At 60.9% G+C, this 41,830-nt stretch carries 41 protein-coding genes; 29 read left to right on the plus strand and 12 right to left on the minus strand.

Annotated elements, in window-relative coordinates; genetic code table 11:
* Window positions 1-58: 58 nt before the first annotated feature.
* Window positions 59-1,435, minus strand: coding sequence for a glutamine synthetase family protein (locus HX812_RS18395; protein ID WP_003213894.1), 1,377 nt, complete (start codon window positions 1,433-1,435; stop codon window positions 59-61).
* Between the two features lie 278 nt (window positions 1,436-1,713).
* Here HX812_RS18395 and HX812_RS18400 point away from each other — a divergent pair, with 278 nt between their 5' ends.
* The 8 genes from HX812_RS18400 (at window position 1,714) to HX812_RS18435 (ending at window position 10,366) form a co-directional block, all read left to right on the plus strand.
* Window positions 1,714-1,953 carry a hypothetical protein gene (locus HX812_RS18400; protein ID WP_038850706.1) on the plus strand — a complete coding sequence of 80 codons (240 nt, stop codon included), beginning with the start codon at window positions 1,714-1,716 and terminating at the stop codon, window positions 1,951-1,953.
* A 79-nt stretch (window positions 1,954-2,032) separates the two neighbouring features.
* Window positions 2,033-3,391: a glutamine synthetase family protein gene (locus HX812_RS18405; protein ID WP_028618371.1), complete on the plus strand. Its 1,359-nt coding sequence runs from the start codon at window positions 2,033-2,035 to the stop codon at window positions 3,389-3,391.
* 58 nt (window positions 3,392-3,449) lie between these two features.
* Window positions 3,450-4,814: an aspartate aminotransferase family protein gene (locus HX812_RS18410; RefSeq protein ID WP_038850705.1), complete on the plus strand. Its 1,365-nt coding sequence runs from the start codon at window positions 3,450-3,452 to the stop codon at window positions 4,812-4,814.
* Window positions 4,815-5,011: 197 nt separating this feature from the next.
* Complete coding sequence (locus tag HX812_RS18415) at window positions 5,012-6,106, plus strand: polyamine ABC transporter substrate-binding protein (protein ID WP_038850721.1); 1,095 nt, start codon at window positions 5,012-5,014, stop codon at window positions 6,104-6,106.
* Window positions 6,107-6,259: 153 nt separating this feature from the next.
* Window positions 6,260-7,354 carry a polyamine ABC transporter substrate-binding protein gene (locus HX812_RS18420; protein WP_010207338.1) on the plus strand — a complete coding sequence of 365 codons (1,095 nt, stop codon included), beginning with the start codon at window positions 6,260-6,262 and terminating at the stop codon, window positions 7,352-7,354.
* Between the two features lie 71 nt (window positions 7,355-7,425).
* Complete coding sequence (locus HX812_RS18425) at window positions 7,426-8,568, plus strand: ABC transporter ATP-binding protein (RefSeq protein WP_033897564.1); 1,143 nt, start codon at window positions 7,426-7,428, stop codon at window positions 8,566-8,568.
* Complete coding sequence (locus HX812_RS18430; protein WP_016979002.1) at window positions 8,565-9,485, plus strand: ABC transporter permease subunit; 921 nt, start codon at window positions 8,565-8,567, stop codon at window positions 9,483-9,485. Before HX812_RS18425 ends, HX812_RS18430 begins: the two co-directional genes overlap by 4 nt.
* Window positions 9,482-10,366, plus strand: coding sequence for an ABC transporter permease subunit (locus tag HX812_RS18435; RefSeq protein ID WP_016979003.1), 885 nt, complete (start codon window positions 9,482-9,484; stop codon window positions 10,364-10,366). The genes HX812_RS18430 and HX812_RS18435 overlap by 4 nt, the downstream gene beginning before the upstream one ends.
* Before the next feature lie 184 nt (window positions 10,367-10,550).
* Here the strand turns inward: HX812_RS18435 and HX812_RS18440 are convergent, their stop codons facing one another.
* The gene (locus HX812_RS18440; protein WP_038850703.1) at window positions 10,551-11,192 is read right to left on the minus strand and encodes an HD domain-containing protein; all 642 of its coding nucleotides are present in this window, start codon (window positions 11,190-11,192) and stop codon (window positions 10,551-10,553) included.
* Window positions 11,193-11,477: 285 nt separating this feature from the next.
* Between HX812_RS18440 and HX812_RS18445 the strand changes: the two genes are divergently transcribed.
* Window positions 11,478-12,443 (plus strand): GlxA family transcriptional regulator, encoded by a 966-nt coding sequence (locus HX812_RS18445; protein WP_038850702.1) that lies wholly within the window; start codon window positions 11,478-11,480, stop codon window positions 12,441-12,443.
* On the opposite strand, the gene HX812_RS18450 is transcribed toward HX812_RS18445, so the two are convergent.
* Entirely contained in the window at window positions 12,421-12,774 is a 354-nt protein-coding gene (locus tag HX812_RS18450) for a carboxymuconolactone decarboxylase family protein (RefSeq protein ID WP_016973032.1), read from the minus strand. The genes HX812_RS18445 and HX812_RS18450 overlap by 23 nt on opposite strands.
* Window positions 12,775-12,877: 103 nt before the next feature.
* On the opposite strand from HX812_RS18450, the gene HX812_RS18455 reads away from it, so the two are divergent.
* Window positions 12,878-13,786 carry an AraC family transcriptional regulator gene (locus HX812_RS18455; protein ID WP_038850697.1) on the plus strand — a complete coding sequence of 303 codons (909 nt, stop codon included), beginning with the start codon at window positions 12,878-12,880 and terminating at the stop codon, window positions 13,784-13,786.
* Here the strand turns inward: HX812_RS18455 and HX812_RS18460 are convergent.
* Both HX812_RS18460 and HX812_RS18465 read right to left on the minus strand, forming a co-directional pair.
* Window positions 13,772-16,126, minus strand: coding sequence for a penicillin acylase family protein (locus tag HX812_RS18460; protein ID WP_038850695.1), 2,355 nt, complete (start codon window positions 16,124-16,126; stop codon window positions 13,772-13,774). The two genes, HX812_RS18455 and HX812_RS18460, sit on opposite strands and share 15 nt — an antisense overlap.
* Window positions 16,127-16,157: 31 nt before the next feature.
* A complete protein-coding gene (locus HX812_RS18465; protein WP_038850692.1) occupies window positions 16,158-16,733 on the minus strand; it encodes a DUF6436 domain-containing protein in 576 nt (191 codons plus the stop codon).
* Window positions 16,734-16,832: 99 nt separating this feature from the next.
* Between HX812_RS18465 and HX812_RS18470 the strand changes: the two genes are divergently transcribed.
* Window positions 16,833-17,753 (plus strand): alpha/beta hydrolase, encoded by a 921-nt coding sequence (locus tag HX812_RS18470; RefSeq protein ID WP_038850689.1) that lies wholly within the window; start codon window positions 16,833-16,835, stop codon window positions 17,751-17,753.
* A gap of 6 nt (window positions 17,754-17,759) precedes the next feature.
* Here the strand turns inward: HX812_RS18470 and HX812_RS18475 are convergent, their stop codons facing one another.
* Window positions 17,760-18,512: a DUF2059 domain-containing protein gene (locus HX812_RS18475; RefSeq protein ID WP_033897572.1), complete on the minus strand. Its 753-nt coding sequence runs from the start codon at window positions 18,510-18,512 to the stop codon at window positions 17,760-17,762.
* Window positions 18,513-18,643: 131 nt separating this feature from the next.
* Between HX812_RS18475 and HX812_RS18480 the strand changes: the two genes are divergently transcribed.
* Window positions 18,644-19,276: a 2OG-Fe(II) oxygenase gene (locus tag HX812_RS18480; RefSeq protein WP_025999959.1), complete on the plus strand. Its 633-nt coding sequence runs from the start codon at window positions 18,644-18,646 to the stop codon at window positions 19,274-19,276.
* Window positions 19,277-19,278: 2 nt separating this feature from the next.
* Complete coding sequence (locus tag HX812_RS18485; protein ID WP_038850688.1) at window positions 19,279-19,761, plus strand: DUF523 domain-containing protein; 483 nt, start codon at window positions 19,279-19,281, stop codon at window positions 19,759-19,761.
* Here HX812_RS18485 and HX812_RS18490 read toward each other — a convergent pair whose 3' ends face one another.
* Window positions 19,762-20,253 (minus strand): transporter substrate-binding domain-containing protein, encoded by a 492-nt coding sequence (locus HX812_RS18490; RefSeq protein WP_038850686.1) that lies wholly within the window; start codon window positions 20,251-20,253, stop codon window positions 19,762-19,764. It abuts the gene before it with no gap.
* A gap of 134 nt (window positions 20,254-20,387) precedes the next feature.
* Here HX812_RS18490 and HX812_RS18495 point away from each other — a divergent pair, with 134 nt between their 5' ends.
* Window positions 20,388-20,828 (plus strand): DUF4399 domain-containing protein, encoded by a 441-nt coding sequence (locus tag HX812_RS18495; protein WP_038850683.1) that lies wholly within the window; start codon window positions 20,388-20,390, stop codon window positions 20,826-20,828.
* Between the two features lie 62 nt (window positions 20,829-20,890).
* Here HX812_RS18495 and serA read toward each other — a convergent pair whose 3' ends face one another.
* Window positions 20,891-22,120, minus strand: coding sequence for a phosphoglycerate dehydrogenase (serA, locus tag HX812_RS18500; RefSeq protein ID WP_003195214.1), 1,230 nt, complete (start codon window positions 22,118-22,120; stop codon window positions 20,891-20,893).
* Between the two features lie 204 nt (window positions 22,121-22,324).
* On the opposite strand from serA, the gene HX812_RS18505 reads away from it, so the two are divergent.
* From HX812_RS18505 to HX812_RS18520, 4 genes are all read left to right on the plus strand, one after another.
* Entirely contained in the window at window positions 22,325-23,719 is a 1,395-nt protein-coding gene (locus tag HX812_RS18505) for an FAD-binding oxidoreductase (RefSeq protein WP_016979015.1), read from the plus strand.
* A gap of 21 nt (window positions 23,720-23,740) precedes the next feature.
* Window positions 23,741-24,406: a fumarylacetoacetate hydrolase family protein gene (locus HX812_RS18510; RefSeq protein WP_038850681.1), complete on the plus strand. Its 666-nt coding sequence runs from the start codon at window positions 23,741-23,743 to the stop codon at window positions 24,404-24,406.
* A gap of 240 nt (window positions 24,407-24,646) precedes the next feature.
* Complete coding sequence (locus HX812_RS18515; RefSeq protein WP_218174386.1) at window positions 24,647-25,579, plus strand: SdiA-regulated domain-containing protein; 933 nt, start codon at window positions 24,647-24,649, stop codon at window positions 25,577-25,579.
* 120 nt (window positions 25,580-25,699) lie between these two features.
* Window positions 25,700-26,608, plus strand: coding sequence for an SdiA-regulated domain-containing protein (locus HX812_RS18520; RefSeq protein WP_038850679.1), 909 nt, complete (start codon window positions 25,700-25,702; stop codon window positions 26,606-26,608).
* Here the strand turns inward: HX812_RS18520 and rpiA are convergent.
* Window positions 26,595-27,269, minus strand: coding sequence for a ribose-5-phosphate isomerase RpiA (gene rpiA / locus HX812_RS18525; RefSeq protein WP_038850678.1), 675 nt, complete (start codon window positions 27,267-27,269; stop codon window positions 26,595-26,597). The two genes, HX812_RS18520 and rpiA, sit on opposite strands and share 14 nt — an antisense overlap.
* Window positions 27,270-27,407: 138 nt before the next feature.
* Here rpiA and ilvA point away from each other — a divergent pair, with 138 nt between their 5' ends.
* From ilvA to HX812_RS18540, 3 genes are read left to right on the plus strand one after another with little or no spacing between them, the layout of a single operon-like run.
* Window positions 27,408-28,922 (plus strand): threonine ammonia-lyase, biosynthetic, encoded by a 1,515-nt coding sequence (gene ilvA / locus HX812_RS18530; protein WP_038850677.1) that lies wholly within the window; start codon window positions 27,408-27,410, stop codon window positions 28,920-28,922.
* 41 nt (window positions 28,923-28,963) lie between these two features.
* Window positions 28,964-29,377 carry a DUF2269 family protein gene (locus HX812_RS18535; protein ID WP_038850675.1) on the plus strand — a complete coding sequence of 138 codons (414 nt, stop codon included), beginning with the start codon at window positions 28,964-28,966 and terminating at the stop codon, window positions 29,375-29,377.
* Window positions 29,378-29,845, plus strand: coding sequence for a DUF2269 domain-containing protein (locus HX812_RS18540; protein ID WP_038850673.1), 468 nt, complete (start codon window positions 29,378-29,380; stop codon window positions 29,843-29,845).
* A gap of 20 nt (window positions 29,846-29,865) precedes the next feature.
* Here the strand turns inward: HX812_RS18540 and HX812_RS18545 are convergent, their stop codons facing one another.
* Window positions 29,866-30,522, minus strand: a complete 657-nt coding sequence (locus HX812_RS18545; RefSeq protein ID WP_038850671.1) for an HAD family phosphatase — start codon at window positions 30,520-30,522, stop codon at window positions 29,866-29,868.
* Window positions 30,523-30,665: 143 nt separating this feature from the next.
* Here HX812_RS18545 and HX812_RS18550 point away from each other — a divergent pair, with 143 nt between their 5' ends.
* Window positions 30,666-31,145, plus strand: a complete 480-nt coding sequence (locus HX812_RS18550; protein ID WP_003176750.1) for an RNA pyrophosphohydrolase — start codon at window positions 30,666-30,668, stop codon at window positions 31,143-31,145.
* Between the two features lie 22 nt (window positions 31,146-31,167).
* Entirely contained in the window at window positions 31,168-33,447 is a 2,280-nt protein-coding gene (gene ptsP / locus HX812_RS18555) for a phosphoenolpyruvate--protein phosphotransferase (RefSeq protein ID WP_038850670.1), read from the plus strand.
* 121 nt (window positions 33,448-33,568) lie between these two features.
* Here the strand turns inward: ptsP and HX812_RS18560 are convergent, their stop codons facing one another.
* Window positions 33,569-34,315, minus strand: coding sequence for an NRDE family protein (locus HX812_RS18560; RefSeq protein ID WP_038850669.1), 747 nt, complete (start codon window positions 34,313-34,315; stop codon window positions 33,569-33,571).
* 120 nt (window positions 34,316-34,435) lie between these two features.
* Here HX812_RS18560 and HX812_RS18565 point away from each other — a divergent pair, with 120 nt between their 5' ends.
* The 3 genes from HX812_RS18565 to HX812_RS18575 all read left to right on the plus strand — a co-directional run bounded on the left by HX812_RS18565 (window position 34,436) and on the right by HX812_RS18575 (window position 36,997).
* Window positions 34,436-35,218, plus strand: a complete 783-nt coding sequence (locus HX812_RS18565) for a sulfite exporter TauE/SafE family protein (protein WP_038850667.1) — start codon at window positions 34,436-34,438, stop codon at window positions 35,216-35,218.
* Window positions 35,219-35,296: 78 nt separating this feature from the next.
* Window positions 35,297-36,109 (plus strand): prolipoprotein diacylglyceryl transferase, encoded by an 813-nt coding sequence (gene lgt, locus HX812_RS18570; RefSeq protein WP_010207296.1) that lies wholly within the window; start codon window positions 35,297-35,299, stop codon window positions 36,107-36,109.
* 54 nt (window positions 36,110-36,163) lie between these two features.
* Window positions 36,164-36,997: a thymidylate synthase gene (locus HX812_RS18575; RefSeq protein WP_025999960.1), complete on the plus strand. Its 834-nt coding sequence runs from the start codon at window positions 36,164-36,166 to the stop codon at window positions 36,995-36,997.
* On the opposite strand, the gene cadR is transcribed toward HX812_RS18575, so the two are convergent.
* A complete protein-coding gene (cadR, locus tag HX812_RS18580; RefSeq protein WP_016979028.1) occupies window positions 36,998-37,438 on the minus strand; it encodes a Cd(II)/Pb(II)-responsive transcriptional regulator in 441 nt (146 codons plus the stop codon).
* Window positions 37,439-37,523: 85 nt separating this feature from the next.
* Here cadR and HX812_RS18585 point away from each other — a divergent pair, with 85 nt between their 5' ends.
* From HX812_RS18585 to HX812_RS18595, 3 genes are all read left to right on the plus strand, one after another.
* Window positions 37,524-39,782, plus strand: a complete 2,259-nt coding sequence (locus tag HX812_RS18585; RefSeq protein WP_038850666.1) for a heavy metal translocating P-type ATPase — start codon at window positions 37,524-37,526, stop codon at window positions 39,780-39,782.
* Between the two features lie 15 nt (window positions 39,783-39,797).
* Window positions 39,798-40,661 carry a LysR family transcriptional regulator gene (locus tag HX812_RS18590; RefSeq protein ID WP_016979030.1) on the plus strand — a complete coding sequence of 288 codons (864 nt, stop codon included), beginning with the start codon at window positions 39,798-39,800 and terminating at the stop codon, window positions 40,659-40,661.
* Window positions 40,662-40,806: 145 nt separating this feature from the next.
* Window positions 40,807-41,830: putative 2-aminoethylphosphonate ABC transporter ATP-binding protein (locus HX812_RS18595; protein WP_178949120.1), on the plus strand; the 1,024-nt coding region annotated here is incomplete at its 3' end.

Consider the following 41,830-nt stretch of genomic DNA (forward strand, 5'->3'; position numbering starts at 1 on the left):
GCGGGGCAAGCCCGCTCACCACAACAAGCCCGCTCACCACATTTAATGCAGCCGCCGTTTAGACGGTATGCAGGTACCAGTTGTACTCAAGGTCGGAGATGGAGTGTTCGAACTCCTCCAGCTCACTTTCCTTACAGGCGACGAAGATATCGATGTATTTAGGATCGATGTACTTGGCCATCACCTCGCTGTCATCCAACTCACGCAGGGCATCGCGCAGGTTGTTCGGCAGGCTCTGTTCGTTCTGCTCGTAGCTGTTGCCTTCCACGGGTGCGCCAGGCTCGATCTTGTTGGTCAGGCCGTGGTGCACGCCTGCCAGGACCGAAGCCATCAGCAGGTAAGGGTTGGCGTCGGCGCCGGCCACGCGGTGTTCGATACGTACGGCATCGGACGAGCCGGTCGGTACGCGGATCGCCACGGTGCGGTTATCCAGGCCCCAGCACGGCGAGTTCGGCACGTAGAACTGTGCGCCGAAACGACGGTAGGAGTTGACGTTGGGGCACAGGAACGCCATTTGGGCGGGCAGGGTCTCGAGCACACCGCCGATCGCGTGACGCAATGCGGCGTTCTGCTCGGGATCCTCGCTGGCAAAGATGTTCTTGCCGTCCTTGTCCAGAATGGAGATGTGTACGTGCAAACCGTTGCCTGCCTGGCCTGGGTAAGGCTTGGCCATGAAGGTGGTGTCCATCTCATGGTCGTAGGCGATGTTCTTGATCAGGCGCTTGAGCAGTACCGCGTAGTCGCAAGCCTTGATCGGGTCGGCGACGTGGTGCAGGTTCACTTCGAACTGCGCCGGGGCACTTTCCTTGACGATGGCGTCGGCCGGGATGCCTTGCTCCTTGGCACCTTCCAGGATGTCCTGGAGGCAGTCGACGTATTCGTCGAGGTCGTCGATCAGGTAGACCTGTGTCGAGTGCGGGCGTTTGCCGGAGATCGGCGAGCGGGGGGGTTGCGGGCGGCCGTTCACGTTCTCCTGGTCGATCAGGTAGAACTCAAGCTCGAAGGCGGCGCAGATGGTCAGACCGAGGTCGTCAAATTTGCTTACAACTTGGCGGAGCACTTCGCGCGGATCGGCGAAGAAAGGTTCACCTTCAAGTTCGTGCATGGTCATCAGCAGTTGCGCGGTAGGGCGCTTTTGCCACGGCTCATTGCACAGGGTGTCGGGGATCGGATAACAGATTCGGTCAGCATCACCGATGTCCAGGCCCAGGCCGGTGCTTTCCACCGTAGAGCCGTTGATATCCAGGGCAAATAAAGAGGCAGGCAGGTTAATGCCCTTCTCGTAAACCTTGTGGAGGCTGGTGCGTTCGATGCGCTTGCCGCGCACCACACCATTCATATCCGCAATTAGAAGGTCTACGTACAGAACCTCAGGATGATCCTTAAGGAACGCGTTCGCTTCGTTAAGCTGAACGGCACGCGGGGGTACCGACATGATGCAACACCTTTGTTGTTAAAAATATCAATCATTGATCTTTTCTGGTTTCAGTCAACCCGAACGGCATGCCGAAGTCAAGCGAGGCCTTTTTTGCCCTAAAAAAGCGCTGCGATGGCTTTTTTGGGGCTTTTTGGGGCGGTTTTTCGGGTTTGAGGGACTTGGGACTAGCAGGCTTGAGCGGCCCGTGTTGTATTTTTTACGGGGGTGTTGTGTAAAAAAATGAACAAGGCTAAGCTCGATTCAAACCCATAACAGCAATAATACCGGGGTGCTTCATGTTTCACCTGCCGCCCAACGGCGTCTTGGCCTGCTTCAGCCAGGCTGTGTCATCCGTCCATTCCTCCCGCGTGAATGCCTGCGCACCGGCCATTATTCTTGACGCCCGGGCCGACCTCTTTTTTGCCTCCTCATTTGCCACCGAACGGCCTGCGCCTCGCCTGCTGCTCAAGATTGCGCACAACTTTGGCGTGAGGAATGCAACGCTGCAGCAAATGGCAGGTAAGCTCCTACCCTGAATGAAAAAACGACGCGGATGCTGCGTCAACCAACGCCTGGCCTTTAATGGACGCCAGGAAACCCAGCCCAGAGGCATTTATGAGTAACAACCTCGACCAGCTCACCGATTGGTTGAAAGACCACAAGATCACAGAAGTCGAATGCATGATTGGCGACCTCACCGGCATCACCCGGGGCAAGATCTCGCCGACCAACAAGTTCATCGCCGAGAAAGGCATGCGCCTGCCCGAGAGCGTTCTGTTGCAGACCGTGACCGGCGACTATGTCGAAGACGACATCTACTACGAATTGCTCGACCCGGCCGACATCGACATGATCTGCCGCCCCGACCAGAACGCGGTGTACCTGGTGCCCTGGGCCATCGAGCCTACCGCCCAGGTGATCCACGACACCTACGACAAGCAAGGCAATCCGATCGAGTTGTCGCCGCGCAACGTGCTCAAGAAAGTCCTCAAGCTCTACGCCGACCGCGGCTGGCAGCCCATCGTGGCGCCGGAGATGGAGTTCTACCTGACCAAACGCTGCGAAGACCCGGACTTCCCGCTGCAACCGCCGATTGGCCGTTCCGGTCGCCCGGAGACTGGTCGCCAGTCCTTCTCTATAGAAGCCGCCAATGAATTCGACCCTTTGTTCGAAGACGTTTATGACTGGTGCGAACTGCAGGAGCTGGACCTCGACACCCTGATCCACGAAGACGGCACCGCGCAGATGGAAATCAACTTCCGTCACGGCGATGCGCTGTCCCTGGCCGACCAGATCCTGGTGTTCAAGCGCACCATGCGTGAAGCCGCGCTCAAGCACAACGTAGCCGCCACCTTCATGGCCAAGCCTATGACCGGCGAGCCCGGCAGCGCGATGCACCTGCACCAGAGCATCATCGACATCGCCACCGGCAAGAACGTCTTTTCCAATGAAGACGGGACCATGAGCCAGCTGTTCCTCAACCACATTGGTGGCCTGCAGAAATTCATCCCTGAATTGCTGCCGCTGTTTGCCCCCAACGTGAACTCGTTCCGCCGCTTCCTGCCCGACACCTCGGCGCCGGTCAACGTGGAATGGGGCGAAGAAAACCGCACCGTCGGGTTGCGTGTACCGGATGCCGGCCCGCAGAACCGTCGTGTGGAAAACCGCCTGCCGGGCGCCGACGCCAACCCATACCTGGCGATTGCCGCCAGCTTGTTGTGCGGCTACATCGGCATGGTCGAAGGCCATAACCCGAGCGCGCCAGTGGTGGGTCGTGGTTACGAGCGACGCAACCTGCGCCTGCCGTTGACCATCGAAGACGCCCTGGAACGCATGGAAAACAGCAAGACCATCGAGAAATACCTGGGTCAGAAATTCATCACAGGCTACGTCGCGGTCAAGCGGGCCGAGCATGAAAACTTCAAGCGCGTGATCAGTTCGTGGGAGCGGGAATTCCTGCTCTTCGCCGTCTGATGCGCCGGGCGCACGGGGCAACCCGCGCGCCCTTCACTGAAAAGTCTAGGAGATTGGTATGTCCAGCAACAACCCGCAAACCCGTGAATGGCAAGCCTTGAGCAGTGAGCACCACCTGGCGCCGTTCAGCGACTTCAAGCAATTGAAAGAGAAAGGCCCGCGCATCATCACCAAAGCCCACGGCGTTTACCTGTGGGACAGCGAAGGCAACAAGATCCTCGACGGCATGGCCGGCCTGTGGTGCGTGGCGATCGGTTACGGTCGCGACGAACTGGCTGACGCCGCCGCCAAGCAGATGAAAGAACTGCCGTACTACAACCTGTTCTTCCAGACCGCTCACCCGCCGGTGCTGGAACTGGCCAAGGCCATTTCCGACATCGCACCCGCCGGTATGAACCACGTGTTCTTCACCGGTTCCGGCTCCGAAGGCAACGACACCATGTTGCGCATGGTTCGCCACTACTGGGCGATCAAGGGCCAGCCGAACAAGAAGACCATCATCAGCCGCAAGAATGGCTACCACGGCTCCACAGTAGCCGGCGCCAGCTTGGGCGGCATGACGTATATGCATGAACAGGGCGACTTGCCGATCCCAGGCATCACCCACATCGCCCAGCCGTACTGGTTTGGCGAAGGCGGCGACATGAGCCCCGAAGAGTTCGGCGTGTGGGCCGCCAACCAGTTGGAAGAAAAGATCCTGGAACTGGGCGTGGACAACGTCGGTGCCTTTATTGCCGAGCCGATCCAGGGCGCCGGTGGCGTGATCGTACCGCCGGCCACCTACTGGCCGCGCATCAAGGAAATCCTCGCCAAGTACGACATCCTGTTCATCGCCGACGAAGTGATCTGCGGTTTCGGCCGTACCGGTGAGTGGTTCGGTAGCGACTTCTACAACCTCAAGCCGCACATGATGACCATCGCCAAGGGCCTGACCTCGGGCTACATCCCCATGGGCGGCCTGATCGTGCGCGATGAAGTGGTGGACGTCCTTAATGAAGGCGGTGATTTCAACCACGGTTTCACTTACTCCGGTCACCCGGTCGCCGCTGCGGTGGCGCTGGAAAACATCCGCATCATGCGCGATGAAAAAATCGTTAACCGTGTCCACGACGAAACGGCACCGTATTTGCAGAAACGTCTGAGGGAATTGGCGGATCATCCGCTGGTGGGCGAAGTGCGTGGCGTGGGTATGCTCGGTGCCATTGAACTGGTGCAGGACAAAGCCACCCGCAAGCGTTACGAAGGCAAGGGCGTCGGCATGATCTGCCGTACGTTCTGCTTCGAAAATGGCCTGATCATGCGCGCCGTGGGCGATACCATGATCATTTCGCCACCGCTGGTGATCAGCAAGGCAGAAATCGACGAGCTGGTGACCAAGGCTCGCCAGTGCCTGGACCTGACTTTGGCGGCATTGCAGGGCTAAGTGCTAGGCTCAGAACGCAGCGGCTTCGGGCGCTGCGTCTGAGTGGTTATAAAAATGGGGGCATTGGTTGAAAGCCGGCCCTCGAACTTGCCAGACTGTCGCCCTGTTTTGTTGCCCTTTGGCTGGGCCTCGAAACATATGAAGCTTGTGGCCCAAAAAAGAAAAAATTGGAGCATCACCAAATGAAGGCATTAGGTTTGAAGAACACTGGCAAGACCCTCCTCGCCTTGTCCCTGATGGGCGCAATGGCGGGCGCGGCCCAGGCTGACGATAAAGTGCTGCACGTCTACAACTGGTCCGACTACATTGCACCGGACACCATCGCCAACTTTGAAAAAGAGTCCGGCATCAAAGTGGTGTACGACGTTTTCGACAGCAACGAAACCCTGGAAGCCAAGTTGCTGGCAGGCAAGTCCGGTTACGACATCGTCGTACCGTCGAACAACTTCCTCGCCAAGCAGATCAAGGCCGGTGTCTACCAGGAGCTGGACAAGTCCAAGCTGTCCAACTACGACAACCTGAACAAATCCCTGCTCAAAGCCGTGTCGGTCAGCGACCCGGACAACAAGCACGCCTTCCCGTACATGTGGGGCTCGATCGGCATCGGCTACAACCCGGAGAAGGTCAAGGCTGCGCTGGGCGTGGACAAGATCGATTCGTGGGACGTGCTGCTCAAGCCAGAGAACATCGCCAAGCTGAAAAGCTGCGGCGTGAGCTTCCTCGATTCGCCAACCGAAATGCTGCCGGTGGCGCTGCATTACCTGGGCCTACCGACCGACACCCAGAAGAAGGCCGACCTGAAGCAGGCTGAAGACCTGTTCCTGAAAATCCGTCCTTCGATCGGCTACTTCCACTCGTCCAAGTACATCTCCGACCTGGCCAACGGCAACATCTGCGTGGCCGTGGGTTACTCGGGTGACATCGAACAGGCCAAGTCCCGCGCGGCTGAAGCCGGTGGCAAGGTCAAGGTGGCCTACGACATTCCGAAAGAAGGTGCTGGCAGCTTCTTCGACATGGTCGCCATCCCTAAAGATGCCGAGAACGTCGACGCCGCGTACAAGTTCATGAACTACCTGCTCAAGCCGCAAGTCATGGCTGAAATCACCAACAGCGTGCATTTCCCGAACGGTAACGAGAAAGCCACCGCACTGGTCGACAAAGAAATCACCAGCGACCCGGGCATCTACCCGCCAGCGGACGTACAGGCCAAGCTCTACGCCATTGCTGACCTGCCGGCTGCTACTCAGCGTGAAATGACACGCAGCTGGACCAAGATCAAGTCCGGGAAATAACCGGTCTTTGTTAACCACCGCGCCTGGCGCGGTGGTTATCGAAACAATTAAATGACAGAAAGTTTTGCCGGATCGGTTTATCGAGGGTAAGTTGCGCGCCGGTTTTGTTGCCGGGCAACAACTTTGGGCCCAACTATTTAAGAGGACCTCCACTTGCCAATTTCTTTATTTCGCAAAGCCATGCTGGTGGGTGCAGGTATCACGCTGACGTTGAGCGTGCAGGCCGCACCGACGGTGCATATTTATAACTGGTCGGATTACATCGGCACCGACACCCTGGCCAACTTCGAAAAGGCCAGCGGCATCAAGCCCGTGTATGACGTGTTTGACTCCAACGAAACCCTGGAAGGCAAGCTGCTGGCCGGGCGTACCGGCTACGACGTGGTGGTGCCGTCCAACCACTTCCTGGGCAAGCAGATCAAGGCCGGGGCGTTCCAGAAGCTCGACAAGTCATTGCTGACGAATTACGCCAACCTCGACCCGGCGCTGCTCAAGCGCCTGGAAAAGAATGACCCCGGCAACCAGTACGCCGTGCCGTACCTGTGGGGCACCAATGGCATCGGCTACAACGTCGATAAGGTGAAGGAAGTGCTGGGCGTCGACCATATCGATTCCTGGGCGGTGCTGTTCGAGCCGGAGAACATGAAGAAGCTGGCGACCTGCGGCGTGTCGTTCATGGACTCGGCGGACGAAATGCTGCCGGCGGTGCTCAATTACATGGGCCTGAACCCCAACAGCACGAACCCGGATGACTACAAGAAGGCCGAAGAGAAGCTGCTGAAAGTGCGGCCGTACGTGACCTACTTCCATTCCTCCAAATACATTTCTGACCTGGCCAACGGCAACATCTGCGTGGCGGCGGGTTTCTCCGGCGATGTGTTCCAGGCCAAGGCCCGTGCGGCCGAGGCTGGCAAAGGTGTGAACATCGCCTACACGATTCCCAAAGAAGGCGGCAACCTGTGGTTCGACGTGCTGGCCATCCCCAAGGATGCCACCAACGTCAAAGAGGCCCATGCCTTCATCAACTATTTGCTGCAACCTGAGGTGATCGCCCAGGTCAGTGATTACGTCGGTTATGCCAACCCTAACCCAGGGGCGGACAAATTGATGGAGCAATCGATACGCACGGACGAAGCGGTTTACCCACCGCAGGCGGTACTCGACAGGACCTTTGTCAACTTCGAGCTACCCCCGAAAGTGCAACGTTTGATGACCCGTAGCTGGACCAAGGTCAAGACGGGCAAATAAAGCTTTAACGCTCAAACTATCCTGGGTTCGCCTGCATCGGGCGAACAGCAATTTTGTTGGGAGTTTCGTAAATGGCAGTTGCCTCCGGCGCCTATAAGAAAGCCCTCGAAGGGGACCAGACACCGAAGAAGGTGCTGGTCAAAATCGACCGGGTCACGAAGAAGTTCGACGAGACGATTGCCGTGGACGATGTGTCCCTGGAAATCAAGAAAGGCGAGATCTTCGCCCTGCTCGGCGGTTCGGGTTCGGGCAAGTCCACCTTGCTGCGCATGCTCGCAGGTTTCGAGCGTCCGACCGAGGGGCGCATCTACCTCGACGGCGAAGACATCACTGACATGCCGCCCTACGAGCGGCCGATCAACATGATGTTCCAGTCCTACGCCTTGTTCCCGCACATGACCGTGGCGCAGAACATTGCCTTTGGCCTGCAACAGGACAAGATCCCCAAGGCTGAGGTCGACGCCCGCGTGGCCGAGATGCTCAAGCTGGTGCAGATGAGCCAGTACGCCAAGCGCAAGCCGCACCAGTTGTCTGGTGGCCAGCGTCAGCGTGTGGCCCTGGCGCGCTCCCTGGCCAAGCGCCCGAAACTGCTGCTGCTCGATGAGCCCATGGGCGCCCTCGACAAGAAACTGCGTTCGCAGATGCAGCTGGAACTGGTGGAAATCATCGAGCGCGTCGGCGTGACCTGCGTGATGGTGACCCACGACCAGGAAGAGGCCATGACCATGGCCGAGCGCATCGCGATCATGCACCTGGGCTGGATCGCGCAGATCGGCAGCCCGATCGACATCTACGAAACGCCTACCAGCCGTCTGGTGTGCGAGTTCATCGGCAACGTCAACATCTTCGACACCCAAGTGGTGGATGACGCCGAAGGCCACGCGGTGCTCAAGTGCGCTGACCTCGACCGCGACATCTACGTGGGCTACGGCATCGCCACGTCGGTGGAAGACAAGTCGGTGACCTACGCGATCCGCCCGGAAAAACTGCTGGTCACCACCGAAATGCCGACCTGCGAACACAACTGGTCCAGCGGCAAGGTGCACGACATCGCCTACCTGGGCGGCCACTCGGTGTTCTACGTGGAGCTGCCGAGCGGCAAGCTGGTGCAGTCCTTCGTCGCCAACGCCGAGCGCCGTGGCCAGCGGCCAACCTGGGGTGACCAGGTCTACGTGTGGTGGGAAGACGACAGCGGCGTGGTACTTCGCTCATGAACATGAAGAAGCTCAAGCGCCGCCTGCAACGAATAACGCCCAGTGGCCGTCATGCGGTCATTGGCATTCCCTTCCTGTGGCTGTTCCTGTTCTTCATGCTGCCGTTCTTCATCGTCCTGAAGATCAGTTTTGCCGAAGCCGACGTCGCGATCCCGCCGTACACCGAGATCTACACCTTCGTTGAGCAGAAGCTGCAGTTGGTGCTCAACCTGGGCAACTACGCGATGCTCGGTGACGACGAGTTGTACATCGCCGCGTACCTGGGCTCGCTGAAAATGGCGTTCTTCAGCACGCTGCTGTGCCTGCTGATCGGCTATCCGATGGCCTACGCCATCGCCAGCGCGCGCAAAGAGATGCAGACCGTGCTGGTGCTGCTGATCATGATGCCGACCTGGACCGCGATCCTGATCCGCGTGTATGCGTGGATGGGCATTCTCAGCAACAACGGCTTGCTCAACGGCTTCCTGATGTCCATCGGGTTGATCAACGAACCGCTGCAGATCCTCAACACCAATATTGCGGTGTATATCGGCGTGGTCTATTCGTACCTGCCGTTCATGATCCTGCCGCTGTACGCCAACCTGGTGAAACACGACCAGAGCCTGCTGGAGGCCGCTTCCGACCTGGGTTCGAGCACCTTCAACAGCTTCTGGAAGATCACCGTGCCGCTGTCCAAGAACGGCATCATCGCCGGTTGCATGCTGGTGTTCATCCCCGTGGTGGGCGAGTTCGTGATCCCGGAACTGCTGGGTGGCCCGGAAACCCTGATGATCGGTAAAGTGTTGTGGCAAGAATTCTTCAATAACCGTGACTGGCCGGTGGCCTCTGCCTTGGCGGTGGTGATGCTGGCGATCCTGATCGTGCCGATCATCCTGTTCAACCGCAGCCAAGCCAAAGAGATGGAGGGCAAGATATGAAGCGCTTCAGATTCTCCAGCTTTATGCTGGTGGCGGGGTTGTTGTTCATCTACCTGCCGATGCTGATCCTGGTGATCTACTCGTTCAACGAATCCAAACTGGTGACAGTGTGGGGCGGTTGGTCGATCAAGTGGTACGTGGGCCTGCTGGACAACACCCAGTTGATGGGCTCGGTGGCACGCTCCCTGGAAATCGCCTGCTACACGGCGGTGGCTGCGGTGGCGCTGGGTACGTTGGCGGCGTTCGTGCTGACGCGCATCAGCCAGTTCAAGGGCCGCACGCTGTTCGGCGGCCTGGTGACTGCGCCGTTGGTGATGCCGGAAGTGATCACCGGTCTGTCGCTGTTGCTGCTGTTTGTGGCCATGGCGCAGATGATCGGCTGGCCCCAGGAGCGTGGCATCGTCACCATCTGGATCGCCCACACCACGTTCTGTGCGGCGTATGTGGCGGTGGTGGTGTCGGCGCGTTTGCGTGAGCTGGACCTGTCGATTGAAGAAGCGGCAATGGATTTGGGCGCGCGGCCGTGGAAGGTGTTCTTCCTGATCACCATCCCGATGATCGCGCCGTCGTTGGCGGCGGGCGGCATGATGTCGTTCGCGCTGTCGCTGGATGACCTGGTATTGGCCAGCTTCGTGTCGGGGCCGGGTTCCACCACCTTGCCGATGGAAGTGTTCTCGGCGGTGCGCCTTGGGGTGAAACCCGAGATCAACGCCGTGGCCAGCCTGATCCTGTTGGCGGTGTCGCTGGTGACCTTCCTGGTGTGGTTCTTCAGCCGTCGAGCTGAAGAGCACCGCAAGAAAGCTATCCAGCAAGCCATCGAAGAAGCGGCGGCGGATGGTTGGCAGCAGCCGGACAAGCGTCGGGCGGCTGCACCGGTCTAACGGGCGCAACGCGGTAAAAAATGTGGGAGCTGGCTTTTGTGGCGAGGGAGCTTGCTCCCGCTGGGGTGCGAAGCGCCCCTAAAAGCCGACGACTGCTGCGCAGTCGAACGGGACGGTTCGACGATTCGACAAGCTCCCTCGCCACAGCAAGCCCGCTCCCACATTGGATTGCATTTCAGGTCAACTATGCAGTCCACGGTGATTTGCGGATGACGTCCACAAAATTCATCGGCTTGAACCCCGGCTCCTGATCCACCAGCACATCCGTCTTCACGTTGCCAAACGTGGTCTGCGGACGATGGCGCAAGCCGTCGGCAAACGCGCAGATGATGCACTCTTTGAACCCTTCACCACGTGGATGCGCATGCACCACGGCTTCGCGCTGCACGGTGGAAAATGCGGCGTAGTCCATGCCCAGCACGTCCATTTCTACACCGGCCGTCACCAGCGCCACGGTCGGACGCAGATGCTGCGGCACGCCCGGTGTGGTGTGCAGGGCGATGGACAGCCACACCTGTTCGATATCGTCATCGCTCAGCCCGTAAGGCTTGAGGAAGGCCGCCGCCGCGTTGGCGCCGTCGACTTCAAAGCGTTCGTTGTCACTGCGATGGCCTTCGACCAGGCCCAGGTCATGGAACATCGCGCCGACGTAGAGCAGCTCCGGGTTGTAGGCGAGTTGTTTGCGTTCGCCGCTCAACGCGCCGAACAGGAATACCCGGCGGGAATGGTGGTAGAGCAGGTCGGATTCGACGTCGCGGATGTATTCGGTGGTGGCCTTGGCCAGGGCGCTGTCCGGGATCTGGATGCCGGCGATGGTGGTGCTCATGGTCGTTCTCCTCAACAAAGCGCCGGGGGTGGCGCCGATGAGACCAGTCTGGTCGCGTGCCCGCGAAGGGGCTATGGCGGCGAGGATGCGATCCCGGCCAATGTGCCGTCACATCGTGCCAGCCGGAGTAACCTCTTGAAGCCAGAGAGGATCAAGTGTGGGAGCGGGCTTGCTCGCGAATGCGGTATGTCGGTTAATACAGGTGTCGACTGATCCACCGCATTCGCGAGCAAGCCCGCTCCCACATGGGTTTGTGTTCATTCAGTTAACCAAGGCTAACCATTCATGGGCAAAACCGTCGCCATCCTGATCTTCCCCGGCGTCCAATCACTGGACGTGACCGGCCCCATGGACGTGTTCTGCGAAGCCAACCGTTTTCTACCGCCGCAAGACCATTACCAATTGGACGTGATCGGCTTCGGCCACGGCAGCATGGCCGCTTCCAACGGCCTGTCATTGCAGGCCCACCATCACTACAGCGAAGCCCTGCGAGCCTACGACCTGCTGTTGGTCGCCGGCGGCCCGCAGTTGCCCTTCGAAGACTTCGGCGCCGAGTTCGACGACTGGCTGCGCGGCGCCACCGCCCGCGCGCAACGTTTCGGCTCGATCTGCAACGGCGCCTTCATGCTGGCACGCGCGGGGCTGTTGGACGGCAAAACCGTCACCACCCACTGGAATGACGCAGCGGACCTGGCGCGCCTGTGCCCCACGGCTCAGGTCGACGCCGACCGCCTCTACGTGCAGGACGGCAATCTCTACACCTCGGCCGGGGTCACGGCGGGCATCGATCTGTCGCTGTATTTGTTGGCCCAGGATCACGGCCCGGAAGTCGCGTTGAGTGTGGCCAAGCGCCTGGTGGTGTTCACCCAGCGCTCGGGCGGGCAGTCGCAGTTCAGCCCGTTCCTGACACCCCATGCCGAAACCACCTCGGCGGTGGCGCTGGTGCAGCTGTACGTGTTGGCGAACCTGACGGGGGATTTGACCATTGCTGACCTGGCCAAGGCGGCCAATATGAGCGCGCGTAATTTCTCTCGGGTGTTTGCCCGAGAGGCGCGGATCACGCCAGCGGAGTTTGTCGAACGGGCGCGGGTCGACGCGGCGCGGGTCATGCTTGAAAGCAGCCCCGCACCGCTCAAGACCGTCGCCTATCAATGCGGCTTTCGCGACGCCCAGCACATGCGCAGTGTGTTCAACCGCCGGCTGGGCGTGACGCCGCAACAGTTCCGGCTTAACTTTGCGGCGCCGGTTTGAGGGTGTCGTAGGCTTCCAGTGCGCGCAACGAGTAGATGTACGCCGCGCCCGCATTCAGCGAGATGGCGGTGGCCAGGGTTGCCGCGACTTCTTCGCGGGTGGCTCCAGCCTTGATCGCCGCGTCGGCATGCACGCCGATGCAGCCATCGCAGCGGGTGGTGATGGCCACGGCGATGGAGATCAGTTCACGGGTCTTGGCGTCGAGCACGTTGTTTTCTTCGGCGGCTTCGCCCAGCGCCATGTAGGCTTTGACCATCTTCGGGTTGCTCTTGCCCAGCGCGCCAAAGGCTTTCTTCACGGTAGGCAGCAAGTCGGACCAGTTATTGAACATTGCGGTAACTCCTGAACAGGTGTGGTGGGTGTGAAGCCAGTCTCTTCCGTTCGGAGGTAGCGTTATTGTTCAATCCGCTCATCTTTTTGACCGATGCTCGCAAATGAATTCGATCGACACACTCATCGCGCTGGCCAACCTGCGCGGCAGTCTGGATCTACGCTGTCAATTCCAAGGGGACTGGGCCCTGGACCACTCGCCGGAGAGCCTCGGCTTGGCGCCTTACCACATTGTGCTCAGTGGCAACTGCCGCGCCGAGTTATCAGGCGGGCAGCAGGTGACGCTGGAGGAGGGCGATATTCTGCTGATGCCCGGCGGGGCCACCCATTTATTACGCAGCCAGGGCGCGCGCATCCGGCCGATGCAGCCCACGGTGATCGAGGGTGGCCTGCTCCCGGTGCATCGCCTGGGCGGCGACCGGCCGGACCTCGACATGCTTTGCGGCAGCTTCCACTACAACCGCCAGTCGTTGCTGCTCGGCGCGTTGCCGGAGTACCTGGTGGTGTCCAGTCGCGAGTGGCAGGGCGACGGCCAACTGGCAGCGTTGATTGCTCTGCTGCGCAGTGAAGCGGACAGCCAGCAACTGGGCGCGCGCTCCTTTATCGATGCGTTGTCGTCGGCGCTGTTCACCCTGATCCTGCGCACCTGGCTGGCGCGCCAGGCGCCCGTGGCCGGTACCTTCGCGCTGCTTGCCGATAAGCGCCTGAGCAAGGCCTGGCAGGCGATGCTGGCCGATCCGGGGCATGAGTGGACCATCGACAGCCTGGCGTCGGCTGCGACGATGTCACGCGCCACCTTCATGCGTGCGTTCGTGAAAGTCGCGGGTGTGTCGCCGTGGGTGCTGCTGACCCAGTTGCGCATGGAGCTGGCCTTCAATCTGTTGCGCCAGTCGCACCTGAGCCTGCTGGATATCGCCGCCCAGGTGGGTTACCAGTCCCAGGCGGCATTCAGTAAGAAATTCAAGGAAACCTATGGCGAGGCGCCGGGGCGCCTGCGGTCATCGGGCGGGTAGCAGCTTGAGGGTGCCACGGGTGTTGGCGGTGACTTCCTCGTCGGTGAAGTGCGCCTGTTCGTAGCCGCCTTCGATGTAGGTTTCCGCCTGGTCGCCGTAGTGCCGGTCAAACGGCACCCCGCTTTGGCCGACCGGGTTGATGGTCAACGCGTGGGCTGCGTCGGCGAAGTCGATCAGACGGCGGGTCGAAGGCCCGTAGGTGACGGGCCACGGTGCCGGGCCGATATTGGCCGATTGGTTATTTGGCACTTCGTGCGTGCCCGGCGCCGGGAACGGGCCGACATTGACGATCAGGTCCAACGGTTTCTGCGAGCCCAGCGGGTGGCCGTGGGTCAGGGTATGGGCCTTGCCCCATTGCCATTGGCTCGGGTCATCGCCGAAGGTGGCCTTGAGGTGCGCGAGGCTGTTATCCCAGGCGAGCTTGACGGTGTCGGCGCGCTTGCCGCCCCACCACGGTGAATCCGGCGCGGCGGCCAAGCGTGGCAAGGCAGCGTCGATCACGCGGGTACCGAGCAGGGTCTTGAACATGCCGTCGCCGAGTTTCGGGTGGAAGGCGGCGTCGGCCAGGTTGAACAGGAACTGGTTGAACAGCGTGGCGCTGGTCGAGTCCAGCGGGTAGTCACCCTTCCAGCTTGCAAGCTGTTCCACCAGTTTCAACTGCGCCGGGTCTTTGACCACCTCACGCAGCACCGGCAACAGCGGCGTCAGCAGGCGCGGGCCGAAGGCGGTGGTGGTGCCGAGCTGCAAGGCCTGGCTGTTATTCACATCCCACTTCACGCTCTTGTCGCTCAACTGCGCGTTCAACTGTTGACCACGGTCGGCCAGGTTGTAGTAACCGGGAATCTCCATGCCGGTCGGTGAGACCGGCTGGGCATTGGCTGACACCACGTAACCGCGCGCCGGGTTTTCTTCCTGGGGGTTGGCGCTGAAGGGGTAGAAGCCCAGCTTGTCGGCCTGGGCGGTGCTGCCGTCAAGGATAAACCCGGCGTTGACCCCGGCCGGCCGGATCGGCAACTGCGCCGCCGCCCACCAGCCGATATCGCCCTTGGCATTCGCCCATACAATGTTCAGCCCCGGCGCCGACACCTTGGCCGCCGCCGCACGGGCTTTCACCAGTGTGTCGGCGCGGTTGAGCTGGTAGAAGCCCTCAAGGATCGGATTCTGGGTATCGAGGAACGCCCACCACATGGCAATCGGCGTCTTGCCGGCGTTTTCGCCCAGCACGTCATTGATGATCGGGCCGTGGGGCGATTGGCGCAGGGTCAACGTCACCGGCGTCTGGCCCTTCACGGCGATCTGCTGCTCGGTGCTGCTCATGTCGACCCACTGGTCGTGGTACCAGACCTGGTTGGGGTTGTCCGGGTTGACCTTCTCGGCGATGAGGTCGAGGTCATCGTTCTGGAACATGGTCAGGCTCCAGCCGAAATCCAGGTTGTGCCCCAGGAACGCCACCGGCACCAGTGCATTGTGATAGCCATACAGCTCGAAACCCGGCGCCGATAACTGCGCCTCGTACCACACCGACGGCACCGAGAAACGGATGTGCGGGTCACCGGCGAGCAAAGGCTTGCCGCTCTTGGTACGGTTGCCGCTGATGGCCCAGGCGTTGCTGCCTTCGAACTGCGGCAGGCCGTTGTCGGCCAGGGCCTGTTCGCTCAGGGAGGCGAGGGCGCCGAGGGCCTGCCAATCGCTGGTGGCGAGGTTGAGGGCGCCTTTGGGTTGCCAGTCCAGGTCAAAGACTTTCAGGTAGTCGCTGCCCAGTTGGTCGCGGATGTAGGTCAGCACGGGCTCGGTACGAAACGCGGCGGCAAAGCTGTAGGCCATGTACCCGGCGACGCTGATGGTGTCCTCGGCGGTAAACGGTCGCTTGGGGATGCCCAGCATGTCGAACTCCATCGGGCTGGCGTGGCTGTCCTGATACTGGTTGATTCCGTCCAGGTAGGCTTGCAGCGCCTTCCAGTGCGCCGACTCGTGGTCGAGTTGCGCCACATAGGTGGCCGCACGGTCGCGAATGCGCAGGCTGCGGAACAGCTTGTCGGTCTCCAGCACCTTGGGCCCCAGCACCTCGGCCAGTTCGCCTCGGGCCAGGCGCCGCATGATCTCCATCTGGAACAGTCGGTCCTGGGCGTGCACGTAGCCCAGGGCGCGGTACAGGTCGGTTTCGTTCTCGGCTTGGATGTGCGGTACACCACGGTCGTCGTAACGCACCGTGACCGAGCCTTGCAGGTTGGCCAGTGTGACCGTGCCCTGGCGGGTGGGCTGCTTGCTGTAAACGTACCAACCGGCGCCGAGGGCGACCAGTACGACAAGAACCGCGAGAACCCGCAAGACGCGCTTCATGAACATTCCTTACCAAGAGTGGGGTGGCGAGCTACGAGCCTTTTGGCCACGAACAATAGCAGCCCACCGCCAGGGTGTGCGTGGCATTTACCTCGCGTCCTGTTTCAAGGGCCTTCAAGATCGGCTCGATAAAACTGTTGCTGGAATTACACGTGAGGCCTTCGCTGTAGGGCCCGAAGTACGCGAGCTTGCCGCTGCGATCCCAGATACCCACGGCCGGGCTGGCCGGCACCTGCTCGGCGCCGGGCAGGGCGGCGAGGGTTTTCATGCGGCGCAGGTTGTCGGGCAATTGGCCGTGGCTGCCGGGCTTTTGCAGCGCGTAGAACTCTACGCCTTGGGGCGCGTACTGCTCGATCAGCTCGCCCAAGTGCTGCTGGTTGCCGACGTTGCACGGGCACGCCGGGTCCCAGAAGTGCACCAGGCGAATCGGGCCGGGGCCGGCAAGGTCGGCGGGCAGCTTCAACGGGTCGCCGGAAAACACCGCCGTGTGCTCGCTGAAGGCGCGCAAGTAGCGGCCCTGGAACCAGTCATACGCCGCCCACAGCACGCCGGCGCAGATCACCAGGATCAGGCTCGCGAACAAGGCGGTGCGGTAGGGCTGTCGCATTCAGATGTATCCTCGAAGGTCGCGTAGCTTGCCATGCTTGTCCTGACAGATGAATATCGCAGCTCGATATTCATCTTTGCCGCAAGTCTGGAAGCCTTTATGCCCGTTACCTTTGACCCTGATCATCTGCGCGAAAGCTTGCGGCCCCTTGTGGATGCGCAACCGCTTTCAGCCGAGGCGCGGGTCTACCAGCGTTTTTACGGTCTGGACCAGGCCGCGAGCCGCCTGGGGCGTTTCGAGGTGGAGGGTTTTGAGGTGGTGGCCCAGGTGTGGTGGCCGCAATCGCCTGTGGCGACGATGTTCATGTTCCATGGCTTCTACGACCACATGGGGCTGTACCGTCATGTGGTGAAGTGGGCGCTGGAGCAAGGCTTCGTGGTGATCGCCTGCGATTTGCCGGGGCATGGCCTGTCCAGTGGCGTGCGTGCCAGCATCGATGATTTTGCGGTGTATCAACAGGTGGTGAATGCGCTGTTCACCCAGGCGCAAGTGCTGCAACTGCCGCAACCCTGGCACCTGTTCGGGCAAAGCACCGGCGGCGCGGTGGTGGTGGATCACCTGCTCAACCATGGCGCCGACAGCCCGGCCCAGGGCAAGACTTTCCTGCTGTCACCCCTGGTGCGGCCGCGTGCCTGGGGGTGGTCGCAGGTCAGCTACTACCTGCTGCGTCCTTTCGTCAAAGGCATTGCGCGGCGATTCAGCGAGAACACCCACGATCCGGCGTTCAAGCCGTTCCTGGAAGCCGACCCGCTGCAGCCGCGCCAACTGCCGACTGCCTGGGTCGGCGCTTTGGCGCGCTGGATCAAACGCATCGAAGCCGCACCGCGCAGCACCCGGCGGCCCGTGATTGTTCAAGGCGAGGAAGACATGACGGTGGACTGGCAGCACAACCTGCAGGTGTTACGCGGCAAGTTCGACCAGCCCGAGGTGCTGATGCTGCCGCGTGGCAGGCATCATCTGGCCAATGAGATTCCGGAGATTCGCGAGGTGTATTTCAAGTACCTCACCGACCGTGTGTGATGGCGATCAGGGCGCCAGGCTTGAGGTGCTCTGGCCGACTGCCAGTCCGGCGCGAATGGCAGCGAGAGCCGCCTGGTAATACGCCTTACCCTCCGGTGACTCGGCAAACGTCGCGAACTCTTCCAGCTCCGGGTCGGACAAATCCCGATAGACGTACAGCAGTGTGTTGTTCAGATCCTTGTCGATCTGCTGCATCAACCGCTCACGCTGGCCGTTCAACATGCCTTGGGCCTGCCCACCGCCGAGCAGGCCGGGAATCATCTGGCTCAAGCTATCGGCCGCGACTCCGGCAATCGCCAGGCTGACTTCCGCACCGGCTTCTCGGGCTGGCAGGGCCTGGGCCAGGTGGCCGATGATCAGGCTGCGAGTCGCGTCGGCTTGGATTTTCGGCAGGCCCTGGGCGTTTTTCGCCAGTTGATCACGGCGCGTGGCGAGCAACTCGGCGGCGACAATCTTGCGGCCCAGGGGCGATTGGAAAAACGCCAGGGCCGGCTTGGGATCCGCCAGATTTTTGCGCAATTGCGCTTCGGCACGCTGGTCCACAGCCTGGGCGGCGAAGCGTTTATTGCTGTTGTCCACCAGCGCCTGGTACACCGCCGGTGGCAGGCTATTGCGGTAACGCTGCTGGGCGGCACTGAGGGCATCATTGAAATGCGCACGTTGTTCGGCCCAGCCGGCGACCTTGTACAACTGGTCATGGCCGTCTGCCCAGGCGGGCAAAACGCAGAACATCAGCAAGGAAAAAAACAAACGACGCATATGGACTCCTGTCAGTCGGCCACTATTGTCCGTGTCGGGCGTAGGATTTGTCGAGAAGTCCTATCAGTCACCTGACTAAAGTGCAGTCAGACGCTCGGCGGCTCTGTCGGATTCACAGGCGTATGGATACTATGCGCGCCATGCAAATACCCCTCGATCACCCCTTGCTGCAACGTATTGTCGACGACCTGGCCGAAAAGGGCTGGTCCCGGCAGGACGGCTTCCTGCCCCAGGCTCTGACCCTGGAACTGGCGGCTGAGTGCCGTAAACGTGCAGCCGAGGGTGAACTGGCCCCGGCGGCGGTAGGGCGTGGCCCGGCCCAGGAGATTCGCGAAGGCATTCGCGGTGACCATATCCAGTGGCTGGAGGACGGTGACGCGGCGGTCTGCGACACCTACATGGCGCTGATGGACAGCCTGCGTTTGGCGATGAACCGTGGCCTGTTCCTAGGCCTGGAAGATTTCGAAAGCCATTTCGCGATGTACCCACCGGGAGCGTTCTACCTCAAGCACCTGGACCGTTTCCGCGACGATGACCGGCGCATGGTTTCGGCGGTGATTTACTTGAACGACGCCTGGCTGCCCGAGCACGGCGGCCAATTGCGCATGTACCTCAAGGACGGCGTCGAATACGATGTGGTGCCCACCGGCGGTTGCCTGGTGGTGTTCCTGTCGGGCGAAGTGCCCCACGAAGTCATGCCCGCCACGCGCGAACGCCTGTCCCTTACCGGCTGGTTTCGTCGGCGGGGCAACGAGCCGTTCTGAACATGGAAAAGATACTGATCAGCCGCTGCCTGCTGGGGCACAAAGTGCGCTACGACGGTGGCTCCAGTGGGCCGTTTGACCAACTGGCGGTGTGGCAAGCCGAAGGGCGGGTGGTGGCGATCTGCCCTGAAGTGTCGGGTGGTTTGCCGACGCCTCGACCCGCTGCCGAAATTCCAGGCGGGCAAGGCGTGGATGTCTGGGAGGGCCGCGCTCAGGTGCTCACCGCCGAGGGCGAAGATTTCAGCGCGGCGTTCCTTGAGGGGGCGCGCCAGGCTTTGGCGCTGGTGCAGCGCCACAACATCCGCATCGCCGTGCTCAAGGCCAATAGCCCGTCGTGCGGCAACCTGCTCACCTATGACGGCACGTTTTCGGGTGTGAAAGTGAGTGGCGAAGGTGTGACGGCGGCGCTGCTGAGGCAGCATGGCGTTCAGGTATTCAGTGAATTGCAATTGCCCGAAGCCGCCGCCGCCCTGGCGCACCGCTGATTATTGGGCTTTGGCCACCGGCTCGGTTTCCAACCATTTCTGCGCCAAGGCCTTCAACCGGCCATCCGCCTTCACGCGCTGCAACGCTTTGTCCAGGCTCGCCTTGAACGCTGGATTGCCCTTCTGAAAGGGAATCGCCAGCGCCGGCTCCTCGTTGTAAAGCTCACTGAAATCGAACCGATCCTGCAACGCGGCAGTCATAGCGATATGGTTGATGGCCACGTCATATTTGCCGGTTGCCACGCCTGGGAGCAGGTCGCCGTCATCGGTGGTGATGAAGGAGGGGCGCACGTCCATTTCCTTGGCCAGTTGCTCGCCCAGTTCCACTTCGAAGCCGGTGAGTTTGTCGCCTTCCTTGAAATTGTACGGTGGGGTGTTGGCTTCAAGGGCGATGCGCAGTTCGCCACGGTCGAATACATCATCGACCAGTTCGGCATGAGCCAAAGGGCTCAGAAGGGGCAGCAACAGTAACAGGCCAGGCGAAAAGCGCATGGTCACTCCTAGAGATTTTTAATGTGCGAGGCGCCGTTCAGCATCGCTTTGCTATGGTGTTGAGTGCCTTGGACAGCAATTTGTCGCGAAGTTGTCATAACCCTACAGATTTCACAGAAAAACTGGAGAAGCGAATGAAAGCCTTTTTGTCCCGTGCAACCCTTGCCAGCCTGTTGCTGGGTGCCTCGATGTTGGCGAATGCTGCTGATGTCCCTCGTACGCCTGCTCCCAAAGGCGCCGAGGTGTTTATCGTCTCGCCCAAAGACGGCGCAACCGTCGACAAAACCTTCACCGTCAAATTCGGCGTCAAGGGCCTGGACCTGGAACCGATCGACAAGCAAGTACCGGGCGCCGGCCATCACCACCTGCTGGTCGACCAGGACGTGACGTCGCTCAAGGCCGACGAAGCCATTCCAGCCACGGCCACGTCGATTCACTTCGGCAAGGCGCAAACCGAGACCGAGCTGACCCTCGCACCTGGCAAGCACACCTTGCAGCTGGTGGCTGGCGATAACGTGCACCGCCAGTTCGAGCCCACTGTAGCCTCGAAAGTGATCACGGTTAACGTCAAATAAGATTTGTTCAGATGTAAAAAAGGGAGCCCGAGGGGCTCCCTTTTTCATGCTGCGGCGAAACCTTAGAACAACACGCGGCTACGAATGGTGCCGTTGATGTGCTGCAGCTTCTCTTGCGCCAGGTCCGAGTACTCGGCGTCGACGTCGATCACCACGTAGCCGACCTTCTCGTTGGTCTGCAGGAACTGACCGGAGATGTTGATGCCGTTTTCCGCGAAGACCTTGTTGATCTCCATCATCACGCCAGGAATGTTCTGGTGGATGTGCAGCAGACGGTGCTTGCCAGGGTGAGCCGGCAGGGCCACTTCCGGGAAGTTCACCGACGACACCGACGTACCGTTGTCGCTGTACTTGACCAGCTTCTCCGACACTTCCAGGCCGATGTTGGCTTGGGCTTCGGCAGTGGAACCGCCGATGTGCGGGGTCAGGATCACGTTGTCCAGGCCACGCAGCGGGCTCTCGAAGATGTCGTCGTTGGAGCGCGGCTCCACCGGGAACACGTCGATAGCGGCGCCGATCAGGTGCTTGTCCTTGATCGCGTCGGCCAGGGCGTCCAGCTCGACCACGGTGCCACGGGCAGCGTTGATCAGGATGCCGCCTTTCTTGATGGCGCGGATTTCCTTCTCGCCGATCATCCACTGGGTCTCAGCGGTTTCCGGAACGTGCAGGGTCACGATGTCGGACATGCCCAACAGCTCGGTCAGGCTGGCCACTTGCGTGGCGTTGCCCAATGGCAGCTTGGTCAGGGTGTCGTAGAAGAACACCTGCATGCCGAGGCCTTCGGCCAGGACCGACAACTGAGTACCGATCGAGCCGTAACCGACGATACCCAGCTTCTTGCCACGGATTTCGAAGGAGTTGGCTGCGCTCTTGATCCAGCCGCCACGGTGGCAGGAAGCGTTCTTCTCAGGAATGCCGCGCAACAACAGGATGGCCTCGGCCAGCACCAGTTCCGCAACGGAACGGGTGTTGGAGTACGGTGCGTTGAACACCGCGATGCCGCGCTCGCGCGCTGCGTTGAGGTCGACCTGGTTGGTGCCGATGCAGAAACAGCCGACCGCCACGAGTTTCTTGGCGTGATCGAAGATCTCTTCGGTCAGCTGAGTGCGGGAGCGAATGCCGATGAAGTGCGCGTCGGCGATCTTTTCCTTGAGTTGGGCTTCCGGCAGAGAACTGGTGATGTACTCAATGCTGGTGTACCCGGCGGCTTTCAGAACGTCGACAGCCGATGGGTGGACGCCTTCCAGAAGAAGGAACTTGATCTTGCTCTTATCGAGAGAAGTCTTGCTCATCTGCGTAAACCTGTATCCCGGAGAAAAATGGCAGGGAATCGGATCGCGTAAGCTGACCCGGACGGCAGGAAAGCCGTCACCGCAGAAACGCCCTTGGGCTCTGTCCTGCGGGGGCGGTATGCTAGCATACGCGCCCCGCAAACACTCATTCCTGCGACGTGAAGCGTTCTCAGGATGACCATGAATTGTTCGAGAGTTCTGTCGATGACCCATCCTGCCCTGATTGATGAGCTAAAGACCCTGGTTGAGCCCGGCAAAGTGCTGACCGATGCAGACTCCCTGGAGGCTTACGGCAAGGATTGGACCAAGCACTTCGCACCCGCGCCGACCGCCATTGTCTTCCCCAAGACCACTGAGCAGGTCCAGGCCATTGTGCGTTGGGCCAATACCCACAAGGTGGCGCTGGTGCCATCGGGCGGGCGTACCGGCTTGTCCGCCGCTGCCGTGGCGGCAAATGGCGAAGTGGTCGTGTCGTTCGACTATATGAACCAGATCCTCGACGTGAACCTCACCGACCGCACCGCTGTGTGCCAGCCGGGCGTGGTCACCAAGCAATTGCAGAACGTCGCTGAAGAAAAAGGCCTGTACTACCCGGTGGACTTCGCATCGTCCGGTTCCAGCCAGATTGGCGGCAATATCGGCACCAATGCCGGCGGGATCAAGGTGATTCGCTACGGCATGACCCGCAACTGGGTGGCCGGCATGAAAGTCGTCACCGGCAAGGGTGACGTACTGGAACTGAACCGCGACCTGATCAAGAACGCCACCGGCTACGACATGCGCCAGCTGTTCATCGGCGCTGAAGGCACCCTCGGCTTTGTGGTCGAAGCCACCATGCGTCTGGACCGTGCGCCGAAAAACCTCACCGCCATGGTGCTCGGTACGACTGACTTCGATTCGATCATGCCGGTCTTGCACGCGTTCCAGAGCAAGCTGGATCTGACCGCCTTCGAATTCTTCTCCGACAAGGCTCTGGCCAAGGTCATGGGCCGTGGCGACGTGCCGGCCCCGTTCGAAACCGAGTGCCCGTTCTACGCGCTGCTGGAATTCGAAGCCACCACCGAAGAAGTCGCCAACCACGCCCTGGAAACCTTCGAGCATTGCGTGGAGCAGGGCTGGGTGCTGGACGGCGTGATGAGCCAGAGCGAAACCCAACTGCACAACCTGTGGAAACTGCGCGAGTACATCTCCGAGACCATTTCCCACTGGACCCCGTATAAGAACGATATCTCGGTGACTGTCTCCAAAGTGCCGGCGTTCTTGAAGGAAATCGATGCGATCGTCGGCGAACACTACCCCGACTTCGAAATCGTCTGGTTCGGCCACATCGGTGACGGCAACCTGCACCTGAACATCCTCAAGCCGGAAAACCTGAGCAAGGACGAGTTCTTCGCCAAGTGCGCCACCGTGAACAAGTGGGTGTTTGAAACCGTCGAGAAGTACAACGGCTCGATCTCCGCCGAACACGGCGTAGGCATGACCAAGCGTGACTACCTGACTTACAGCCGCTCGCCGGTTGAAATCGAATACATGAAGGCTGTCAAAGCCGTGTTCGACCCGAACGGGATCATGAACCCTGGCAAGATCTTCGCTGTTTAATCGCCCTGAAGGAGTCGTTCCATGAGCTACCAGCACAAGTATGTCGACGGCACCAACATCCACTTTCCGGTCGGTAAAGTGGTGTGTATCGGGCGTAACTACGCCGAACACGCCAAGGAACTGGACAACCCGGTGCCGACCGAGCCGCTGCTGTTCATCAAGCCGGGCAGCTGCGTGGTGCCGCTGGAAGGTGGTTTCAGCATCCCGACCGAGCGCGGTTCGGTGCACTACGAGGCGGAAATCGCGGTATTGATCGGCAAGCCGTTGTCGACCAAGCCCAGCCGTGAAGAAGTGCTCGACGCCATTTCCGGCTTCGCCCCGGCCCTAGACCTGACGCTGCGCGACAAACAGGCTGAGCTGAAAGCCAAGGGCCTGCCGTGGGAAATCGCCAAGTCCTTCGATGGTGCGGCGGTGATCGCGCCGTTCGTGGTGGGCAGCACCTTCCCGGACGTGGCTGATATCGGCATCCGCCTGAGCATCAATGGCGAAGTGCGCCAGGATGGCAACAGCGCGCAGATGCTCAACCCGATCATCCCGATGATCCAGCACATGGCCGGCTGCTTCTCGCTGCAAGCGGGCGATGTGATCCTCACCGGCACCCCGGCTGGCGTGGGCCCGCTGAATGTGGGCGATGAGCTGGTGTTGGAACTGTCGGGCCAGAATCGCTTCGAAAGCAGCGTTCGCTGACGAAACGCAGTAAAAATGTGGGAGCGGGCTTGCTCGCGAATGCGGTGGATCAGTCGCCTAATACATTGACTGACACTCCGCCTTCGCGAGCAAGCCCGCTCCCACATTGGATTGCATGCATCCAGCTACCCGGCTTTTGCATTTTTTTCACACGCCATCCGGATAATCCCCAGCCTCTTGCGCGCGGGCCTGTCATTCCTGTGCTATCACCTAACGCTGACTTTCCGGAAAAAGCGCCCAATGGCCGTGTCCTTGCCCTCGCCCTCCGCTACACCCAAGCCGCGTTCTCGCTTTGCCTTGCGCTGGTATTCCTGGCTGTTGCTGGTGGGAGTGATCTCCTACGGCGTTGCCTGGGCCATGCACTGGGATGATCGCGGTGTGCTGTGGGTGCTGGAGCGTTTCGAAACGCCGGCCGAACGCCAGGAAAGCGTCTGGCTGCCGGACTACCAGGCGGTGATCGACGGTAAGCCTTTACCGGGCATGGAGAAGGACGAAGCTTCCGACGTCTCCTACAACCCTCAGACCAAAACCCTGTTTTCCGTGATGGGCAAGAACCCGTTCCTCGCTGAGTTGAGCCTGCAAGGCGACGTGCTGCGCAAGATGCCGCTCAACGGTTGGGATAACCCGGAAGGCGTGACGGTGATGGAAAACGGCTTGATCGCCGTGGTCGATGAGCGCCAGCACACACTGACCATCGTCAAGGTCGATGCCACCACCGTGGCGTTGAACAAGGCCGATTTCCCGAGTTATGACCTGGGCCCGTCCAAGGACCAGAACAAAGCCTTTGAAGCTATTACCTGGGACAAGCGCAACCAACAACTGGTGCTGGGCGAGGAGCGCCCGCCGGCGTTGTTCACCTGGAAAAGCGACGGCGGTGCGACCCTGTCTGGCGATAAGCAGAAGCTGGCCAGCAAGGAATTGGACATGCGTAACCTCTCGGCCCTGGCCGTCGACCCGCGCACCGGGCATTTGCTGGTGCTGTCGGCCGACTCACACCTGCTGCTGGAGCTGGACGAGAAGGGCGAGCAAGTCAGCTTCATGACCCTGCTCGGCGGTTTCAATGGTCTCAAGCACACCATTCCTCGGGCGGAAGGCGTGACCATGGACGAGAACGGCACGTTGTACATCGTCAGTGAGCCGAACCTGTTCTATCGTTTTGAAAAACAGAAATAACGGACAGTTTACGTCGGATAGTTCTCTATCAGCGGCATTCGCCAGACACCGGGGCGCGTTTAAGTTTAAATTCAGACAGGCGTGATATTCATTCGCCACTTTTGAATTTGAGCCCCCCTGATGCGACGACTAGCCCGCCCCAAACCGATGCTCTTTATGCTTGCGCTGATCGTCCTGATCGGCGCCGGGGTCGTTGCGCAGCACTTTCGGCTGTTCGAGCGCGCCTGGTTCAACTGGCAAGTGTGGCGCCAGCCAGCGAATGAGCGCTCCATCGGCCTGGCGGATTATCAGGTCGCCGTGGAAGCCCGGGTGATCGAAGGGCTTAATGACGATGTGTCGGCCCTCACCTACGACCCTATCCGTAAAAGCCTGTTTACCGTCACCAATCAAAACGCCGAACTGATCGAGCTGTCCCTGGAGGGCAAGATCCTGCGGCGCATTCCTTTGGTCGGGTTTGGCGACGCCGAGGCCGTGGAGTACATCAGCGAGAACATCTACGTCATCAGCGATGAGCGTCAGCAGCGCTTGATCAAGGTGCATGTGGACGACGACACCCAATTCCTCGACGCCGCGGATGCGGAGCAGATGACCCTGGGCCTGCATGTTGGCGGCAACAAGGGCTTTGAGGGCCTGGCCTATGACTCGGTGGGCAAGCGCCTGTTCGTGGCCAAGGAGCGCGACCCGATGTTGATCTACGAGATCCACGGCTTCCCCCACTTCAAACCGGAAAAAACCTACTCGGTACACGTGGTCAACAACCCCAAGCGTGATGCCGGATTGTTTGTGCGTGACCTGTCGAGCCTGCAATACGACGAGCGCAGCGGCCATCTGCTGGCGCTGTCGGATGAATCGTTCCTGGTGCTGGAACTGGATATCGACGGTCGCCCGTTGAGCAGTCTGTCACTGCTGAACGGGCGCCATGGCCTGAAAAAGCGGGTGCCTCAGGCGGAAGGGATCGCGATGGACGATGACGGTAACCTCTACCTCACCAGCGAGCCGAACCTGTTTTACGTGTTCAAGAAGCCTTGAGGGTTTTCACGCCTTCAGCGGTGCCCAGCAACAGCACATCCGCTGGGCGCGCTGCGAACAGGCCGTTGGTGACCACGCCGACGATCGCGTTGATCTGAGTTTCCAGCTCAACCGGATGAGTGATCTGCATGTTGAACACGTCGAGGATGATGTTGCCGTTGTCGGTCAACACGCCTTCGCGGTACACCGGGTCGCCGCCCAGTTTCACCAGCTCGCGGGCCACGTGGCTGCGGGCCATCGGGATCACTTCCACCGGCAGCGGGAACGCGCCGAGTACCGGCACCAGCTTGCTGGCGTCGGCGATGCAGATAAAAGTCTTGGCCACAGCCGCGACGATTTTCTCGCGGGTCAGGGCTGCGCCGCCGCCTTTGATCAGGTTCAGGTGTTCGTCGCTTTCATCGGCGCCGTCGATGTAGAACTCCAGGTCGCTCACGGTGTTGAGCTCGTACACCGGGATGCCATGGCCTTTCAGGCGCGCGGCGGTGGCTTCGGAGCTGGCCACGGCGCCGTCGAACGCGCCTTTTTGCTGGGCCAGTGCGTCGATGAAGCAGTTGGCAGTGGAGCCGGTGCCGACACCGACGATGCTCTTGTCGTCGAGTTTAGGAAGGATTAAATCGACAGCGGCCTGGGCCACTGCCTGTTTGAGTTGATCCTGGGTCATGCGGGCTCCGGAACGGGCGGGGAGTTAACGAGGGGCGCGAGTATAACCCAACAAAACCTCTGGATTCGTGTGGTCGCCCGGCCAAAAGCCGGGTTAGACTCCTTGGCCCTGCCAAACCGTGAAAGTAGATGCCCGCCAATGCTTGAACAGTACGTCAAAAAGATCCTCACCTCGCGCGTTTACGACGTTGCCGTAGAAACCCCGTTGCAGACCGCCCGCCAGCTCTCCGAGCGGCTGGGCAACCAGGTCTGGCTCAAGCGTGAAGACTTGCAGCCGGTGTTCTCGTTCAAGATTCGCGGCGCCTATAACAAGTTGACCCAGCTGACGGCTGAGGAGCGCGCACGCGGCGTGGTCACGGCGTCGGCGGGCAACCATGCCCAGGGCCTGGCCCTGGCGGCCAAGGTGCTGGGGGTCAAGGCCACTATCGTGATGCCCAAGACCACCCCGGAGATCAAGGTCGAAGGTGTGCGCTCGCGTGGCGGCAAAGTGGTGCTGCATGGTGATTCCTTCCCGGAAGCCCTGGCCTACTCGCTGAAACTGGTCGACGAAAAAGGCTACGTCTACATTCACCCCTACGATGATCCGCACACTATTGCCGGGCAGGGCACCGTGGCGATGGAGATCCTGCGCCAGCACCCGGGGCCGCTGGACGCGATTTTCGTTCCGGTGGGCGGCGGCGGGCTGATTGCCGGGATTGCGGCGTACGTGAAGTACCTGCGTCCGGACATCAAGATCATCGGCGTCGAGCCGGACGACTCCAATTGCCTGCAAGCTGCGCTGGCGGCGGGCGAGCGCGTGGTGTTGCCGACTGTTGGTATCTTTGCCGATGGCGTGGCAGTGGCGCAGATCGGCCAGCACACGTTTGATATCTGCAAAGACTATGTCGACGAAGTGATCACCGTGAGCACCGATGAGATCTGTGCGGCGATCAAGGACATCTACGACGACACCCGTTCCATCACCGAGCCGGCAGGGGCATTGGGTGTGGCGGGGATCAAGAAGTACGTCGAGACCCGTGGCGTCACCGGACAGACCCTGGTGGCCATCGACTCCGGCGCCAACGTCAACTTCGATCGCTTGCGCCATGTGGCCGAGCGCGCCGAGCTGGGTGAGGGCCGCGAAGCCATCATCGCCGTGACCATCCCCGAGAAACCCGGCAGCTTCAAGGCGTTTTGCGAGGCCGTGGGCAAGCGCCAGATCACCGAATTCAACTACCGCTTCCACTCCGGCAGCGAGGCGCACATCTTTGTCGGCGTGCAGACCCACCCGGAAAATGACCCGCGCAGCGCGCTGATCGCCAGCCTGACAGGCCAGGGTTTCCCGGTGCTGGACCTGACCGAGAACGAACTGGCCAAGTTGCACATCCGTCATATGGTCGGCGGCCATGCGGCCCACGTCAGCAATGAAGTGGTGTTTCGCTTCGAATTCCCGGAGCGTCCGGGGGCCTTGTTCAACTTTCTTAACAAATTGGGCGGGCGCTGGAACATCTCGATGTTCCACTATCGCAACCACGGCGCAGCCGATGGCCGTGTGGTCGCCGGCCTGCAAGTACCGGCGGACGAGCGTCATCTGGTACCGGCGGCCCTGGAAGCCATTGGCTACCCGTACTGGGATGAAAGCGATAACCCGGCCTACAAACTGTTCCTCGGTTGAGCGACTACGCTGATTGGGGCGGCCTTTAAGGAAGACGAGACATGGAAACCCTGATCACCCTGAAAGTTATCCACATCGCGGCCACGGTGTTGCTGCTGCTAAGCGGCCTGGGCCTGGCGATACTGGCTTGGCGCAAACGCAGTGCGGGCCCACCGGTGACCGTGCAGCGCCCCTGGGCGTTCGTCTGGTTGTTGATGGGCGTGTGTGTGGTGAGCATGCCGTTTACCGGCTGGTGGCTGGTGCACCTGATCGGCTGGCCGCTGGGGCAGACCTGGATCCTGGGTTCCAGCCTCCTCTATACCGTCGCGGCGCTGGCCTGGTTCTGGCTGGTGGCGCGCCTCAATCGCCTGCGCAAGGGCGAGGGCGGTAGCCTGAACTTCACGCTGGTGCTGGCGGTGGTCAGCCTGGTGGGGTTCGTCGCGATTGCCGGGTTGATGGGTGCCAAGCCCGTCTAGATGAGCGCTTACCTGCTGCTGAAAACCCTGCATATCCTGTCGTCGACCGTCCTGTTCGGGCTGGGCGCGGGCTCGGCTTACTACGCGATGCGCGCCTGGCGCACGGGCAATGTGGAAGTGATTGCCGCAACCTTCAAGCACCTGGTGTTCGCCGACTGGGCGTTTACTGCGACCACGGCGGTGTTCCAGCCGTTGAGCGGGATTGGCTTGATGCACCTGGCGGGCTGGTCGCTGCAGCAGAGTTGGTTGCAGTGGACGTTCGGTTTGTATGTGTTGGCGGGGATCTGCTGGTTACCGGTGGTGTGGTTGCAGATTCGGGTGCACGGGATGGCGGAGCAGGCGCTGCGGGACGGCACGGCAATGCCGATCAAGGCCGCGACCTATATGCGCTGGTGGTTTGGCCTGGGGTGGCCGGCGTTTCTCGCGTTTTTGGCGATTTTCTATCTGATGGTGGCCAAGCCGATGTAGGGCTTGACCACCACTGATCATCAGCTTCGCAATGTGATCACCGGCCAGCCACGCTTCTCGGCTTCAGCCCGTAGATTCGGATCCGGATCCACCGCCACCGGATGAGTCACCTGCTCCAGCAGCGGCAGGTCATTCATCGAGTCACTGTAGAAGTAGCTGTCTTCCAGGCTGTACCCGGTCTCTTCCAGCCAACGGTTCAAGCGCGTCACCTTGCCCTCGCGAAAGCACGGCACGTCAGTGCTGCGCCCGGTGTAGCGGCCGTTTTCCATCTCGCATTCGGTGGCGATCAAGGTTTCCACGCCCAGGCGTGCGGCAATCGGCGCGGTGACGAAACGGTTGGTGGCGGTGATGATCACCAGCTTGTCACCGGCGGCGCGGTGCTTGGCCAGCAGTTCGGCGGCCAGGGGCAGCATCAGCGCGTCGATGCAGTCGCGCATGAAATCGTTGTGCCACTCGTCTAACTGAGCCATCTCGGTACGGCCGAGGATTTCCAGGCTGAAGTTCAGGTAGGCGGCGTTGTCGAGCTTGCCGGCCAGGTAATCCTGGTAGAACTCGTCGTTGCGGGCCTTGTAGGCGATCGGGTCGAGAATCCCACGTTCACAGAGGTAATCGCCCCAGGCGTGATCGCTGTCACCGCCGAGGAGGGTGTTGTCCAAGTCGAATAAAGCCAGGCGCATTGCAGTTACTCGCTGAAATGTCTGTAAAAAGGCGTCCAGAATACGGTCTTTTCACAAGAGTGCACATAAGGTAAGAAGCCTCGTTGCCGCTTCATCAACCTTTGTGGAACAATGCGGCGACATGCGTTTGCGAGGTTGTTGCCGTGATCGACCCCGATGGTTTCCGTCCTAATGTCGGGATTATTCTTACGAATGATGCCGGACAGGTGCTATGGGCTCGCCGAATCAACCAAGATGCCTGGCAGTTTCCTCAAGGTGGAATCAACCCCGACGAAACCCCTGAAGACGCCTTGTACCGTGAGTTGAATGAAGAAGTCGGCCTTGAGCGCGAAGATGTACAGATTCTGGCCTGTACCCGTGGCTGGTTGCGCTATCGTTTGCCGCAACGCCTGGTGCGTACCCACAGCCAACCGCTGTGCATCGGCCAGAAGCAGAAATGGTTTCTCCTGCGCCTGATCTCCAACGAGCAGCGGGTGCGGATGGATTTGACCGGTAAACCGGAGTTCGATGGTTGGCGCTGGGTCAGCTATTGGTACCCGTTGGGCCAGGTGGTGACATTCAAGCGCGAGGTTTATCGTCGCGCTCTCAAAGAGCTTGCCCCGCGCCTTTTAGCGCGCGACTGACGACGGAGTTCGACCCCGAGCCATGCTCAATACGCTGCGCAAGATCGTCCAGGAAGTTAACTCCGCCAAGGATCTCAAGGCGGCGTTGGGGATTATTGTGTTGCGCGTCAAGGAAGCCATGGGCAGCCAGGTCTGCTCGGTTTACCTGCTGGACCCCGAGACCAACCGTTTTGTGCTGATGGCCACCGAGGGCTTGAACAAGCGCTCGATCGGCAAGGTCAGCATGGCGCCCAATGAAGGTCTGGTGGGCCTGGTGGGGACGCGTGAAGAACCCCTGAACCTTGAAAACGCGGCCGATCACCCGCGTTATCGCTACTTTGCCGAAACCGGCGAAGAGCGTTACGCCTCGTTCCTCGGTGCACCGATCATTCACCACCGCCGTGTCGTCGGCGTGTTGGTCATCCAGCAAAAAGAACGCCGCCAGTTCGACGAAGGTGAAGAAGCCTTCCTCGTGACCATGAGCGCGCAACTCGCAGGCGTAATCGCCCACGCCGAAGCCACCGGCTCGATTCGCGGCCTGGGGCGTGAAGGCAAGGGCATCCAGGAAGCCAAGTTCGTCGGCGTGCCAGGTTCGCCGGGCGCGGCTGTCGGTACGGCAGTGGTCATGTTGCCGCCGGCAGACCTGGATGTGGTGCCGGACAAGACCGTCAGCGACATCGACGCTGAAATCAAACTGTTCAAGACCGCCCTCGAAGGCGTGCGCGCCGACATGCGCAACCTGTCGAACAAGCTGGCCACTCAGTTGCGCCCCGAAGAGCGCGCACTGTTCGACGTGTACCAGATGATGCTCGATGACGCGTCCCTGGGTAACGAAGTCAAGACCGTGATCAAGACCGGCCAGTGGGCCCAGGGCGCACTGCGCCAGGTGGTCACCGATCACGTCAACCGTTTTGAAATGATGGATGACGACTACCTGCGTGAGCGGGCCTCGGATGTGCGCGACCTCGGTCGCCGTCTGCTGGCCAAGCTGCAGGAAGACCGCACTACCAACCTGGTTTACCCCGACAACACCATCCTTATCAGTGAGGAACTGACCGCCACCATGCTCGGCGAAGTGCCCGAGGGCAAGTTGGTGGGCCTGGTCTCGGTACTCGGTTCGGGCAACTCCCACGTTGCGATCCTGGCGCGTGCCATGGGCATCCCGACGGTGATGGGCCTGGTCGACCTGCCGTATGCCAAGGTCGACGGCATCGGCATGATCGTCGATGGCCATCGCGGTGAAGTGTTCACCAACCCCAGCGAAGTGTTGCGCAAGCAATACGCCGAGGTGGTTGAAGAAGAGAAGCAGCTGGCGCTGGGCCTCGATTCCTTGCGCGAACTGCCGTGTGTAACCACCGATGGTCACCGCGTGCCGTTGTTGGTCAATACCGGCCTGCTGGCCGACGTGGCCCGAGCGCAACAGCGCGGCGCCGAAGGGGTGGGGCTGTACCGCACCGAAGTGCCGTTCATGATCAACCAGCGTTTCCCGAGCGAGAAGGAGCAGCTGGCGATTTATCGCGAGCAACTGCAGGCCTTCCACCCGTTGCCGGTGACCATGCGCAGCCTGGACATCGGCGGCGACAAGTCACTGTCGTATTTCCCGATTAAAGAGGACAACCCGTTCCTCGGCTGGCGCGGAATTCGCGTCACCCTCGACCATCCCGAAATTTTCCTCGTACAGACCCGCGCCATGCTCAAGGCCAGCGAAGGTCTGAACAACCTGCGCATCCTGCTGCCGATGATTTCCGGCACTCATGAGCTTGAAGAGGCGCTGCACCTGATCCACCGCGCCTGGGGCGAAGTGCGCGACGAAGGCGCCGACGTACCGATGCCGCCGATTGGCGTGATGATCGAAATCCCGGCGGCGGTGTACCAGGCCAAGGAACTGGCGCGGCAGGTGGACTTCCTCTCGGTAGGTTCCAACGACCTGACCCAATACCTGCTGGCCGTGGACCGTAACAACCCACGGGTGGCCGACCTCTACGACTACCTGCACCCGGCGGTGCTGCAAGCCCTGCAACACGTGGTGCGCGACGCCCATGCCGAAGGCAAGCCGGTGAGTATCTGCGGTGAAATGGCCGGCGACCCGGCGGCGGCAGTGCTGTTGATGGCGATGGGTTTTGACAGTCTGTCGATGAACGCCACCAACTTGCCAAAGGTGAAGTGGATGCTGCGCCAGGTTGAGTTGAGCATGGCCAAGGACTTGCTGGCGGAGTTGATGACCATCGACAACCCGCAAGTTATCCACAGCTCGTTGCAGTTGGCGCTGAAGAACCTTGGGTTGACGCGGATGATCAACCCAGCGTCGGCGAAAACCTTGTAGCCGACAAAGATCAAAATGTGGGAGCGGGCTTGCTCGCGAATGCGGTGTATCAGTCACACATCCGGCGCCTGACACACAGTATTCGCGAGCAAGCCCGCTCCCACATTGGTTTTGTGGCGTGCTAGATATTGAGCTCGACCTCACCCAAGCGCCCACCATGCGGTCCAAAACTGCGCTCCACCATCCGCCGCGACCCGTCAGCATTCACAATCAACGCCGTACTTGCCCGCGTCCCATAACTTGGACTGGCAATAAACACGCTCGATAACAAACTCTCCGTCGCCAACCCCACCCCGGTATCCGGCAGGTCTGCAAACGGCGCCGTCTGCGGGTCGCTCAAAATCGCCAATAACGCCTCCGGCTGCGGATCATCCAGCACCGCACTCAACGCCGCCTTGGCCTTGAGCAGCTTGGGCCACGGCGTATCCAGCCCGGCGTTGGACAACCCATACACCCCAGCCTCCAATCGTGTCGGCTCAGTGTGGTTGGCGTTGTAATGCCACAGCTCATCGCGCGTGCCCACCAGCAGGTTAAACCCGGCATATTCGATCGAACGGCCGTTAACGTCGGCCAAATACTGGTCAATCGGCAGCGCACCGCTGAGAAATCGCGCCACCAACTCGCCACGGGATTTGCGGGCCGGTGGTTGATGCGGGTCACGGATATTGGTCAGGGCGGCAAAGCGCCCATCGGCATTCACCCCCAGCCAGGTGCCGCCTGCCTCCTGATCACGGCCGGCGTAGACCTCGGGCGCATCCAGCCACTGGGCCAGCGGCAGGCTGGGGCGGGCGTAGAACTCATCGCGGTTGGCCGCGACGATCAGCGGCTGGGCGTGGCCCGGCCGCCAGGCGAAAACAATCAGGCACATCAGGCGATCCCTTTTGTGTTTTTAGCCACTCTACCCACTCGAGTCGAGGCGTTCCATCGTATCCAGTTGGGTCGCATGCCTTCCATCCGTTAACATGCCGGACTTGGTTCGGGGGCTCCCATGGAATTTCTGCTGTATTTGCTGCTCGGCGCCTGTGCGGGTGTACTCGCCGGGCTGTTTGGCGTGGGCGGCGGGATCATCATCGTGCCGGTGCTGGTGTTCAGCTTCACCTTGCAGGGCTTCGACCCGCAGGTGCTGACCCACCTGGCCGTGGGCACTTCGCTTGCGACCATCATCTTTACCTCGGTGAATGCCGTGCGTGAGCACCACCGACGGGGCGCGGTGCGTTGGCCGATCTTTGTGTGGATGACCGTGGGCATCCTGATCGGCGCGGGCTTTGGCGCATTGACCGCCGAGGCGATTTCCGGCCCGCACCTGCAAAAGATCATCGGTGTATTTGCCTTGCTGGTAGCCGTTCAACTGGCACTGGACGTCAAGCCCAAGGCCAGCCGAACGGTGCCGGGCAAGTTTGGCCTGACCGTCGCCGGTACGTTTATCGGCTGGGCTTCGGCGATTTTCGGGATTGGCGGCGGCTCGCTGACCGTGCCGTTTTTGACCTGGCGCAGCGTGCCGATGCAACAGGCGGTGGCCACTTCATCGGCCTGCGGCCTGCCGATTGCGCTGGCCAGTGCATTAAGTTTCATGATTCTGGGCTGGCATGACCCGCTGTTGCCCGCTCATAGTCTAGGGTTCGTGTATTTGCCGGCGCTGCTGGGCATTGCACTGACCAGCATGGTGTTTGCCCGCTTCGGCGCACGCTTGGCGCATAAGCTGTCGCCGCGTTTGCTGAAACGGCTATTCGCCGGACTGCTGTTCTGTGTCGGCTTAAACTTTTTGCTTTAAAGAATTTGGATAATGCAGGCTTAATCGCGGCCCGGCATGGTCCCGGGCGCTATAACGAATGATTAACGAGGAGTCGCAATGCTGCCTTACCCGCAGATCGACCCGGTGGCCCTGGCCATCGGTCCGCTGAAAATCCACTGGTACGGGTTGATGTACCTGATCGGCATCGGCGGTGCCTGGTTCCTGGCTTCCCGCCGCCTGAACCGGTTCGACCCGACCTGGACCAAGGAGAAGCTCTCCGACCTGATTTTCTGGCTGTCGATGGGCGTGATTGTCGGCGGACGCCTGGGGTATGTGCTGTTCTACGACCTCTCCGCGTACATAGCCAACCCGACGCTGATATTTGAAGTGTGGAAGGGCGGCATGGCGTTCCACGGCGGCTTTATCGGCGTGATGATCGCCGCCTGGTGGTTCGGTCGCCGCAACGGCAAGTCGTTCTTCCAGCTGATGGACTTCGTCGCGCCGATGGTGCCGATCGGCCTGGGCGCAGGGCGCATTGGTAACTTCATCAACGCCGAGTTGTGGGGCAAGCCGACCGACGTGCCGTGGGCCATGGTGTTCCCACCGTTCAGCGACCCGGCGCAACTGCCGCGCCACCCGTCGCAGCTTTATCAGTTCGCGTTGGAAGGCGTGGCGCTGTTCCTTATCCTGTACATCTTTTCGCGCAAGCCTCGCCCGACCATGGCGGTTTCCGGCATGTTCGCGCTGTTCTACGGGATCTTCCGCTTTATCGTCGAGTTCGTGCGCGTGCCGGATGCACAATTGGGCTACCTGGCGTTCGGTTGGGTGACCATGGGTCAGATCCTCAGCTTGCCGATGATCCTCGGTGGCCTGGGCTTGCTGTGGTGGGCGTACAATCGCCCGCAGCCGCTGAAGAACACCGCGCTTTAAATTCGAATGCCGAGGCGGTTGCGCAGCCTCGGCTTCAACGATACGGGTAAAAAAATGAAGCAATATCTCGAGCTACTGAACGACGTCGTGACCAATGGATTGACCAAGGGCGATCGCACCGGCACCGGCACCAAGGCCGTGTTTGCCCGTCAGTATCGGCATAACTTGGCCGACGGCTTCCCGCTGCTGACCACCAAGAAGCTTCACTTCAAAAGCATTGCCAACGAGCTGATCTGGATGTTGAGTGGCAACACTAACATCAAGTGGCTCAACGAGAACGGCGTGAAAATCTGGGACGAATGGGCCACCGAAGACGGTGACCTGGGCCCGGTGTACGGCGAACAATGGACCGCCTGGCCGACCAAGGACGGCGGCACGATCAACCAGATCGACTACATGGTCCACACGCTGAAGACCAACCCCAACAGCCGGCGCATCCTGTTCCACGGCTGGAACGTCGAGTACCTGCCCGACGAGACCCAGAGCCCGCAGGAAAACGCGCGCAACGGCAAGCAAGCCCTGCCGCCGTGCCACCTGTTGTACCAGGCGTTTGTGCACGACGGTCACCTGTCGATGCAGTTGTACATCCGCAGCTCTGACGTGTTCCTCGGCCTGCCGTACAACACCGCCGCGCTGGCCTTGCTCACCCATATGCTGGCCCAGCAGTGCGACCTGATTCCTCACGAGATCATCGTCACCACCGGCGACACCCATGCCTACAGCAACCATATGGAACAGATCCGCACCCAGCTGGCGCGCACGCCGAAGAAGCTGCCGGAGCTGGTGATCAAGCGCAAACCGGCGTCGATCTACGACTACAAGTTCGAAGACTTCGAAATCGTCGGTTACGACGCCGACCCAAGCATCAAGGCTGACGTGGCGATCTGATCAATGCCCATGGCTGCGCCCTACATGTGAGGGCTCAGCCTCGCTGGCTGCCACACTCCCGCTGACTTCCAGCCGCTGCAAAATCCCACACTCCGGTCCGCCACCACAACGTTGGCGCAGGTCCAGCAATTGCTCCTGCAGCGCCAACAGCCCATCGATCCGCGCTTTCACATGGTGGATATGCTCGTCAATCAACGCATTCACGTTTTCGCACTGGTCCTGGGGGCTGTCGCGCAAGCCCAGCAGGCTGCGGATTTCTTCCAGGGTCATGTCCAGGCTGCGACAGTTACGGATAAACACCAGTCGCTCGGTGTGCGCCTGGGTGTACACGCGGTAGTTGGCGTCGGTGCGCGCCGGGGGTGGCAGCAGGCCTTCCTTCTCGTAGTAACGGATGGTTTCCACCGGGCAGTCGGTCAGTTTGGCCAGTTCGCCGATCTTCATCGCAGCAATCTCCAAATGGGTGCTTGACCCTATAGTGGCTACAGGGTCTTTACTTGGCAACAGGCACCTTTACGGACGCGACAGAATGAGCGATTCCATCCACACCCCGCACAAACACGAGCATGATCACGACCACGATCATGGCCCGAAAAAACTCACGCCGGTGCATGACCACGGCCACGGCGGCTCCTGCTGTGCCGGAACGCCGGCCCCGGCGCTGGTGCAACTGAGCGAGGCGCCTACCGCCGGCTCGCGGTTGAGCACCTTTCGCATCGAAGCCATGGACTGCCCCACCGAGCAGACGCTGATTCAGAACAAACTGGGCAAGCTGGCCGGCGTGCAGCAACTTGAGTTCAACCTGATCAACCGTATCCTCGGCGTCACTCACGACTTGCCGAGCACTGCGCCGATCATCGACGCCATCAAATCCCTGGGGATGCAGGCTGATCCCATCGAAGAAGGCACCCCTGCCGCTGAGCCGCCGGCCAAGAAGCACTGGTGGCCACTGGCGTTGTCCGGCGTGGGTGCGTTGGGGGCCGAAGTGCTGCACTTCAGCGGCGTCGCGCCCACCTGGGTGATCGCGCTGGTGGCGCTGGTGTCGATCCTCAGCGGCGGCCTCACCACGTACAAAAAGGGCTGGATTGCCCTGAAAAATCTCAACCTGAACATCAATGCCCTGATGAGCATCGCCGTGACCGGTGCAATCCTGATCGGACAATGGCCGGAAGCCGCCATGGTGATGTTCCTGTTCACCGTGGCCGAGTTGATCGAAGCCAAGTCCCTGGACCGTGCGCGCAATGCCATCAGCGGCTTGATGCAGATGACGCCGGAGCAAGCCACGGTACAGCAGGCCGATGGTTCGTGGGCTGAACAGGAAGTCAAAAGCATTGAGTTGGGTGCAATCGTGCGGGTAAAACCCGGCGAGCGCATCGGCCTGGACGGTGAAGTCACCGCCGGCCAATCCACCATCGACCAGGCACCGATCACCGGTGAAAGCCTGCCGATTGAGAAAACCGTGGGTGATAAAGTTTTCGCCGGCACCATCAACCAGGCCGGCTCCCTGGAATACAAAGTCACCGCCGCGGCCAACAACTCCACCCTGGCGCGCATCATTCATGCGGTGGAACAGGCCCAAGGCGCCCGCGCGCCGACCCAGCGCTTTGTCGACAGCTTCTCGAAGATCTATACCCCGGCGGTGTTTCTGTTCGCCCTCGGCGTGGCCATTATTCCGCCGCTGTTCATGGCCGGCGCCTGGTTTGACTGGATCTACCGCGCCCTGGTGTTGCTGGTAGTGGCGTGCCCGTGTGCGCTGGTGATTTCCACCCCGGTGACCATCGTCAGCGGCCTCGCGGCGGCAGCGCGCAAAGGCATCTTGATCAAGGGCGGCGTGTACCTGGAAGGTGGTTACAAACTCGACTACCTGGCCCTCGACAAGACTGGCACCATCACTCACGGCAAGCCGGTGCAAACCGATTACCTGGCGCTGTTCCCCAACGTCGCAGACAGCGCGCCGGCCTTGGCCGCCAGTCTGGCTGGGCGTTCCGATCACCCGGTGTCGCTGGCGATCGCCAACGCGGCTGTGGATAAAAACCTGCCCACCCATGTTGTGGATAACTTCGAGGCCCTGGCCGGTCGCGGCGTGCGTGGCGACATCAACGGCGAAACCTACCACCTGGGCAATCACCGCCTGGTGGAAGACCTGGGCCTGTGCTCGCCGGAGCTGGAAGAAAAACTTTTCGCCCTGGAAAAGCAGGGCAAGTCCGTGGTGCTGTTGCTCGACAAGTCCGGCCCATTGGCACTGTTCGCCGTGGCCGACACGGTCAAGGACAGCAGCCGCGAAGCCATCCAGCAACTGCACGAGCTGGGCGTCAAGACCCTGATGCTCACCGGCGACAACACTCACACCGCCCAGGCGATTGCCGCCCAGGTGGGTATCGACCAGGCCCAGGGCGACCTGTTGCCGACCGACAAACTGCAAGCCATCGAGGCTCTCTACGGTCAAGGCCACCGCGTGGGCATGGTCGGTGACGGCATCAACGACGCCCCGGCGTTGGCCCGTGCCGAAATCGGTTTTGCCATGGCCGCAGCGGGCACCGATACGGCCATCGAGACCGCCGACGTGGCGCTGATGGACGATGATTTGCGCAAGATTCCGGCATTCATTCGTCTGTCGCGGCAAACGTCGAGTATCCTCAAGCAGAACATCGCCCTGGCGTTGGTGATCAAGGCGATCTTTCTGGCGGTCACCTTCCTGGGCTTGGCCACCATGTGGATGGCGGTGTTCGCCGACATGGGCGTGAGCCTGCTCGTGGTGTTCAATGGCCTGCGCCTGTTGCGCAAATAGAGATGAGAGGGTGGTGTGCTGAGTGCCGAGCTGAAGGCTTTTTTCATGGTCGCCCGCCTGGGCAGCATCACCCAGGCGGCGAAAAAACTCGGCCTGAGCCAGCCCACGGTCACTACCCAGATCCGTAACCTCGAAAGCCAATACGGCGTCGAGCTGTTCTACCGCGGCGGTCGCCGCCTTACCGTCAGCGACGAGGGCGCGCGCCTGCTGCCGATGGTCAAGGCGCTGTTGCAGCAGGAAGCGGACATCGAGTTTTTCCTGCGCAACAATGGCCAGGTCCAGGGCGCATTGAGGATTGCCGCCACGGCGCCTTACTACATCCTCGACCTGGTCAAAGCCTTTCGCGAACGCCTGCCGCAAGTGGAGGTGTCGGTGGAAATCGGTAACTCCCAGCAGGTGCTCGAAGCGCTGGATGATTACCGCGTCGACGTCGCCGCCTCCTCGCAACTGCTGGAAGACCCGCGCCTGATCCGCCGTGTGCTGGGCACCGACCCGCTGGTGCTGGCGGTGCATCGCAACCATCCCCTGGCCAAGCTGGATCACGTGCCGCTGAGCGCTTTGGCCGGGCACACCTTGCTGATGCGTGAAGCGGGCTCAACCACGCGACGCCTCACCGAAGAACTCCTGCAAAGCGCCAACGTGAGCTACGGCCCGTTGCTGGAAATCGGCAGCCGCGAGTCGATCCGTGAGGCGGTGTTGCGCAACATCGGCATCAGCATCATTGCGCGTCAGGAAGTGCCACACGATCCGCAATTGCGCGTGCTGACCTTCGAGAATGCGCCGCAGATTCCGGAGTATCTCTACTGCCTCAAGGAACGCAAAGGCGCACGGTTGCCGGCGGCATTTCTGGGGTTGGCGCAGGAAATGTCACCGCTTTAACGATCAAGCCCGATCGCCACAACAAGGCTGCCCGCGTCCTACCCAAATCCACCAATACCACTATCACCGCGTTTTGCCTTTCTGCCACATGAGGGACGCATTGCCTGCCTAGCATGGGCTTCATCAGTTCGATGAGGTGCCTTGCATGAACACAGCCCTGACCCAACCCGGCGCGCCGATGAAAGTGCGCGGTATCCAGAAACGCTTCGGCGCTTTTACTGCGCTGGACAACGTCTCCCTGGACGTCGCCGCCGGCGAGCTGGTGTGCCTGCTGGGCCCGTCCGGTTGCGGCAAGACCACTTTGCTGCGCTGCATCGCTGGCCTGGAGCGCCAGGACAGCGGCGAACTGTACCTGGGCAGCCGTGATGTTTCCCTGCTGCCGCCCCAGGCACGGGACTACGGCATTCTGTTTCAGTCCTACGCGTTGTTCCCCAATCTGACTGCCGAAGCGAATATCGGCTACGGCCTCACCGGCAGCGGTCGCGATGAAGTGCGCAAGCGCGTCGGGCAGATGCTGGAATTGGTCGGCCTGGTCGGCAGTGAAAAGAAATACCCCGGCCAACTCTCCGGTGGCCAGCAACAACGTGTCGCCCTGGCCCGTGCTTTGGCGCCTGCACCTTCGTTGTTGTTGCTGGATGAACCGATGTCGGCCCTCGACGCCCGCGTCCGTGAGCATCTGTGCACCGAGCTGCGCCAACTGCAACGCCGCCTGGGCATCACTACGCTGATGGTCACCCACAACCAGGATGAAGCCATGCTGATGGCCGACCGCATCGCCGTGATGAACAACGGCAAGGTCGAGCAATACGCCACGCCCCAGGAAATCTATGACCGCCCAGCGACGCCGTTTGTGGCGGAGTTTGTCGGCCAGGGCAACTGGCTGCCGTTCAGCCGCAACAGTGCCAGCCATGCCCAGGTCGGTGGGATGAACATGCGCCTGGCCGACGATGCCGGCGTGGCCAAGTCCGGCCGCTTGTTCTGTCGCCCGGAGGCGATCAGCGTCAACCCTCCAGTGCATGAAGAAAACCTGTTCCCGGCCAAGGTCCGCGAGATCACCTTCCTCGGCAACCGTTGCCGCATGAGTTTCGAGCTGGAGCAATTGCCCGGCCATGCGCTGCTGGCCGAGTTAGCCCCGGAAGCCATGCCGCGCCTGGGCGCCCAGGACATCT

Source organism: Pseudomonas sp. IPO3749, assembly GCF_013386605.1.
Lineage (GTDB): Bacteria > Pseudomonadota > Gammaproteobacteria > Pseudomonadales > Pseudomonadaceae > Aquipseudomonas > Aquipseudomonas azotoformans_A.

Excerpts from the sequence above, each read along its gene's own strand:
- HX812_RS18395 (WP_003213894.1), bottom strand. The coding sequence starts at position 1,435 with ATGTCGGTACCCCCGCGTGCCGTTCAGCTTAACGAAGCGAACGCGTTC.
- HX812_RS18400 (WP_038850706.1), top strand. The coding sequence starts at position 1,714 with ATGTTTCACCTGCCGCCCAACGGCGTCTTGGCCTGCTTCAGCCAGGCT.
- HX812_RS18405 (WP_028618371.1), top strand. The coding sequence starts at position 2,033 with ATGAGTAACAACCTCGACCAGCTCACCGATTGGTTGAAAGACCACAAG.
- HX812_RS18410 (WP_038850705.1), top strand. The coding sequence starts at position 3,450 with ATGTCCAGCAACAACCCGCAAACCCGTGAATGGCAAGCCTTGAGCAGT.
- HX812_RS18425 (WP_033897564.1), top strand. The coding sequence starts at position 7,426 with ATGGCAGTTGCCTCCGGCGCCTATAAGAAAGCCCTCGAAGGGGACCAG.
- HX812_RS18430 (WP_016979002.1), top strand. The coding sequence starts at position 8,565 with ATGAACATGAAGAAGCTCAAGCGCCGCCTGCAACGAATAACGCCCAGT.
- HX812_RS18435 (WP_016979003.1), top strand. The coding sequence starts at position 9,482 with ATGAAGCGCTTCAGATTCTCCAGCTTTATGCTGGTGGCGGGGTTGTTG.
- HX812_RS18440 (WP_038850703.1), bottom strand. The coding sequence starts at position 11,192 with ATGAGCACCACCATCGCCGGCATCCAGATCCCGGACAGCGCCCTGGCC.
- HX812_RS18445 (WP_038850702.1), top strand. The coding sequence starts at position 11,478 with ATGGGCAAAACCGTCGCCATCCTGATCTTCCCCGGCGTCCAATCACTG.
- HX812_RS18450 (WP_016973032.1), bottom strand. The coding sequence starts at position 12,774 with ATGTTCAATAACTGGTCCGACTTGCTGCCTACCGTGAAGAAAGCCTTT.
- HX812_RS18455 (WP_038850697.1), top strand. The coding sequence starts at position 12,878 with ATGAATTCGATCGACACACTCATCGCGCTGGCCAACCTGCGCGGCAGT.
- HX812_RS18460 (WP_038850695.1), bottom strand. The coding sequence starts at position 16,126 with ATGAAGCGCGTCTTGCGGGTTCTCGCGGTTCTTGTCGTACTGGTCGCC.
- HX812_RS18465 (WP_038850692.1), bottom strand. The coding sequence starts at position 16,733 with ATGCGACAGCCCTACCGCACCGCCTTGTTCGCGAGCCTGATCCTGGTG.
- HX812_RS18470 (WP_038850689.1), top strand. The coding sequence starts at position 16,833 with ATGCCCGTTACCTTTGACCCTGATCATCTGCGCGAAAGCTTGCGGCCC.
- HX812_RS18475 (WP_033897572.1), bottom strand. The coding sequence starts at position 18,512 with ATGCGTCGTTTGTTTTTTTCCTTGCTGATGTTCTGCGTTTTGCCCGCC.
- HX812_RS18480 (WP_025999959.1), top strand. The coding sequence starts at position 18,644 with ATGCGCGCCATGCAAATACCCCTCGATCACCCCTTGCTGCAACGTATT.
- HX812_RS18485 (WP_038850688.1), top strand. The coding sequence starts at position 19,279 with ATGGAAAAGATACTGATCAGCCGCTGCCTGCTGGGGCACAAAGTGCGC.
- HX812_RS18490 (WP_038850686.1), bottom strand. The coding sequence starts at position 20,253 with ATGCGCTTTTCGCCTGGCCTGTTACTGTTGCTGCCCCTTCTGAGCCCT.
- HX812_RS18495 (WP_038850683.1), top strand. The coding sequence starts at position 20,388 with ATGAAAGCCTTTTTGTCCCGTGCAACCCTTGCCAGCCTGTTGCTGGGT.
- serA (WP_003195214.1), bottom strand. The coding sequence starts at position 22,120 with ATGAGCAAGACTTCTCTCGATAAGAGCAAGATCAAGTTCCTTCTTCTG.
- HX812_RS18505 (WP_016979015.1), top strand. The coding sequence starts at position 22,325 with ATGACCCATCCTGCCCTGATTGATGAGCTAAAGACCCTGGTTGAGCCC.
- HX812_RS18510 (WP_038850681.1), top strand. The coding sequence starts at position 23,741 with ATGAGCTACCAGCACAAGTATGTCGACGGCACCAACATCCACTTTCCG.
- HX812_RS18515 (WP_218174386.1), top strand. The coding sequence starts at position 24,647 with ATGGCCGTGTCCTTGCCCTCGCCCTCCGCTACACCCAAGCCGCGTTCT.
- HX812_RS18520 (WP_038850679.1), top strand. The coding sequence starts at position 25,700 with ATGCGACGACTAGCCCGCCCCAAACCGATGCTCTTTATGCTTGCGCTG.
- rpiA (WP_038850678.1), bottom strand. The coding sequence starts at position 27,269 with ATGACCCAGGATCAACTCAAACAGGCAGTGGCCCAGGCCGCTGTCGAT.
- ilvA (WP_038850677.1), top strand. The coding sequence starts at position 27,408 with ATGCTTGAACAGTACGTCAAAAAGATCCTCACCTCGCGCGTTTACGAC.
- HX812_RS18535 (WP_038850675.1), top strand. The coding sequence starts at position 28,964 with ATGGAAACCCTGATCACCCTGAAAGTTATCCACATCGCGGCCACGGTG.
- HX812_RS18540 (WP_038850673.1), top strand. The coding sequence starts at position 29,378 with ATGAGCGCTTACCTGCTGCTGAAAACCCTGCATATCCTGTCGTCGACC.
- HX812_RS18545 (WP_038850671.1), bottom strand. The coding sequence starts at position 30,522 with ATGCGCCTGGCTTTATTCGACTTGGACAACACCCTCCTCGGCGGTGAC.
- ptsP (WP_038850670.1), top strand. The coding sequence starts at position 31,168 with ATGCTCAATACGCTGCGCAAGATCGTCCAGGAAGTTAACTCCGCCAAG.
- HX812_RS18560 (WP_038850669.1), bottom strand. The coding sequence starts at position 34,315 with ATGTGCCTGATTGTTTTCGCCTGGCGGCCGGGCCACGCCCAGCCGCTG.
- HX812_RS18565 (WP_038850667.1), top strand. The coding sequence starts at position 34,436 with ATGGAATTTCTGCTGTATTTGCTGCTCGGCGCCTGTGCGGGTGTACTC.
- lgt (WP_010207296.1), top strand. The coding sequence starts at position 35,297 with ATGCTGCCTTACCCGCAGATCGACCCGGTGGCCCTGGCCATCGGTCCG.
- HX812_RS18575 (WP_025999960.1), top strand. The coding sequence starts at position 36,164 with ATGAAGCAATATCTCGAGCTACTGAACGACGTCGTGACCAATGGATTG.
- cadR (WP_016979028.1), bottom strand. The coding sequence starts at position 37,438 with ATGAAGATCGGCGAACTGGCCAAACTGACCGACTGCCCGGTGGAAACC.
- HX812_RS18585 (WP_038850666.1), top strand. The coding sequence starts at position 37,524 with ATGAGCGATTCCATCCACACCCCGCACAAACACGAGCATGATCACGAC.